Origin of the sequence: Amycolatopsis sp. cmx-8-4, from assembly GCF_046548675.1 — a bacterium.
GTDB lineage: Bacteria > Actinomycetota > Actinomycetes > Mycobacteriales > Pseudonocardiaceae > Amycolatopsis.
In genome coordinates this window covers 1-57671 of the sequence record NZ_JAEBDZ010000031.1, presented here as the reverse complement: position 1 = coordinate 57671, position 57671 = coordinate 1, and the positions used below count along the sequence as shown (strand labels likewise).

Sequence of the window (57671 nt, the reverse complement as noted above, 5' to 3'; positions counted from 1 at the left end):
TTGAGCTGGATGCCCAACGCGATCTCGGAGCCGGGATGGTCGCGGGTGAGCATCGACATGGTGCGCCGGAACATGTGCGGGGTGATCCTCCCGTCGGGGATGACGGGCAAGCCGCTGTAGCGGCGGTAGGTGTTGACGCGGCGGATGAAGGAATCGATGGCGTGCTGGCTGGCGAAGCCCTCGTCGTCGCCGCCGTCACGCACCCGGCCGAACGCCAGATTCGGGTGCAGTGACAGCTGTGACGCGGTGAAGATCGCGGTGGCTGCCGGTTCGATGATCCACCAATGCCGGGCGGGCAGGCCGGGATCACGTTTGCGTTTGGTCGAAACGACCGCGGGCGCCCCGAAGTGCTGGACGACGCTGTCATGGGTGATCTGCCGGATCTCGCTGTCGCGCATCATGGACAGCGCGGCGACGAAGATGTAGCAGGCGTTGCGCAGCGCAACGGCTTCCAGCCAGAGCTGCAGCGGGTGCAGGCAGTGGTGCCAGGGACCGCGGGTGCCGTCGGGCCGGGTCACTTCGGTGAGGTCGTTGAGCAGGCCTGGCTGGGTGCGGCCGGCGTCGACGGCGTCCACAACGAGGCGGCGACGGTGCCGTCCGGCCGGGTTGCCGGTGTTGAAGACGTTGTTGGTGGCGCCGATCATCGTGGTCAGCACCGACCAGTTCACCGCTGCCGCGGGATCGCCGGCAGTGGCCGGGCGAACGGGAACCCGGTGCTGCGGGTCGGCGAGCCAGTCGGTGACCAGCGGTGTCAGCTCCGTGGTGTCAAATGTGCGGGCGGTGGCCTGAATGCCTTGCCAGAGAGCCAGTGCTCGCAGGATGTCCGTGCCGAACACGTCGATGTAGGTCCAGGCCGAGCGGACCAGCGGGAACCAGGTCTCCGGCGGGATCACCGGTGTGGTCAGCTCCCCGGTGTCGCGGATGCCCAGAACGTGGTTCGCGGGCTGTCCGGGCCACGGGTCCGCCGGCAGTCCCCCGCAGGCCAGCGCGGGACCGAACTCGTGGAGCGCTTTGATCACCACGACGTGTTCGTTGACGCTGCTGAGGGTCAGCCGTTGCCGCTGGGCGTCGATGTAGCGGTGGAAATCCTCGACGTCCCACCGACTCAAGTCCGCCGGAAGACCTTCGGTCTCGGCCCAGCCGGCCAGCGCGCGCATTGTGCCGGCGCGCAGCGCCGTGGTGCGGGGCTCGCGCGGTTGTGGCTTGAGATGAACACCGGCGGCCAGGACGGCGGGATGACGCGGGTTGAGCCAGATCATCACCATCTCGCGAGCCCGGAGGTTCCAGGCCGGGGACAGCCCGGCGAACGACACCCGGTAGTTGGCGGCGTACTGATTCACGGGCCGCTCGACGACACCATTGAGGTTCCACTGATCCCGCTGACCGAACAGGAGCGGCCGGGCGTCGGGCAGCAGCGGATAGGACTGGACGACGGGTTCGTCGTCGCGGAACGCCGAGTGCGCGGCGGGAAGGGGCAGTCGAGTGGTCATCGGTCGAACTCCACGTGTGCAGACAGCGGAAGGTGCAGATCGGCCTGTCCCGTCGCGATCTGCTTGCGGGCGAGCTCGATCTCGGCAGGCGCGCGGTCAGCCAGCACCGCGGCGAGGTTGGCGTGGCTCTGTCCCCAGAGCGCGTGGAAATGCTGTGGCGTCAACCGGTTCCGCAGCCGATCCAGGTGGTCGGCCAACAGCAGCAGCTGTGGCAGATTGGACGGCAGGACCAGGGCGTGGCGGCATTCCAGGCAGCGCAGCGGCGCGACCGGGCAGAGGTCCCCGGCCTTGCCGAACGGGGAGTCGAACGGATCACGGCAGGCCGAGACGCCCATGTCCATCGCCCCGTCACGCAGCTGCGCGACCTGTCGCGGTGTCAGGCCTGCAGCGGCGGCCCCGGCAGAGTCCTCAAGGGCCTGTTCAGCGTCGGCGGTCAGGACCGTCGGGCCGGTGAGCGCTTCGTCGAGCCAGCGCTGCTGGGCTCCGGTGATGACGTGCCCGGCGATCACCTTGACGGTGGTGCCGTGTGCGTAGTTGCCGTGGAACACCTCGACGCTGTGGTCGTCGGCGATGTCGCTGACCCGCCCGCGGTAGGCCAGTGCCTTCTCCACCTTTCCGGACTTGCGCAGCCGCCGGATATCGGCCGGCCCGCTCACCCGCAGCTTCATCTGCTCCAGCCAGATGTTCAGGTCTGCGCCGTTCATGTCGCCGTTGAACCGGCTGATCGTCAGGTCATAGACCCAGATCGCCGATCGCAGGAACAGCGGCGCGGAGGTGAGTCCGCTGCGGGCCCGGAGCTTGGCGGTGGCGGCCAGCAGGCGCCGCAGGATGTCGGCGGCGTCCAATCGTCCGGTCGCCAGGTGCGTCACCGTGACCGTGCCGTCCTCGGTGTCCGCGGCGGAGCTGCTGGTGTAGAAGCGGCGGCGGATCGAGCGGGCCCGGTTCTTGGTGAAAGTGAGCAGGACCCCTTGCGGAGTGAACTCCACCTGATCCTCGGCCAGGCCGGTGACTTCCTCCGAGGTGTGCCCGGTCGCGGCGATCAGCAGGATCCGGAAACCGTGCAGATCACGGTTGCGGGGATAGAGCATTCCCGTCAGGATCCGCAGCAACGTCCGGCCGCGGTAGTTCAGGGCCGTCCCCGGTGGCAGCAGTTCAGTCAGCTCCGCCGGCCAGTCGGCCGGGCTCGGCAAGTGGGTCAGCAGGTCTCGGGTCGGCATGCCGTGGTCGATCGCCCAGAGCAGGTTCGCCGGTTCCAACCAGCCGCCGAGTTCGGGATCCACTGCGTGCTCGAGCAGGTCGCGGCCGCGCTGCAGCCGCCGCTCCAGCGCACCGATATCCGCCCAAGCCGCTCGGACCAGGGCCTTCTTGTCCGCGCGGGAGAACTCGTCAACCTCACGAGTCGCGCCGCGCCGCAGCCCGGTCGATCCGGTCAGCCACCCGCCCAGGTGGGCGGTGACGTCGCGGTCCGGATGCGCGCCGCGGCGCCGGACCAGTTTCCGCAGCCGTCCGGCCTGATGCGCGGGCTCGGTGGAGCCGGGCGGCCAGTGGGCCGGCAGTTGCCTGGTCCAGTCCAGGATCACCGGCAGCAGATCAGGGACCGTGTGAGCCAGTGAGGCGTCCGCCGCAGCCGACAGGTGAGCGTCGACGAAGTGGCAGAAGCTGCGGATCGCTCGCCGGTAGCAGCGCATCGTGGCGACGCCCAGATCATCGGTCGCGCCCACTTCCACCCACTCGTCGGCCAGCTCGGCAGCCAACGCCGAGCAGCGGAACTCGGCCGGGTCGAGGGTGGTCGATCCGACGTGTCCGTTGGGCTCGGTGCCCTCGATGCGGCGCCGGCCGATCCTCGACGGTGCCGGGTCGCGTCGCTCGGGGCGTGGGGCGCTTCGGTACTCACCTTTGCGTGGCATCGTCGCTGCCCTCCTCGGCGCCGCGGGCGAGCAGCTCTCGGCCGATCTCGGCGTAGGTGACTTCGTCCTGAGCTGCCCAGTCGGCGAACGCCTCGTCGACCTCGCGCATCGGGTCTTTGAGGTAGCGCAGGTAGATGTAGGTGGTGGCGGGGCTCGCGTGCCCGAGGCGGCGTTGCACGACCAGCAGCGGGTTGTAGGCGATGTGGTCGGCCAAAGTGGACATGGGCATGCCGGACTGCGCCCCGTCCTGGGCGGCCCGCAGCATCAGGAACCGCAGCAGCTGCAGCGCGAACGTGTGGCGCAGATCGTGGAACAGCCACGGCTGTGCCGGCATGATCGGAGCGGCAAGATCTGCTGCGTGCAGGCGCATCCGTTCCCATGCTCGCCATCGGATTTTGTCCCAGGTAGACGGATGCGGCATGGTCCCGCCCAAGCCGACGAACACCGCCAACGGCTCCAGCTCATCGCCGGTGTCCATCACCGTGATCGCCCGCAGTTCCGGCGGCATGTGCCGGATCGTCCTGGTCACCCGCCGCCCGTCCAGAACGCCGCGCAGCTTGCCGCGGCCGTCTTGGTCGGCGTCCACGAGGAACAGTTCCGGCCGTCGTTTCGCCAACGTGGCCTGTGCGGCCGTCACGACGTGCCGCCGCTCCAAAAGCAGATAGGTCCGCACCAGCTCCAGCGCTGCGCGGGGCGCATAGACGGTGCGGGGCCGGCCGAATTTCGCGCAGGCGGCGAGCTGAATCTCCACCCCCTCGCGCGGCCGTGCGGCGTCCAAGCCCAGCTCGGGCAGCAGCAGTGTCGACCACTCGCCCAGCCGCATTCCGGTCAGCAAGCTCAGCTCCACTCCGGCGCGGCTGCGGTGCGGGGACCTGCCCCGGAACGAACGATCCACCGTCCCGTCCGGCAGCTGTCCGGCCAAGCCGACGTCGCGGAAGTACCGGTATTGCTCCAAGGTCATGTGCCGCACCCGCAGATCCCGTGTCACGCTGTTGCGCAGCGAATCCCGGCTGCCGTCGCCGCGCCAAGGCCTGGCCGCGACGTGCCCTTCGGCCACCAGCCAGGCGTACAAGCGGTTAATCGCGGTCGCCTCGGCCTCCCACGTCGTCTTCGCGATCGGCTCCGGCTGCTCCCGCGTCCGCAGAGCCCGATACTCCAGCAGGTCGGTCTCAGTCGCCGACCGCAGATCCGTGCCTGACTGGCTCAGGAACTCCGACAGTCTCAACGCGACGTAGGCGTACTTGCGCATCGTCTTCGCGCTGCGGCCCATCAGCGCGAGGTGGCGAAACCACGATGACACCGGCTCGACCGGACGCATCCCTCGGTCGAGCAGGACCGGTGTCCCGTCCAGCGCCAGCCGCCGCTCGAACAGGCAGGAAAGCTCCGCCGGCTCGATACCTGGCACGTCCCCGACCACGAGCACGCGCCTCCGGTTTGTGAAGAACAGCTCCAACGAGCCCTCCGAATATCCGTGATCAACAGCCATTGCGGAGGGCCTAACGAGCCACGACGAACCTGGCATCTGGGTGAAGCAATGAGACAGTTCCAGACAGGCTGGAGAACCACCAGAAAACACACTGATGCTGGCCCGCCACATGGCGCCCAACCAGCCAAGATGCGATCGGAGAAGACCATCCTTGCTAGGCCACCCAGGCGATATCCGTGAGACCGGGCCCAACGGGGTGACGATGTTGGGACACTTAGTTATGTGACCGAACAGACAGATGTGCACAACGAGGTCAACGGCACCGTAATCGGGCACGTCTTCCAGGGCCGAGACGTGACGGTGGCCGTGCCAGCCGCGCTTCCAGTCGCCGTCTCGGGGCTGTCCGCACAACCGGTCTTCGTTGGTCGCGAGGGCGAACTGGCCCAGCTGGCCGATGCCCTCAAACCGATTGCAGCCGACACCTTTGGCGGACCTGTAGTCGTCTCGGCCATTGCGGGCCTGGCTGGGGTGGGAAAGACCACCCTCGCCGTCCGTGCCGCCCATGACGCGATCACGGCCGGATGGTTCCCAGGTGGCGCGCTGATGGTGGACCTTCGCGGCTACGACCCGCCAGAACGACGCGTGCAGCCCACGGCCGCACTGGCCAGTCTGCTGGGTGCCATTGGCACGCCTAGCGAACACATTCCGCCCGACCAAGCTGATCGCGGACGACTGTGGCGCTCCCTGCTCGCCAACCACGGCGCCAACGGACGGCGCATGCTTATCCTGCTCGACAACACCTCCAGCGCCGAGCAGGTCCGCCCTCTGCTGCCCGGCCCTGGCGGACACGGAGTCCTGCTCACCAGCCGACATAGCCTGGCTGATCTGGATGGAGCTCGACTGTTCGATATTGACGTACTGTCCGCCAAACACGCGGTGAAACTGCTCCACCAGGAACTGACTATCGCCCGTGGCAAGGACAATCGGATTCAGAGCGAGCCAGCTGCCGCGTTTCAGCTTGCGCGGCTCTGTGACGGGCTGCCTCTCGCGATTCGCATCGCCGCAGCACTGCTTGCTGCAGATGCCGACCAGCCCATCGCCGAACTGATTCAATCGCTGACTATCGAGCAGCATCGGCTGAAGGAGCTCGACTACGAAGGCAACCTCAACGTGCGAGCCGCATTCGACTTGTCCTACCAGCACCTCGCTCGCGAACCGGCAAGGCTGTTCCGACTGCTGGGACTTCACACCGGATCCGAAATCAGTACCGAGGCTGCCGCAGCTCTGGTCGACGCTGGAATCGTTGAGACTCGAAGATTGATCGGTCAACTGCGCCGCGCACATCTGGCGCAACCTGGCACTTGCCGTGGCCGCTGGCGCATGCATGACCTGTTGCGACTCTACGCCATCGAGCGGGCCGAGAAAGACGAAGAGTGCGAGCCAGCCCTCGACCGACTCCTCCACTACTACGTGGTTACCAGCAAAGCGGCCAGCAGCCACTTCGATGTTGGCACGAAAATAGGAGACGATCGGCGATTCACAGGAAGACAGCACGCCCTTGCCTGGTTTAGCACCGAGTATACTAATCTTGTCGCCGCATTTACCCTTTCCTTCGACACCGAGCGCTATGGTCAGATTGTCGCTTTGGCCGATGCATTGCATTCGTTCTTCGCGCAACACGGACCCTTGCATGCGAGGGACTGGATCACTATACACAAAACAGCTCTTACGGCTGCCCGCAAAATTGAAGACCGGGAAGCCGAGGCCCGTATCCATGGCAGCCTGGGGCTGGCATTCATGCGATCGAAGTTGGGCAGCGAGTCTGCTCAGCACCATCAGCAGGCACTCGAAATCTATCGAACGCTGAACAACCGCAGCGGAGAGGCGAAAGCAATGCGCGGGCTCGGCTACGTCACCAGTGGCAAGGAGGCTGCCCGCTGGCTTCGCCAGGCCCTGGCCTACTATCAGGACAGCGGCGATCGCTCCGGGGAAGCCGTCACGTTGCACGGCTTTGGTGAGCTTTTTTCTCAACCTGAATGTGCAGATCGAACTGAGGAATCCGGAGCCTACTTCAGCCAAGCGCTCGAAATTTACCTGGAGCTGGGTGACCGCAACGGGGTAGCTCTCGAAATGGCCTGTCTCGGCTATTACTACACCAAGCACAGTCAGTGGGCGGAAGCGCTGCAATACCATCACCAGGCACGTGATATGTGGCGGGATCTCGGCAACCACTCCGGTGAGGCTTTCCAGATGAACCGAATTGGATACACCTATCGAGAAATGGGTCGATTGAAAGAATCCGTGGAGTGCTGCCAACAAGCCCTTGCACTCAATCGTCAACTTCGGGACAACCATGGAGAAGCCGATACGCTGCACAACCTTGGCCAGACTTACCACAAACTCGAACAACTCGACCACGCCATCAACTGCTACCAGCGATCCATACAGCTTCACCGGGAACTCGGCCATGTCGAAGATGAAGCTAACGCACTGGCCGACCTCGGATATGCCTATCGCGACGCCGGTATTTTGGACACAGCCACAGCACATTGGATGGAGGCACTCAACCTGTTCACGGAACTGGACGGCGCCCTCACACGCGCCAATCAGCTGCGGGCGGAACTTGCTGCGACGAATTTCACTACATAACGCAGCACGCAGTCGCCCACAGGGCAATTTCGCCCCGCTCTGACGCCGATCGAGGACCTGTCGAACCGGTGGAGCATGCGAGAGAATCGAATATGTGGTGTGGAGCTGAGACAGCCCCAGGCAGGCTGGAGAACCGCCGGAGTCACACGCCCAATCACACGTCGCGACCGGCAACGTCTTGTACCGGCGCAGGGTCCGGTCCGAGACGAACAACGGCACGTCCAGCAGTCCAAGCCAGTGCGGCCGGTGCGTACCGAGCAGGAACTTCATGGCCGACGCCGCACAACGGCGGTCACGACCGTCCCGGCGAGGACGCCGTAAGCCTTGCCCAGCAGATGTCCTGGGGTCAGTGCGAGAGATGCGAACGCGATCGCCGGGAACAGCAGCGAGTCGACGACGACGCCGACGATCCCGCTGCAGAGAACGGCAAGCGCGACGCTCGCTCGCCGGATGATGACGGTGTAGGCGGCAGCGTCGAGCACTTCGCTGACGGCGAAAGACACCGCGGACGCGGTCGCGATGGCCGGGCCGGCGACCAGGTACGACAGCGCCGTACCTAAAGCGACAGCCAGCAACGACGCCCGCAACCCGGCGAGGCGTTGCACCCAGTCCCGCACGACGAGCACCGGGCCCGCCACGTACACCGCGGCGGCGGCGTGCAACCCGAAGCCGACGCTGACGGCGCCCACGTGCTCGGCCAGCCAGTTCGCGCCCACGACGCACGCGACATACAGCGCGATCAGCGACACGCCGCCGGCCCGCGTGCCGGGCCCGCGGGAGCGTGCAGTGCGGCGGGCGTGCGTGATCATGGCTGGCCAAGCGCGCCTTGGGGACCGGTAACGCCGCTCGTGGCAGCCGCCTGCGCCTCCCGTTCGCGGTAGTCGAGTGTGAAGCGATCGGGGCGAGCCGGTGCGCCGGCGGTCTTGTGTCCGTCGGAGCGGCAGCGCTGATGGACCCATTCGGTGGCCATGCGTTCGGCGAAGCCGGGGCGCCAGTGGTCGTGCCAGTACTGCGCGTCGCGGTCGGTGGCTTTCTTGCCCAGGTGGGCTTCGCGCCAGGTGTAGGCGAGGGTGGCCAGTTCAGCGACCAAGCCGGGGTGCTCAAGCCAGCAGTCGGGGATGGCGATCGCGCGGGTGCCGGGATTGCCGACGTAGGTGTCGTTGTAGTACTGCACAAAGTGCGCGATCGTGAACAGCGGTGTTTCCCCGCGGTGCTCCTTGTCCTCGGCCGCCTCCGGTGGCCGGAACGTCAGCCACCGCGCCAGCCGCGGATCGGCCTCGGGTTCGTCGGTCAGTTCCGCGATCTTCTCCGCCACCTGCTCGATCTGCCGCCGCAAGGCCTTGGCCACTGTCTCCAAGCCGGCGACCGCCTCGGTGAGCTCGTCCAGTGACCGCGGCTCCGCTCCGTCCTGCTCGACCGCTTGTCCGTCGTGGTCGGTGGCGTCGTCGGGACGCGCGGTGATGTCGTCGTCGCTCATCGCGGATCACCGTCACCGGGCAGCGCCAGCGGGTAGCCATCTGCGGTGATCGCTGCCCTGCCGGAGCGGATCGTGGTGACGTCCGCGTCGATCTGCGCCCAGTCCGGCCGCTGCTCGACGTCGACGGTGCGGCCCAGGATGGGCCGAAGGTTGCCATGCAGGATCAGCACCCGGCCACGGTCGAGGGTCCTGATGTCCCCGGCCCGGAACGTGGGCACGGTCTCTTCCCCGCTGGCGGAGCGTCCGGCGCTGAACACCCCGTCGCTGTGCTGCTGATGCGTGCGGCGGCGATGCTGCCCGGCCAGCGTGGAGAGCCATTCCAAGGTCTTGTCGTCCTTCAGCCCCGGGAAGACGCTCAAGGTGAGGGTGTTGTCGATCAGCTGCAGCCGGCCTGGTTCGCCGTAGAGCTCGTCCAGCTGGGAGCGCGACTGTGCGGACCAGTGGATCAGCACGCCGCGTCCGGCGGAGTCGGCGATGATCGCCGGCAGCCTCGGCACCGGCGTCCCAGCGAACAACTCATCCAAGATCGCCGTCGTCGGCGGCTCCAGCCGACGATGCTCACGGCGCAGCGCGGTGTCCTGGGCGGTGGTGAGGATCTGCTCTACCAATGCGGTCAGCACGGCGCGGGCTTGCGGGGCCTGATGTTCGCCGGCGACGATGAACAGGCTGCCGTGGGTGCGCAGGAACTCGTCGATGTTCAGTTCCTCGCCGGGAGCGGGGGTGGCGAAGTCGCGGATGGCGGGGTTCATGAACGGCTCGATCCCGCGCCGTACCGACATCCAGACCGCGTCGGAGGTTTCGGCGACCATCCCGATCTCCGACTCGAGGTTCTGTGCCAGCTGCGGATACCGCTCTTCCAGCAGCTCGACAGGTTCGCGGTCGGCGGGTTTCGCGATCGACCAGCGCACGAGGTCGTCGACTGTCCGGTGGTGGGTCGCCGCGGCGAGCAGGTAGGCCTGCATGACGATCGTCGCTCGGCCGCGGAACACCGCGTCGTTGCCGCCGACGTTCTCCAAGCCCAGCGACGACGCTTCGATCAGGGTTTCCGCGCGGCGTAGTGCGACGGCGGGGTCGGCGCAGCCGGTGATCGGTGACCAGCGGGCGTGCGCGGGCCAGGACAGGGTGCCGGTGGCGTCGATCACCAGCACCGGGCCGGCGTTCGGGCGGCGGGTGCGGGCGAGCAGGCCCCATTCGGCGAGGTCGGTCTTCGTCGTCGAGGCGACCAGGGCGCCTGGGGCGGCGAGGACCTTGTGCACCAGGTCGGTGCGGGACTTGCCGGAGCGGGTCGGTGCGATCGTTCCGGTCGGGGTCTCCAGCGACGTCACCAGCTGTCGGCGGCGGGGTCCCCGGTGCAGCGGGACCGCGATCTGTTCGACCGGCGCGGTCCGGCGTTGCTCGTCGGTGAGGTCGGCGCGGGTCCAGGCGGCGGTTGTGCGCGCCGCAGCGACCGACAGGGCCTTGTCCATGTCACGGCGGGTGGCGTGCCCGGCATCAGTAGGCCCTACCCGTCGCCAGACGGGTAGGGCGGCACCGACCGTCAGGCCGGCGGCGAGCATGGCGATCGTGGTGAACCAGATGTAGAACGCGAGCTGGTGATCACTCACCCCGCCGGACCACGGGTTCGGCAGCGCCGCGCCGGGGTCGCCAGCATGGAAGGCGACGGTGAGAACGAAACCCGGCCAGCTGGTGACCGGAGGCCATGTCCAGGTGCCGGTGTGGAGTCCGGTGACCAGGACGGCGGCGGTGACGACGATCGCGCCGAGAGCGCAGAGGATTGCCAAGGCGGCGACCGCGAGGCCCATCAGGGCGACGTCGCGGTCGAGGTTGAGTGTGTCGGTGCGTGTGCGCGGCATGAGCCGCTCCTCCCGGACGGCGGGAGAGCAGCACCACGAGGTTCATCAGAGTGGGCTCCCTCCCGGTGGTGGGGAGGGCGAACTGGGGTCGGCGATCCGGCGGATCGCGACGATCTTCGAGGTCCAGGCCGAGAGGGGTTCGAGGATGACGCCGGTGCCGGTGTCGTAGGCGTCGACGATCAGGTCGTGCCCGGCGTACATCCCGACGTGCCGCGGGATTTTCGCGGTGCCGAGCGACCCGGGGATGAACAGCAGATCCCCAGGCTGCACCTGCTGGATCGAGGCGACGGCGTGCCCGGCGTGGACCTGGCTGATCGTCCCGGCGGGGATACCGACACCCGCTGCGGCCCAGGCCGCCAGCATCAGCCCGGAGCAGTCGTACGCGTTCGGGCCTTTCGCACCCCAGACGTACGGCTTGCCGAGTTGGTTGAGGGCGAAGCCGACGGCGGCGCGCTGGCGGACGTCGGTGGGCAGCGTGAACCCGGGTGGCAGCTTCTTCGGGTCCGCCTGGCCCGGGTCGCGAGGGACGTCGGATCCGCCTTGGTCTGGGCACAGCGTCTTGGCTTGCACTGCTTCCGTGCCGCCACTGGGCGGCGCTGGGGTCGGGTTGTCCGGGCCGCTCCAGAACCGGTCCACGATCGCGGCAGCGGCCGGTTCACGAGGGGCGTAGCGGTCGGGGAAGCCGCTGCGCTGCACCGCCTGCTCCGCCCGCCCCGGTGCCATCGTGTCCCAACCCGGAAGGGCGATCAGGGCGTCGAGGAACCTGGCGGTGGCGTAGACGGGGTCGAGGATCTGCTCACGGGTGCCCCAGCCTTGGCTGGGGCGTTGCTGGAACACCCCGACCGAGTCGCGGTCGCCGTAGTCGAGGTTGCGCAACCCGGACTCGACCATTCCCGTAGCGATCGCGATGACCCCGGCACGGCGCGGCAGGTGGCGTTGCTGGACGACGTCGACGATGGTGCGGGCGAGGTCCATCTCGCTCGCGCCCAGGTGCTGGCGGTCGACCACGACCGAGCCGCCGCCCGGGCCGCCCTGCTCGCAGCTGCTCAGTTGCGTGATCGTCGCGGTAGCTGTGGGCCCGACCATGAGGGCCAGTGTGAGGATGGGCAGCAGCATCACACCGACCAGCGCACCAGCCGCGCCAGCGAGTGTCCCCCTGGGCCTCATGACGTCGCCGTCAACTCGTTGCTGGATAACGGATGTGGTCTCCGGACCAGCTGGGCGTTGGTGTCGAAGATCTGCCGCTCAATCCGGCTCAGCACGGTCTGAATCCGCAGCCCGGCCTGGTTCTCGATCTTCCACAACGCCCGCCCGTGACGGTCGTTGGCCCACCCGGTCGTTGCCTCTTGCTCTTTCTCCGACAGAGCAAGGACATCGGCCAGTTCGCTTCCCACTCGTGTCGACTGTCCCAGTAGGACTCGGATCGAGCACAAGGCCAGTAGGTCGCGGGCGATGGCGACCTCTTGGGAGCCGGTGGCGCCGACGGAGAGGAAGTCGCCGGGTTTGTGGCTGATCAGCACTTGGATCTTGCCTTCCGCGCGGGACAGGCGCAGTTCGCTGTCCACCGCCTGCACCGCGCGCAGACCCAGACGCAGTTGCCGCCAGATCTCGTCCCTGACGACGATCCGCAGCTCCCCGTCCTCCTGCAGATCCGTGGCCAGCGACGACCACGAGCCGAGGCAGGTCAACGCGACGGCCACGGCCTGGTCGCCGCGCGTGCGCAGCCGCGAGAGGTCGAGGCTTTGGATGGGGGCGTCCCAGTCGACGGTGAAGTTCGTGGCCGCGTCGAACAACCCCGCCAGCGGGCCGCTGATCAGGTTGGCCAGCGCGTCGGTGATGGAGCGCAGATGGTCTAGGAACTCCCGACGGCCGGCGAAGCGCAGCTCCTGCCACAACTGCTCGTCCGGGTCGGACAGCATCCGGTGGACGTCGGGGATGGTGATCGGTTTGAGGCGGGTGTAGCCGTCGCTGACGCCGACCAGCTGCCGCAGCACCGCCGACAGCGCGGCCTCGTCTGTGACCGTGGGCCGATAGCCCTGCGCTTCGGCCAGCGCAACCAGCAGCTGCACCCAGCGGCCGAGGACCCCGTCGAGTTCGTCGCGTTGCCGGTCGGTCGACCACGCGTCCCAGCGCGCGGAGAGAGGGCCGAGGTCGAGGGCGTTGAGGCGGGCGCTGCTGCCGCGGCCGAGCATGATCGGCGTGACGCCGAGCGCGTGCAGCAGCGGGGTGTATTCGCCTTTGACGTCGCCGGAGATCAGGGTGCGGACGCCGGTGAGCATCATCCGCAGCAGGAACGCCACCACCGTCGACGACTTGCCCCGGCCGGGCTCACCGAACAGGACCATGTTCGGGTTGGTGCAGACCCCGCGGAGGACGAATTCGACCGGGTGCAGGTAGAACGCGCCGCCGGAGTGGACGTCGTAGCCCATCCGCGCCCCGACCGCCGGCAGCGGGCTCGCCGCCAGCAGCGGGAACAACCCGCCGATCTCGTGCGTGCCGGCTTGATACACCTGCAGCGGCGCCGCGACCGGCGACCACCCGTACCCGGGCCGGGCGAACCCCCGCCGAGGTGCGGCCCGCTGGTTCAGGCGAGCGCTGCGGCCGTCCGGGCGCTGACGTCCGGGCGGGCGTGTGCTGACAGCTGGGCCGAACGTGGCAAGCAGTTCCGCGGCGGTGCGCTCGTCGGCACGGCGGCTCATGACGCACCACCGCGCAGCCGGGGCAGCCCCACGCCGACCGGCAGGGTTGCGGCGACGAACCCGGCGTCCTGGGCCAGTTCCATGCGCAGGAGCTGGAAGCGGCCGGCGATGTCGTTCTCCAACTTGGCCGCGTGGTCCTCGACATTCCACGACTCGGGGATCGTGACCGCGGTGGCGACGGCGAAGCGGACGATCCCGTGCCCGGCCGCGACCGCGTGCTCCTGCGCGCGGGCTCCGCCGGCTTCGCGGGCTTCGGCGGCGCCGGAGTTGAAGCCCTTCGAGGACCTCCAGTCCCGCACCACACCGGTCCGGAACCGCAAGCGGCGCACCGCCCTGCGGGACCGATGCTGAGACAGGGTTTCATAGTGGATGGCCAGGCTGCGACGCTCGCCCGCCGTTTTGACTGCCAGCAGCCCGCCGAGCGATCCGAACACGGTCCCGGCTTCGGGCATCAAGACCGAGTAGGCGACCGTGGCGAACCCGTCGTGGTGATAGGCCCGTGCTGTTGGCGCCGGGGCGTGCACGGGGCCTGCCGTGGCCCAGCGCACGCCGGCGTTGCCGCCCGCCTGATGGCGGCGCGCGGCGAGACCGGCGGCGGTAGCCGGGTTGAACCCGGTGCGGATCGCCACCGCCAGTTCCGGACCGGAGAGCCACTTGACGCCGGTGGCACCGAGGGACTTCAGCTTGTCCTCGAGACCGTCGAGCACGCGGTAGAGCACTGCGGCCCGGCCGGCGACGCCGCCGCCAGCTGCGGCGGCGGGGCGGCGGAGGGCGTCTTCGGTGCCGGAGAGGGTGACGAACACTTCGTGCCGGACGGACACCGCCCCAATGAGGCGGTCCAGTTCCTCGGTGGCTTGGCGCGCGAGCGCGGGGGCATCGGGGATGTCGTGTTCGGTCCGCCAGGCCTGGTAGTCGGCGCCGTCGTCGGGGACGGTGCGCACCAGCAGGCTCATCCGGTCGATGACCTCGCGGTGCCCGATCGACAGCAGCAGGTTGCCCAGCCGGTTGGCCAGCCGCTCGCATTGAGCGTCGGAGAGCATTCCGACGCCGGCGTGGGTGAGGCGGGCGGTGGCGCCCCACCGGCCCTCGCCGGTGTCGTGGATCAGGCAGACCCGGCCCACGTCCCGCAGTGGTGGTCCGTCGGGGAACCGCAGCCGGGCCAGCACTCCGGGCAGATCCGGCTCATCGAGATCGGTGGCCTGGCCGGTGACCGCGCGCGACTGCCACCGCGACCACCCCAGCGCGATCCCGACACGGTAGAGCAGCAGATGCCCCAGCCACCGCAGCGCCGGACGGCCGCGCATTGGCACCACGACTAGCGCCACCACCGTGCCGCAAAGACCGCCCAAGGTCAGCGCCTGCCCGAAGCGCCCTGCGGCCAGCGCGAGGATCACCGGAACGGCCAGCCCGACGCACACGAATGCCTGCACGGGTGTTAGCCCGATGATCCAGCCCGCGCGCTCTCTGCGTGAGAGTCCTTTGTAGATCCGGGTCACGGCGCTCATAGCAGCACCGCGGCTTCCTCAGCCTCGCCGGCCGCGACGCCACCGCCACCGTCGTCCGGCGGGCCGCCCCCGGGTTTCGGGACCGATGGAGTCGGCGGCCCGGTATCTCCGCCTGGGTCTGGAGGTGGCGACTCGCTGTTGCCGTCGCTGTCACCGTCGTCATCGTCGGCAGGCCCGGCCGCGCTCGCACCGCCGGTATCTCCGGTTTCGGGTGTGGGTGGATCTGTCGTCTCGGTGACCGGGTCGGTTTCCGAGTCCTGTGCGTCGCCGTCACCGGTCGCGTCGGTGGCGGGAGCGTTGCCGCCGGAAGCCGTGCCGGTATCGTCCGTCTCGTCAGATGTGGGCTCGTCGCCGGTCGCGTCAGGCAGCCCAGCGGTCGTGCCGTCGTCGGCGGCGGCTTGGTCGAAGCGGTCGACGTTCGCCTGCTCCTGAGCATCGCCGTCGTCGCCGTCGGCGCTGGTTCCTTTGTTTTTCAGATCTTTGCGGGCCATTTTCCCGAACGCACCGGCTACGCGACCGGCGATGCTGTTGCCGCCGTAGGAGTCCAGGCCGGCATCGGCGAGCTTGTCCCGGAACACGCCTTGGGGATCGGCGTCGGGGTCGACGAAGGCGAACAGCTTGAACAGGACTAGCGGCACCATCAGCGCGACGAACAGGACTCCGATGCCGGCCAGCAGCCCGGACAGGCCCTGCGCTCCGCCGACGATCGCGACCGCCAGCACCAGCTCGAACGCCAGCGCGGGCTTCATCACGATGGCGACCAGGCCCCAGCGGACGACTTTCCAGTACCACCGCGCGGTCACGTCCGCCACCAACCCGGCCGCGGCGATCGGAATCGTTCCGACGAGGACGTAGATCGCGGCCTCGCGGAACACCGCCTCGAACGCGAAGCCCAGTCCCGCGGGGATCACTCCGAAGGCCCCGGCAAGTCCAAGCACGACGTTCTTGACCTCATCGGACAGCGCGTCGGTGAACCCGGTCATGTTCAGCGCGTCCTGGAAGTTCTCCACGCGCAGCCCGGTGGACAGAATCGCCTCAGTGAGCCCATCGGCGGCGGCAAGGACCGCTGCAACCACGCTGACGGTCACGGCAAGGGCGATCCCGTACTGGATCGGGCCGGTGATCAGGCGGACGAAGCCGCGGCCGCCGTGCAGGACAGTGGTGATGATCTGCCAGAAGAACATTCCGAGCGCGATGGCTCCGGAGATCCACAGCGTCATCGGCCACAGAATCGACACCGGTCCGTCCGTGGTGGACACCGTGAGAATGGAGAACTGATCGACCAGTCCGAACGCGGTCCGCAAGATGAACAACGCCGCCGTCCAGGTGGCCGCCATCAGCGGCTCGAGGACCCCGCTGGCGAAAACGCCAACCCCCTCGCCGGCTAGCTCGCCCAGCTCCTTCAGCAGATCGAGGGGGTTCACCGGACACCGTCCCGGGACAGGGGCTGGTAGCCGGCGGTGACCGATTCGATGCTGCCCGGCCACGCGCAGGTCGCGTACGCCGCGCGGGCCCCGGGCGGGATCCGCCATGCGCTGCCGGTCCAGCGCAACGCTTGGCAGTCGCCGATGCCCATGCTCGTGCTTTGGCCCTGGAAGTCGAAGCTCAGCTGCCCGAGCGTGCACACCACCGCGAACCGGCCCTCGTCGGCGGTGCCCTTGATCAGGCCCTGGGTGACGTCGTAAGCCACGGTCAAGCCGGCCTTGATCTCACCGGGACGGATGCCGGCTCGGTCCCGGAAGGAGGTCAGCAGCGCGTACAGGCCGCTGCCCTGCGCGGCCGGTGCGTGCGGCAGCGCGGATTCGCCGTAGGCCCGCAGGTACGTCGCCGGGTCGCCGCCGCGCAGCGCGGTCTCGTTCAGGGCGGTCAGCCAGCCGAGCGCGCCCTCCGCGGTCGCGGGGAACCCGTCGGAGAGCCACCGTTGCGCAATCGGGGCCGGTCGCGGCACGACGATCGGCGGACCGGCGGTCGCGGACGTCAGTTCGTGTGGCAGTGCCGCCTCGGGCGGCAGTGACAGCATGGGGCGGATCGCCAGCGCAGTCGCCTCGTCGGCCGGTCGCGCGGGCGCGGTCGGGTTCCCTGTGCTGATGGGTGGCGGCGTTGCGGCGGGCGTGGTCGGTGTCGTCGAGTGCCGGGCGACGAGCACCACTACGACTGCGGCCACGAGCAGAGCCGTGACCGTCATCAGGCGGCGCGCTCGCTTGCGAGCGCGCGGCGGCGTTGTAGGGGTGAACATGGCTCAGCCGCCCGCGAAGCTGTTGATGAGCGACCAGCCGATGCCGTAGAGGATCGCGCCGGCGATGGCGCAGAGCATCATGACGAGGCCGACTTTCCCGGCGCGGTGGTGATCGACCCAGCGACCACCGGCCCAGACGATCAGCCCGATGAAGAATCCGGCGACGAGGGCGACCCCGGCGGCCCACTTGACGTTGTTGAGCAGCCCGAGGATCTTGTCGCCACCGACCTCGGGCTCTACCGGTGTCGGGTTAGGGATCTGGGCGAGCCAGTCGGTGAAAATGTGCGCGAGCATCGTGCCCTCCGCATCGCACCGCCCGACGTCACGTCAGGCGGGTCAAATGGGAGGGCGTTGAAGTTCTTCTCAGCTGAGCAGCGGGATGGACTCAGCCGGTGTCGCGGTCGGCGGCACGGCTATCGGGTCCGCGAGCGATCCGCGGCCACCGCGCATGCAGGCGGCGGGTCCGTTCTGGAAGCACATGCCAGGAGCGGAGAAGATGTACTGCAGGTGACCGCAGCGACGGCGGGGTTACATCCGCGGTGATTCCGCGCACCGCCACCGCACGATCGTGAGGAAAGAACAAGGCGTCGGACAGCAGGACGCTCGTGCGGCGGCCTGCGGTGCCCGCGACGCCTTTGGGCCATCGCCGGGCGCCGACAACGAGTAGTTGGGTGGGTGGGGTGATCGCACCGGCACGCACCCACGGTTCCAGGCGGGCGAGGACCTGTTCGGCGTGCGCGAGCCCGGGCACCGATGGCCGCACCACCAGCGCGGGAATCGGTGAGGGGCTACCGACGCGCAGCCACTGTCCCGGTCCAAGGGCCGGGTCGATCGCCAGGCGCCACGGGTCGTGGCCGATGTCGACCACGGTCACGTCGACGCTGCGGCCACCCGGGTGCCAGAACGGGGGCGGCGGAAACATCGCCGGCTCTGCGGCGAGCTCCGAGAAATCGAGGCGTGCCAGAACTGCGCGGGCGCGTCGGGAAAATCGGATCCCGGCCGCGGGGCCTGGTCCGTCTCGCCGTGGTCCATCGGCACGCGCAGCGCGGCCGAGTCCGGATCGGACCGGATCGCCGGCGTCGATCAGCAGCACTGACCGTCCCGCCAGCTGGAGAGCGTCGGCGATCGCGACAGCGACACTTGTCGCGCCAGCCCCAGGAGAGGCGGCCAGAATCGGTATGATGCGGCCGAACCTCGTCCAGTCAACCAGCTCGATCGCGAGCTCCGCGAGTGTGAAGGGCTGCCGTTCGGTAGTCGGCGTGTCCACACGGGAACGAATGTCTGGACGTCGATCTTCGAATGCGGTCATGACAGGCCTCCCCTCAGCGGTGGTGCGCCGGTGAAGGGTGCGGCGGTCACATCGGGACCGTGCTCCAACCCCCTGGTCGGGGTGGCGTGGGTTGCGTTCTCCCGGCAATCCGAAGATAATCGCAACAAGTGTGGCTCTTTGCCTCGATGGTAGACGCAACTCGAAATGTGTCAAATACTCACCACCGCGGCAAAGTCAACACCCAGCGGTAACCGAACAGGTGGGGGCGACGTGGGACGACGGCTGGACGACGAGCCGACTTTCGACAGCTGGGAGACGACGTCACCGACGTACCTGACCTCGCCGATGCCGCGACGCACCTACGCTGCCCAGCAACAGCTCACCCTGGACCTGCTCGACCTCGACACCTTCGCCGAGCGCCTGACGTATCTGTTCGACCACGCCTCGACCTACTACATGCTCGGCGGTGAACCGGTCGTCGATTCCGACGAGATCGCGCGGCTCTCCGCCGATGAGGCGGCAGGGTTTCAGAGCTTCACTGCCCGGGTTCCGCTGGTGGCGAGGTGGGTTCAGGCTCGCACCGGGCTGGCCTTGGCCAAGCAGGCGCTGCACAACTTCAAGGGCGGGGTGCGCGAGAACAGCCGGCCGGCGATTACCCGGGCGTTGGCCGAGTTCTGGCAGATCCACCCGAACCTGCTGGACCCCAGTGTCCCGGCCGCGGAGTTCGAGCTGCCGTACGACGAAACCGACCGCCGAACCCACGAGCTGGTGACCGAGCTCGGGTTGCTCGGTGTCAGCGCCCGCGACATCACCAGCTCGCTGGGTGAGGCACGCGAGGCCGACAAGCGGCAGCTACTGAAAGTACTGGAGCGGATCGCCCAGACACGCCGCGACACCAACCACGGACGATCCAGTTGACAGCGCAGCTGCCGTAACCACAGGTCATGCCGTACTGCCGCTGTGCTGCTTGGAGCTCAATGTCTCCGCCAAGCGTTGAACGCGACGCTGTCCGATCAGGTCTCCCACCGTGGCCAGCCACGCGAGCCGGTGGCCGTCGTCGATGTGCAAGCGCTCGGTTTCGGGCCACCATGCCTCGGCATCGACGTCAGAGTCATGGTTGTCCGGAGTGTGCGCTGCTAACGGTTGTGACAGGTGCGCGACGACGGTGGCGATGGCTACCTCGATCTCGACGGCTGCGGCCGTCGGTCCGATGTCGTCACCGTCGTGACCGCACTCCCGGAGCTCAGCGCGGATCCGGCGCTGTGTGTGCGGGTCGATCAGCCGATCGACGATGAGCAGGGCATCTTCGATCTCGACCAGCTGCTGCGTCAGGGTCAACGGTGGCCGGTTGCGGTGAGCGAGCAGGATCCGTACTCGCCGCCACAGGTGCTCGACTGCGGCCTCCTGCCGCGTCCGCCTGCGCTGGTCGAGGCGGTCGAACAGTGTCCGGGTGGCCGCGGCGAATAGAGAGCCAACGACGAACAGTGCCAGACCGGCGGCGTCGGTGAAGATCGCGAAATGAGCTCCGTGGGGCGAATGGCGCGGGTCGACCAGCAGACGGAGTACCACTCCGAGCCGCCAGGCCAGCCCGCCCAGCGACACCGCCACGCCCAGCTGGGCCAGGACGATACCGCCGCGCACGCCCGCCACCTCGCCCAGCGCCACCACGGTCAATCCCAGCAGAAGCAGCGCGAGCCAGCCGACCATGTAGGTCAGGTAGATCGCGCTATAGAGCTGCGAGGGCAACGTCGGGTTGCGAGGTGACCCGAACCAGGATGCGTGGGCTCCGGCCAGCACGTACAGGGTGACCATCGCCGCCGCGCAGACCATGAAGATCGTGACGACTACTGGCATGGGCAGGCGAAGTTGCCCCAGAGTGTGCAGGAATCCGGCGGTGCACACCATGGCCAGCATCGCCAGCAGGTTGTGCGCCACGATCCCGGCGTTGTGCAGGCCGGTCAGACGATCGACCCAGTCCAGGGTCATCGGGTCCCCAGCGGCCAGCGACAGGGCCATGCAGGCGATGCCGGCGGTCAGGAAGTGGCGACTGAGGGCGTAGCCGACACCGCGGTTGACCAGCGCCTTTCGGACCGCTTCGGCCACGGCCGCGGCCGAGGCGCCGTACCAGGCGAACGAGACCGCGTCAGGCATCGGCGCACAGGTGCCGGCGGGATCCGAACGCTGCCCGCAGCGCGGTCCTGCCCGGCGGCAGCCGCTCTCGCTGGCGCGCCGCTGCAGTCTGCACGTGTGCACGAAGCAGGTAGGCGAACTGCTCAGCCTCGGCCTCGCGGCGGTCGCCGGGGTGTGTGCGGCGGCGGCAGAGGTGGTCGCCGGGGTGTCCGAGCATCCAGTGGCCGACCTCGTGAAAGGCGATGTGGGCGACGTGAGCGGGTGCCGCTTTGGCCGCGACCATGAGCCAGCACTCCTCGCGAGACCGCGCCAGCAACCCGCTGACCCCGCCGCGGGTGGTCGACATCCGCCCGAGGACAACGGTCATGCCGCGTTGCTGTCCGACGGCCTTGAGGAAGGCGCGTAGTTCGAACGGGTGTCGAATCGGCAATGTGCCGATGATGGTTTCGCAGCGCCGGATGAACTCCCGATCCTCGTGTTCTGTGGTGTTCACTTTCTCCCCTGAGTGTTCGTCGGATCCAGCCGGTCCCCACCAGCCGTTGTGCTCACACTCCTCGTGCCGATCTTCATACCGGCAGGTCAGAGCGTTGCAGCCATCCTGACGGACACGCTCCGCAATCGAGGCCCTGTCGCGCCACATTCGGCCCACATTTCGGCGATGTGGAGTCCACATACGTGTTCACCAACGCCTGCTAGACCCTTGAATGAGGTCGCTTACGGCGAGTAGTCAGATGGGTATGGTTCTGGAATCTGGGGGCGCTGAGGCGCAAGAATCGGGGACCGGTCCGAGGGATCTGGCGTGGTCGTTCAACCACCTCGATCCCGCTATCGCCGAGAAGGCCTACGAGACGCTCGGGGCGATCCGACGAGGTTGCCCGGTGGCACGCAGCGGCGAGCTGGGCGGTTTCGTGCTGGTCACCGGGTACGAGGAGGTCCGGGAGGCCGCGGGTGCCTCGGACCGGTTCAGTGCCTACGTCGACGGGCTGGGCGCGGCGGCGGTGGTCACCGAGATGTGGGAGGCCGTCGCGCCGATGTTCGAGACCGACGAGGAGCACCACAACCAGTGGCGGCGGCTGCTGCAGGACTTCTTCACACCTGCGGCCGCGGCCGCGCAGGAGCAGTACGTCCGGGCGGTCTGCCGGGAGACGTTGCAGGAGCTGATCCCGCACGGCGCCGCCGACCTCGTCGGGGCCTACACCCGCCAGGTGCCGCCATTGGTGATCGGGCGGGTCCTGGGGCTGACCGAGCTTGAACGCGCCTGGCTGTCTGAGCACGTCCGTGCTCTCTACGACGCCGAGACGCTCACCGACGCCAGGCACGCGGGACGGATCTACGCGGACTTCCTGCTCGATCGCATCCACGAACGCCGGATCCATCCCACCGCCGACCTGCTCTCGCAGATGGTGAACGCGCAGGTCGACGGGCGGAGCACCGACGATGACGAGCAGATCAAGATGACCATGCTGTTGGTCGCCGCCGGGCACCTGACCACTGCCGACGCGTGCGCCACCGCGATTCTGCAACTGCTCGAGGATGCGACGCTGCGGGAACATGTTTCCGCGGAGCCGGCAGCTCTGGAGGCATTCGTCGAGGAGCTGGTCCGCTACGAACCGGCGGTCGCAGCTACCGGCCGCACCGTGACCACCGCGACCCAGCTCGGCGGTGTACCGCTCTTCCCCGGGGATCGGCTGCTGCTGGCCTGGGGCAGCGCGAACCGCGACGAACGTGTCGTCGACGACGGCGACGTCTTCCGCCTCGACCGCGAACACAGCAGGCCGCAACACGTGGGGTGGGGCTCCGGCGAGCACCGCTGCCTCGGTCGGCACCTCGCCCGCGTCGAACTGCGCGTCATGCTCACCGAGCTGCTGCGCGCACTCCCCGATTTCCGGCTCCAGCCCGGTGCCACGGTGTGCCGGACGTTCGGGGTCATCCGCGGCGTCGCCGCGTTGCCGGTTCGGTGGGAGCGCCGGTAGGCGCCGACCGGGCCGTGTACCAGTTGGCGAGCTCTCGACGTCCCTCCAGGTTCAGCAGGTCATAGATCGCGCTCAGCTCGTTCTCGACTGTGCGCACGGAGAACTGCACGGTGGCCGCGATCTGCTGGTTCGTCAGCTTCCTGGCGACCAGCCGGGCGATCGTCCACTGCCGCTCGGTCAAGACGGGCTCCGGTGGGCAGTCCGCGTCGTCGAGGGCGAGGGCCACGATCTGGTCATCGTCGAGCATGCTGCCCTCGCGGTAGGCCGCCGTCGACTCCACCGGCCCGAGCACCAATGCGATCGCGGCGGCGGCGTGTCCCCGGTGGCGTTTGAAGCCGGCCAGGCCGTTGAAATGGACGCCGTGACGTGCTTGCAGGCTGTCCGAGCCGCCGATCCGCCGCGCCGCGCCGACGTAGTCGCCGGCCTCCGCGCGCGCCCAGGCATCTTTCTCCACCCACCATCCGGGCCCCCACAGGTCGCCAAGCGCGAGCTGTCTCCGCAGCGGCGCGGTGTTGTTGGTGACCGGCTCGGAGCAAGCGGGCAGCCCACGCGTCCACTCCGCCCACGTCAGCGCCCACTCGGCGCCGCGACGGCGGGCCTCGGTGAGGCAGCGTTGCGACATCCGGTCTGCTTCTTCCGCCGGCCCCAGCACCCCGGCTGTGATGGCATGAAACAGGTCTGCCATGTAGCCCAGGCCGTCGGCACCTGCGGCCCGGAAGCCCGCAGCGGCAGCCGCCAGTTTCACGAACCCGCTCCGCAACCCCAGGGCCAACGCCTCATAGGTGCCCTCGACGAGCTGGACCGCCGGAGCGTCCTGCTTACCTGTCTCGCGGGCCAGGCGGAGGCACTCGTCCAGATGGGTCTTGCCGCGTTCTTGGTCGCCGAGGGTGATCCAGACCCAGCCGGCCATCGCCAGCGCCGAGATCCGCATCTCCGTTGCCCCGGTGGGCCCGGCGCGCAGCAGGTCTTCGACCAGTCGGCAGGCCTGGATCTCGGTGGCGAAGAAGAACGGCGCCCGGGTCGTGAACAGATCGACCATGATCGCCAGACCGCGCTCAGTCCGATCGTGCTCAGCGCACCAGGCCACGGCGGCGGTGATGTTGCGAGATTCGGCGTTGACCAGGTCCAGCCACCGGATCTCCTCTGGCCCGAAATACCGCACGGCCGCCTCGCGGACCAGCCCTGCGACCCAGGCGCAGTGGCGCTCACCGATGGCGTCCAGCTCGCCGAACGCCCTCAGCCGCCGTTGTCCGTATTCGCGCAGGAAGGTGTGCTGGCGGTATCGCGCGTCGGCGGAGGCGCCTTCGATGACCGAGTGGCGCACCAGGTGATCCAGAGTTGCAAGGATCTCGTCGCGCTCGATCAGGTCGTCGGCGCACACCTGTTCAGCCGCCTCGAGGGTGAAACCGCCGGTGAACACGGTCAACCGCGCCCAGACCCGCTGCTGCTGCGGTGAGCACAGGTCCCAGGATTCGGTGATAGCGATGTCGAGGGCGAGATGGTGCGCCGGGATTCCGCGCGCGCCTGGGCGATACCGCAGCGACGCGCCGCCTTGGAGTCGATCGAGGACCACCGCCGGAGCCCGGCCCGCGCCCAGCTGGGCCGCGACCAGCTCCAGGACCAGCGGAACCCCGGCCGACCAGCGCACCAGGTCGACGATCGCCGGCCAGTCGTCCTGCTCCGTCAGGGGCCGTCCGGCAGCGAGGGCGCGGTCTGCCAGCAACCGGATCGCATCACACTGCTCTGCCGCCACACGGTCGGCGTGCTCGGCGGGAATCGACAATGGAGCGAGGTGGACTACGTGCTCACCGCGGATGTCCAGGTACGCGCGGCTGGTGGCGACCACCTGCACCGTAGTGGTCTCGGTGAGCAGGCGGTCGGCCAGTTCGGCAACCGCGTCCAGTACCGGTTCGCAGTTGTCCAGCACGATCAAGACACTGCGTTCACGGACACGGTCGATCAGCACGTCCGCAGGCTCGGCGTCCGGCTGATGATGCGAGATGCGAAGTTCTGCGATAAGCAAGTTGCAGATTCGCTGCATAACATCGGCAGTATTAGCCTGCACACCGATCTCGGCCAGCCTGATGAACACTGCCGAGTCGTAGTGCTCGTTCATCTGCACGAGCAACTCGCCGGCGAGCCGCGTTTTCCCGATACCCGGCGAGCCTGTCAGCGTCACCATCCGGGCGTCGCCATTCAGCCGCTCGCGCACGCCAACCAGCTCGTGCGACCGCCCAAAGAATGTCGTTAGCTGGACACCAGCGTGCGACTGCCCGACTGGCCTGCAAACGCGTCTATTCATCGCGCCGAATAAGCATACGCCGACCCGCACAGTTCACGATGGCGTCTTATCTTGATCCGTCCCACGCTTCCCCCTCCTCAAGTCGCCCTAACCAGTCGCCCGGCCAGTCGACTCCGGCCTACCGTCACCCGGGCGGCGACATCCACCCCGAATGTGCCGCGCTACATGACAGATGTCGTACCACGCGTGACCCACGAAGATCATCCACCCTCCGGTCGAACACCCGATCGGGTTAAGGGTCAACACACTGTCCACTTCGGGACAACACGGATACTGAACAGCCGTTTCGGTCGCCTGACAGAAACCGCCGACATGCACGTCTTCGTGCTCGCGAGCCTGACACAGCATCCTGCACCTGCCCGCCACAGGGCAGGCATGCTGCGGTCATCGACTCGGCATAATCGCCACAGTCGTTGACTTTTTTCCAGAATTGGTTAGTGTTCGTCCCAGCAAGGCAGACTCGTGCTCCACCCTGGGGAGGCGTGGAATCCCGCACGATCAGCCCAACACGTAGGGACATTCACGTGTTTCCACCATCCACACCGCGCCGGCCGCAGTTCGCACGCGGACCGCCCACTACGGACACAACAGTAGTACATCGTCACGCGCCCGGCGCTGCTTCGTACTTCTCGATCAGCGACCTCCACATCCGGCCACACGCGGCCGACCTTGTAGCCCATGACGTCTCCGCTCAGCCCACTTAGCGCATCCCTGGCTGCAGCACGAGGCACATCCATCAGCCCACCTCACGTGACGCTGATCGGACTTTCCCCTTTCCAATCAAGGAGAAACCTCGATGCACAGCCGTCTTTGGCATGCCCTCGCCGCGACCGCGGCCCTACTAGCCTCCACCGCGGCCACCGCCGTCGCAGCACCCGACACCGCCGCCGACGTCACCGGCGACCGCGCGCCGATCGCCGGGAGCACCCCGGCCTGGGCCACCCCGCACACCGAAGTCGCCCGCAGCAACGGAAACACCGTCCGCCACATCCAGGTCGCCCTGGCCCTGCGCGACCAGCCCGGCACCGAACACCTCGCCGCGCAACTGGCGACGCCGAGCAGCGCCGAGCACGGGAAGTTCCTGACCTCGAAAGCATTCCTCGACCGATTCGCCCCCACACAGGACGCCGTCGACCAGGTGTCGCAGTGGCTCGGCTCGCAGGGCCTGCACGTGACCAGCGTCAGCGCCAACCGCCACTTCGTCGACGCCGAAGCGCCCACCACCGCACTGGAGTCGGCGTTCGGGATCAGGATCGCCGCGTTCCGGACCCGCGTCGACGGCGCCACCCGCACGCTCACGGCCCCGGCGTCGCCGGTCACGGTGCCGACCTCGCTGCGTGCCTCGATCACCGCCGTGCTCGGCCTGGATGACAGCGCCGCCCTGCTCAAGCCCCAGCACACCCGCCCGGCCGCCGCGGCGGCGGAGCAGCACTGCGCGCGGTGGTGGGGTGAGCAGACCAACACCGACGTCCCGCAGAAGTACCCGGCCGGTTCCCAGTCCAACTCGTTGTGCGGCTACACCGGTACCCAGGTCCGCGCGATGTACAGGCTGGACAACGACAACACCGGCGCCGGCACCACGATCGGCGTGGTCGGTGCCTACAACTCCGACACCGTCGTGGCGGACACCAACAAGGCCGCCGCCCAGCTCGGTGTGCCGCCGCTGGCGGACGGGCAGTACAGCGCGGTCCTGCCGCAGGGCGGGTTCACCGACGCGACCGAGTGCGGCGCCGACGGGTGGGCCGCCGAGCAGACCTTGGATGTGCAGGCTTCCCACACGATGGCCCCGAGCGCGAAGATTCGTTACTACGCCGGGAGGACCTGCATGGGAACCGGGATCTACGACGCGTTCAACCAGGCCGTGACCGACAACGCCGTGGACGTGATCAGCAACAGCTACGGCAACGCCGACGGCGAAGCCAGCTTGCCGCAGGCAGCGCGGGATCAGTTCAACAGCATGGCGTTGCAGGCGGCGATCCAGGGCCAGACCATCACCGTGTCCACCGGCGACGCCGGCAACAACTCCGGCCCCGTCGGCCACGCAACCGCCAGTTTCCCGTCCTCGAGCCCGTGGGTCGTGGCGGTCGGGGGCACCAGCGTCGGCCTGGACCAGAACAACCAGCCGAAGGTGCTGACCGGGTGGGAGAACAGCGGCAACACCCAGACCGGCACCTTGTGGGCACCGCAGCAGGACGCCGATGGTCCATTCGCCTCCGGTGCCGGCGGTGGAACTTCCGCGCTGTATGACGCGCCGGACTGGCAGGCCGGGGTCGTCCCCGGCAGCGGTGGGAAGCGGGCTGTGCCGGACATCGCGGCGCTGGCTGACTCCTACACCGGGATGCTGGTCGGGCGGACCATCCGCGGCCAGTTCGGCATCGGCTCCTACGGCGGCACCTCGCTGGCCTCGCCGCTGATCGCCGGGCTCGTCGCCGACGCCCAGCAGGCCCGCTCCGGCACCGCCCGCGCCGGCCTGCTCACCCCCATCCTCTACAGCTTGAAGGAGTCGGGCGCGATCACGGACGTCGTACCGCAGAAGGCGGGAGTCTGGACGCCGATGATGCACGCCTTCGGCGGCGTCGCCGTCCCCGGCGGGCAGGGCAGCTACCTGATCGACTTCGACGCCCGCCCGCAGAACCTGCAAAGCGCCCCCGGTTGGGACAACGTCACCGGCCTCGGCACCCCCGACAGCGGCTTCATCTCCGCGCTGTCCCAGTAACCACAACCTCTTTCGCGGTAGGCCCGTTCGACAGCGGGCGGGCCTACCGCGGCCTCCATCGACCTTGAGGAAGGACTCGTCATGTCCGAGATGCCACCACCGGCACCGAACCGGTGGCGGGTGCTCGCGCTCTGGCTGGCCGGGATCGCGCTCGTCGGCACCGCCGGCGCGCTGCTCGCACCATCCCCGACAGCACCCGGCACAGCGCGCGGCACCGACCCGGTCGAGCTGGGAGTCGAACTGGACGCCCCGGTTGTCGCGGCCCGCGTTGTACCGAATCTGACCGGGCTGCCCGAGGCCAGCACCTTCGGCACCGTCCCGGCCGCTCCGCAGGACGCTACGGCGGAAGAGGCACCGGACGGGCAGCTCGTGCACCCGACCACCCCGGTGCCGGTGTTCGACCAGCCCGGTGGCGCGGCCATCGCGGTCCTGCCGACCACCCAGCTGGGATCTGATACGTGGCTGCCGGTGATCGCGGCGGAACCGGGCTGGGTGCAAGTGCTGCTGCCCTCGCGGCCCAACGGCTCCACCGGCTGGCTGTCCACCCAGGACAACACGCTCACGATCCGGTCGACGACCGACCGGATCGTCATCGACCGGGCCGCGTTCCGGCTCACGCTCTACCGCGACCACCAGCAGATCGGCACCTGGGACGTCGGCGTCGGCACTGCCGCCGCGCCGACCCCGGCCGGGCGGACGTTCGTGCTCGCCGCAATGACCGACGCGAAACAGAAGTTCAGCCCGATCATCTTCCCGCTCGGGATCCACTCGGCCACGTTTTCCACCTACGGCGGTGGGCCTGGGACCACGGGCATCCACGGCTGGCCCAACACCGACGTGTTCGGCCGCCCGTCCAGCGACGGATGCATCCGCGTCCCCGCCGACGCCCTCGCCACGTTCACCAACCCGGCCGATCCCGTGCCCATCGGCACCCCGGTCCTCATCCGCTAGCCCAACTACACCAACACTTCTGGAGAAGTCAGCCATGAACACCACTCGTACCGTCCTCGCCGCCGCAGGAGCCGGCGCGCTCCTCATCGGCACCCTCACCTCCAGCTGCACCCCGGCGACCGCGGCGCCGCCGGCCCTCGCGGCCGCCGCGGTGACCTCGACGGCCACCGGGATCTCGGTCTCCGGCGGCGAGCACCTCTCGGCCCGGCCGAGCGTGTCCAGCAGCGGCGCGATCAAGACCGCCGGCGGCTCGGTGTCCACGCCGAGCGGCGCGGTCGTGGCCAGCGGCATCAGCCTGCAGGCCGGCGCCGGATTCGCCGAAGCCCGCGTCACCTCCGTGCGGGTCGGCGGGACCACGGTCGGGCCGTTCACCGCGACCTGCCGCAACGGCGCCATCACCACCAGCGCCCCCAAGGGCGGCAGCGGCAACCTCAAGGTCACCGGCGGCGGCAACGGCACAGGCGGGGTCATCACCGTCACCACCAGCACCCCCTCCACCCACACCAACGGAACCGGCGGACCAACATCGGCCAAGCCGACCGCGAGCACGGCGATCACCGTGATGGTGGCGACGGTCAGCTGCGGCGCCGGAACCCCGCCGCCGACCGGCAACCCGCCTACCGGCACCCGCCAGGCCCCGACGCACAAGCCCGGGGCACCGGGGACACCGCGGCCAGACGTGCCGGGCCAGCGGCACCAACAGGGCGACAACCCGGGCGACCGGACCGCGCCCAAACCGCAACCGAAACCCGGCCACGTCGCCGTCACCGGCTGACCACCACCAGACCGCGCGGGCCCGCGCCCCCACCTCAACCCTCCAACGCGGGCCCGCGCACCCCCTTCCGCTCCCACGTCCCCGCCGGGCGCCCCTCCCCACGCCCGCACCACCACAACAAACCATCCGAATCACCCACTAGGGGAGAGCTCCATGTCCACACTCGTTTTCAGCCGCGCCAGCTCCGACTACCCCGACACCGCCACGCCCTCCGAAGACGACCGCGCCGTGCATTTCGTCGGTTCGCTGCCCGCCGTCCTCACCGGCGACCACCGCGCGACGATGCAGTGGTTTCTTGACCACAGCGCCGACACGTCGTTGACTGGTCTGCCGTGTGATCCGGACCCGCGGTGGATCATCGACTGGCTCGACGGCCTCGCCGCCGTCGACGCCCTCGAACCCGTCCGCACCGGCCACTCCGCCGACTACGACGACATGCCGACCTACCGCCTCAAGCGCGACCGCTGGCTCGAATCCGAGGACCTATCCCTCGGCCGCGCCGACCACACCAACGCCGCCATGGCCGCCCGCACCCAGCTACACGACGACCGGGACTTTCCGCCGCACCAGGTGTCGATCCCGAACCCCTACGACCTGTCGCTGTTCACCTTCGGCAGCCCCGGCGCTGCGATCACGCACCTGCCGGTATTCCGCCAAGCCGTGCTCGACGACGTCCACACCATCCACCGCCAGCACGGCAACCAGGTCGTCTTCCAGCTCGAGACCCCTGCGGTGCTGGCCACGCTGGACCGCACCCCACGGCCCTTGTGGCCTGCGGCCGTGCGGGCGCTGGCCAAACAGGTCGCCCGCGTCGTCGCCGACGGCCCGCGCGACGCGACGTGGCGGATCCATCTCTGCCACGGCGACCTCGGCCACCAGCCGCTGTTCGCCCTGACCGACCTCGTGCCCGCGGTGCAGTTCCTCAACGCGCTCCACAAGCAGCTGCACCGGCTGCGGATTCCGATGCCAGCCGTGCACATCCCGATGTGTACCGGCATCGACGCGCCCTCGGTGGACACGCGGTTCTACCGGGCGCTGCGGCATCTGCGCCGCGACATCGACGTCATTGCCGGACTAGTCGACGAAACCCACCCCAAGGACTCCCGCGCCGCCCTCGGGCTGGTCGAGACCGAACTGGACCGGCCGGTGCTGGCGGTCGCCGCAGCGTGCGGGCACGGGCGGCGGCTCGTGCCGGATGCCGTCGCCAACGCCGCGCTCGCCTGCAAGCTCGCCCACCACACCACTGACACCCCCGCCCGCTGAATCTCTCCTGGAAGGACTGTCGAGATGGACACCACGACCACGCCGTTGCCGTCAGCTGCGGGGAATCTGGCCGATGAAGACGAGACGCTCACCCCGATCCTGCGCGCCGGGGTCGTGCCCACGCGCGCGCTTTCCGGCGGCCGGATGCACCTGCCCGGCGCCACCACCCTCGCACCGCAACGTCACGACACCACCGAAACTGCGATCGCGATCGTCAGCGGCCACGTCGCGGTGCTTTCCGGCAACGCGATGCAGCCGTTCCATCCGCATGCCGGCGACATGATCTACGTCCCCGTGACGCTGCCGTATGCGGTGGTCAACCTCAGCAACAACGCCTCCGTCCTCGCACTGATCTTCCGCACCGACCCCGGCTTCAACACCGACATCCATCGCATGCCGGAGCTCGACCAGGCCGCCCGCGACCAGATCCCCGAGCTGCGCCGCGCCCACCACAAGGCCTTGCTCACCCGACGCAACGGCCGCGCCCGCCGAACCTGATCCCTCTCACCCTCCGTCCCAGCACTCACGCCACCTACCGGACCGTCCGGCGCCTCCCCGTCACCTGGCGTGCCAACCCACCCGCTCGACCGGGGAGACCCCATGCGCACCTTGATCACCGACACCACCCGCGACCTACTCGACAACCCGCCACCCGGCGGAGCGATCACACTCGACGAAATCGCCGCCTGTACTGGCATCACGACCCATCGCCTACGGGCCTACTACCGCTCAGTCGACGCCATCGTCACCGACGTCACGTCCGGCTCGACCGAGCCCACCCGGGAAGGACGGTGCTGACGATGCGCTGGAAGAACATGCACCTTCGCGGTGTCGGAGCCGCGCTCGGCGACCTCGTCGCCGTCGAGAACCTCGAGACCACGCGGACACTGCACGAGGCGACCAGCCAGCGCGCGGTGTCGATCGCATCGGACAGCAGCGGGATGGATTTGGCCGTGCGGGCCGGTCGTAACGCACTTGCCAGCATGGCAATGACCACCATCGGCCCGCTGCCCGTTCCTGACCTGCACTTCCATGCCGCGATCTGGCGGGGCAGCCGCGGCATCGACTTCTGGTCCCGCGCCGCCTACGTCCGCACCCGCCTCGGTCTGCCCGCCGGCCGCGGTATCGCCAGCGAGCTCAACGCTATGAGAACAGCCTCGTCGGCGGTATCGACATCTCCGCCCGCGTCCTGGCCGGCAGCCCCGATCTGGACACTGTCCTGCTCACCGGCGGTGAAACCTTCGGCCCACCTGCCTTCGACCACCTCACCGCCGACCACGGCATCGCCTACGGCGACGGCGGCTCCGCCCTCATCCTCGGCCGCCACCCCGGCCTCGCCCACATCCTCGCCACCAGCTCCTACACCGACCCCACCCTCGAACAACTCCACCGCGGCAACCACCGGTTCCTCCCCGCCGGCACCACCGAACTCGGGATCGAACGCATCCGCGAACGCAAACGCCAATACACCGACGCTGTCGGCGCGGCCTCGGTCACCCGCCGCAATCACGACGGGGTCCGCGCCGTCATGGACGAGGCGCTCCGCGACGCCGGCCTGCAGCTCGACCAGCTGCGCTGGATCCTGCTGCCGCACTATGGACGGCACCTGCTCGACACCCAGTGCCTGCAACCGCTCGGCATCACCGCCGAGCGCACCCTCTGCCGGGCCGGCGACCAATGGGGCCACATTGGCCCCAACGACCAGATCGTCGGCCTCGCTCACCTGCTCACGCGCGGCGCGGTGGTCCCTGGCGACCACGTCGCGTTGCTCGGCATCGGTATCGGCATGACCTGGACCGCCGCGGTTCTCCGCATCGACGCGGTGCCGCTGAGCCTGGGTGTTCTCGCCCCGCCCTTGCGCTGGCCCTGGCGCGCGCCGGCCGACGCGCAGCGTTGACCAGCGCCTAGCCCGTCACGCCGAGCTCCCGAGGACTCCCATGCCAGACACCTACCTGCCGTCGCGCCTCGACCAGGCACTCTTCGGTGCGCCGTTCATCGTCATCGACGCCGACAACCACGCGCACACGATCACCCACCATCTCGACGACGCCGTCACCATCCTCACCACCGACGACGCGGCCCGAGCCATTGTCGGCACGCTCCGGCAGCCCCTCCTTGCCATCGATATCGACCCCGAAGACACCGGCGCCGGAGCCGATGCAGGCGAGGTCGTCGCCGAACAGCTGCTTCTTTGGGCCGATCGCTACGGCCTGCCTTGGCTCCGGCGCGCTTCTGGCCGCCCCGGGCACACGCACATCGTCATCAAGACGCCGCCGTGCCTGCGCGAGGAACTACAGTGCGTCGTCACCACGGTCGCGACCCGGCAAAACGTTTCCGCCACCGTCCGCTCGACCCTCCGGCTCACGTCCTCGCCGCATCGACACGAGCTGCCCAGCCCGATCCTGAGCTGCACGTTGACGACGAGCGACGTGCCGGATCTCGGCACGCCCAGGGCCTTGCGGGTTATACGACCGGCACGTCGACGCGACGCTTCGGGCGTCAGCAGGTCCGAACGCGAGTACGGCCACGCCCTCGCGCTCGCCCGCGCCGGCCACGCCACAGCGCACGCCTGGGCATTCGCCGACCTCGCCGGGACCAAGGCCCGCGAGATCGGACGGCAAGCCTGGCGGCGCTGGTTTTGGGCGCCCGCCACCACGATCGCCGCCGCCGAGCGCGGCCTCGCCGAGCAGCAGGCGTGGGACCTCTTCCGCCAGGCGTCCCCGACGCAGGCCGCCTACTTCGGGCGAGATGCCTGGCACCGCCTCCGCTGGTTACCCGCGCTTCGCGAGGCGGCCGAAAGCAGGCCGCGGCGACGACGCATTGGACCACCTCAAGCCGGCGACCACCAGAACGAACCGTCACCTCGTCAGCTACGACACGTCGGTGCCATGCTTCAGGCGGCCGTGGACAGACAGCTGGCGCGCGGAGCCAGCACGGCGCTGCGCACCGGCACGATCGCCGGCGTACGGATCAGTAGCTTGCGTGCAGTTCTCGACGCGTTCGCGCACGCCGTCCTCACGACACGAGGCTCCATCTCAATTCGCCACTGGGCCGAGCGCGCCGGTCTCGACCCGAAGACCGTCCGCCGAGCACGAGACGCCGCACTCGAATTGGGCATCCTTAAACGGGTGCACCACTACACCGGAGGAGAAACCGACTGTGACGCCTTCGTCGTGACCGAAGGCGCCGCTGTCGCTCCTGACGGGGAATTAACTTCCCCCACTCTGTACACCCCCAGCGTCGGCCAAGCCAATGCCTTCCGCCTCAAGAACCAGCATCAAGAGGATCGACTTCAATGGCATCACCGCGTGATGAGACCGAGCTCACGAACGCGAGAAGGTCTCAATGAATCCGCGCATAGCGCAGACAATGACAATGACCAGTGCCCCCACACCTCCGCCTGCCACAAAACAGATTATTGTCTCCACGTCGAGCTAGCCCGTCGATCCGCCAAACATATCAGTGTGGCGCATTTACCACACCTAATTGAATATTCGAACTTGACCATCCTCACAGCGACACGTGAGCGACGTCGGATCCATTCGGATTTGACGTGCACCCTCCCCCTATATCAATCGCCTACAGCGGGAGGAAGTAATGGACAACCAGTCTTCTCAGGATCAAGGACTAACCCCAGCACAGCGATCCATGCGGGCACGCATCGCAGCACACACTTCTTGGTCACGCACCGACGATCGGACGCAGCGAACGGCGCCGGCACGCCAAGCTGCCCTGGCCAGATTCGAACGCCTGGTGGACCCGGACGGCGTCCTGGATGAAGCAGCCCGGAAGCAGCGCGCAGATGCAGCAAAGAGAGCACACTTTCAGCGCCTGGCGCTACTCAGCTCCCGCGCACGCCGCAGGGGATCCGGAAACTGAGGCGACCTCATGGAAGACAACCCCGCTCAGTGGCGTCGCCGGGCAGCCTGCCGCGACCGCGCCGACCTGGACTGGCACTGCACCGACCCAGACGAACTCGCGGCGTGCCGCAACATTTGCGCCCGCTGTGAAGTTCGAGATCCTTGCTTGTCCCTGGCCCTGTCCAATCACGATCCATGGGGGATGTGGGGTGGACTCTCTCCTGACGAACGTGAGCAGATAGCGGGTTGCGAAGGCGTCCGAATCTTGCCGTCTCATGGAACAAATCCTCGGTACAGCAAACACCGCTGCAGGTGCACCTTGTGCCGCACTGCTCACTCAGCCTACGAGCGGAACCGTCGAGGCCAGACACGGATCCGCGACTGAAAGTCAGCATCCACCAGCAGAAATCCCCTTTACTAAACGGTGTCCTCCAGTGTCAGCACAGGCATCCGACTAGACTTCAAAACCCGACGTGTTATGCTTCTACACGAACTGGAAAAACACCGGTGAGCACAGCGTTCGGGTCCCAGATACTGGGGGTCAAGGGGTCGCAGGTTCGAATCCTGTCAGCCCGACCGGATCGGCCACCTTTACGCAGGTAGAGGTGGCCTTTTTTCATGTCCGAAACGACCAAGTCGGCCGACGGCGGTCGAGGGGCGTAGGTCGAGCCCGGCCCGTCGGGGTGTCCGCTCAGGGGCAGGTTGAGGCCGGTCAACTAGACTCTCTGGCTTCGCATGACATGGGAGCACTGGTGACGAACGACGAAACCTTTGATTACGACATCGCTGTGTCGTTCGCCGGCGAGGATCGGGAGCTCGTGAGAGCAGTCGTGACTCAGCTCAAGGAATACGACATCAGAGTCTTCTTCGACGAAGACAGTACTTCCGAGATGTGGGGCGAGAACCTTGTCGACTTCCTCCAAGCGATCTACGGGCGCCGTGCGCGGTATGCCGTTCTCTTCGTCTCCCAGCACTATGTCAGCAAGAAGTGGACCGGCTACGAGCGACAGGCCGCGCAGGACCGTGCGTTTCAACAGAGTGCGCCCTACATCCTTCCGGTGCGCATCGACGACGCAGAGCTTCCTGGACTGCATTCCACCATCGGCTACGTGGATGCGGAATTCGCGGGGGTTCAGGGGATCGTGGACGCCATCGTGCGCAAACTCGGCGATCGAACCCAGGCTCGACCACCGAAGTACGACGGCCGAGCGCCGCGAACGCCCGAAGCCATTGCCATCGTGCTGAGCGAACGTCCACCGGGATGGGAATACCTTCTCTACGGCGGCATGTTGCACCAGGGCATCGCCGATCTGGCGGACAAGTACCGGGACCACGTCATCGAGTTCGCACCACACAACGGCACAGTGGTCGATGACGAGGAGGGACTGACCCTGCTGAGCACCAAACTGACCTCTGTCGCAACGATCGTCTCCAACATCGACCGCGTTCTTTCTCCTGAAGCGCAGGTCGCCGCATTCGGTGAGCCCGGGGAACCCGGCGACCCGGAGCGGATCATCCACCTGGCAAGCCGGTTGACCAGCATCTACGGCGAGCTTCTCGACTGGTCCGCCGACCTCCGCGCGATCGGTATCGCTGATGACTCGTTGCGTCGAGCCGCAAACGCCGAAGCCCGACTAGCCGACGATCCGATCCGGAAAATCCGTCAACTGGTCCAGATCTACATGCACGGACTCGACGGGATTTCAGCACAACTGCTCAACGGAGAAGATGTAAACCTCACGTTCAGCCTCAAAATCGATCTGGATGAGTCTGCGATGGACGAATTCAGCAGCGCACGAGACGCGTACTTCGCCACGCTAAGGCAACGAGACGATCGCTGAGAGCCGAACATCGGGCCACGGCAGGGTAGATCCGATTCCGCCGAACAGGCGATGGACAACCAGCCCGTCATTCACCTCCCGAGAAACGTTCCCAGGCTGACTGACGGGTCATGCCCAGCGCCGAACCGATCTGCGTCCAGGTGCCGCCCAGGGAGCGCGCTTTGCGGACCCACGCCGTCAGGCTTTGCTGTACCTGGGCGCCTGAAGAGGCAACCGGGGCCAGGCGGGACAGGACCTCCTCCAGCGTCAGCTCCTGGTCCCACGGGGCCACCCTCGGCATCGACGTCGGCTTGCCTTCGATCACCGCGGCGCACAACGAGACGCAGCCGTCGCAGATGAAGACTCCGGGGCCGCTCACCAGGGTTTCCACCTCGGTGTTCGGGCGGGCGCAGAACGAGCAGTGGGCCAAGACCGCAGCCGTCATCAGGTCTCCTCGGGCGAAAGCCAACGTGTCAGGTTGAACCTTACGCGCGTCAGGCGTGGCCTGACAAGGTCAGCGAACCGAGGAACGACGACGTCCAGCCCGAGAGTTCCTCCAGGCGGGACATCAAGCCCTCGATCTCCGCCCAGCGGCGGTGTTCACGCTCGAGATCCGGGACCAGGCAGTCGCCTACCAGGAGCAGCAATGTGGCGATCTCGTACGCGACGTCCGCCAGCTGCAAGAACGGGCGGTACTCCGGCTCCGTTCCCGTGCCGTGGCATGCGGCCCACGAGCGGGCTCCGAGGCCGGTGACACGGCAGGTTTCCTCGATCGTCGCGCGCAGGGAAGAGCGGCGGGACGTCGGCGACGGTTCCAGCAGCGGGGCTATGTTCCAGGCCACCGACAGCAGGCAGCACCCCGCGTCGTCCATCGAGTTGTTCATCACGCGACGTACTTTGCGCAGCTACCGGCACACTCAAGCCGTTGCGACGCGCGTTGTCACCCCATCGTGTGGGAAGTTGACCCGGCCGTGAGCATCGGGATCGAGATGAAGTCCGCCAGTGCTTGCTGGCCAGCTGCGTTCGCGTGGATTCCGTCTCCGTTGTCGTACGCCGGGTTGATGCTGTTCGGCTTCAGGGGGTCCTTCAGGACCTCGTCGAAGTCGAGGATTCCCGTGCACAGGCCACCACAGTTGTTCCAGCGTTCCACGAACAGCGCGATCTCGTGGCGGTCGAGGTTGTTCTTGTCGCTGTAGCCCGGACGCGGGGTGCTCGGGGTGACGTACACCGCGATGCCCGCCGCGCGGAGGCGGGCGAAGACCGCTCGGTAGCTGTCCAGGACCGCCGTCGCGTCGCAGCCGTACGCCAGGTCGTTCGTTCCGTAGTAGTAGATCACCGACTTGACGCCGTGCAGGGCCAGGACGTCTCGGTCCAGGCGGCTCGCCGCGTCCAGGCCGACTACACCCGGCGGGATGCTCGGGCACGTAGGAGCGCTCGTCGTGCCCGAGACTCCCGCGTTGGCGACGGCTAGGCCCGAAGAAGCGGCTCGACGCGCGAGGTCGTCCGTCCAGCGGCGGTCGGCGCCCAGCTGGGTGCAGCCGGGGCCGCAGTTCGTGCTGCCGATTCCGTCGACCACCGAGCTGCCGAACGGGACCACCGTGCCCTTCAGCGCCGTGTTGTGCACGTCCACCGCGCTCACCACGTACGTCGAGCCCACCGTCTGGGCGAACGCCGAGCCGCCGGGGTCGCCGGCGTGGTCTCCGGCACCAGTAGCGGTCAAGTAGTTGTCTCGCAGCGCCGCGCCGTGGCGGCCGACCACCGCCGAACCCGGCACCGAAAAACTCACGGCCAGGTTCGTGTCCGGGCGGGTGGTCAGGCGCAGCTCGTCGCTCCACGCCTCTCCCCCGGCCGGGATGGTGACGGCACGGGCGCCCGCGAAGGTGAGATCCCGAGGCTCGGTCACCGCCGCGCCGCCCGCGCTCACGCCCGCTGTGGCGTGGCCCACCGACAGCGGGCCCGTGCCGAACGTGTTCTGCAGGCGGACGCGGATCGCGTCGCCGCCCTGGCTCAGGTGCGTGATCATCCGCACGGACTGCGTGTTCACCGAGGTGTCCGCGCGGCCGTCCTGCGACTGGGCCCACGAGGTGAACCACGCCTGCCCGGCTCCCGCGGCGACCGGCGCCGCCGCGAACGCCAGGGCCGAAACCGCCGCCAGAACCGCCACCTTGCCGCGCACAGGTACCTCCGTAGTCCACAAAGGACGAAACGAAAACCGTGACAGTACCGAGAATAGGGAGCCGCCCCCGCGCGGACAACAGCGCGGGGGCGATCCTGTCTGGTCTTGTCAGCCGGCGGCGCGCTCGATCAGGTCGGCGATCGCGACGGGCTGGGACGCCAGCGACGCGTGCCCGGACTCGAGCTCGATCGTCTCGCGGGCGCCGATGCGGGCGGCCATGCGGCGCTGGTTGTCCGGGGCGATCATCCGGTCCTGGGCCGAAACCTGGTACCAGGACGGCTTCCGCTTCCACGCCGGGTCCGTCACCGGGTCGCCGAACGTCGAGCCGACCGGCGCCTTCTGCGTGACGGCCATGACCCGCGCCTCGTCCTCGGGCAGGTCCTGGCAGAAGCTCTCGTGGAACTTGTCCTGCGCGATCCACAGGTAGCCGTCGGAGTCCGGCGCGATGTTCGCGCCGCCCGGGGCGTCGTGGCCTTCGCTGACCGTCGCCAGGCTCTCCCCCGCGTCGGGCGCGAACGCCGCGACGTAGACCAGGCCGGTCACGTTCGGCAGCGTCCCGGCCTCGGTGATGACGGCGCCGCCATACGAGTGGCCGACCAGCAGCACCGGCCCGTCGACCTGCGCGACCATCTGCCGGGTGCGGGCCGCGTCGGCGGCCAGCGACGTCAGCGGGTTCTCGACCGCGTGGAGCGCCCCGAAACCGCGCTTGTCCAGCTCTCCGATGACCTTCGCCCAGTGCGCGGCGCCACCCCAGAAGCCGTGGACCAGCACCACCGTCGGCTTGGCAGACATGATGGGGTTTCCTCCTCGATCAGGCGCGCCGGGTCCGCTCGTGCGGACTCGCTCGCGCATACTGCCTTCGCAGCCTATGAGGAGGTTCGAGCAAGAACCATGGCCCAGAGACCGGAAAACTTTGCCGATTCACCGCCGCTGCCCGCGTACGGCGAGCAGGACGCGCTCTCCGACGTCCTGCAGGCCATCCACCTGCAGGGCGGCGACGTGCGCCGGCACACGGACGTCGTCGAGCGCTATCCCACCGGGACGCGGTCGCTGCACCTCGTGGGGACGGGGCGGGTCCGCCTCGAAGTCGAGGGCGAGGCGCCGGTCGAGCTGAACCACGGCGACATGGCGCTGCTCGCCCGCGGTGACGCGCACGTCGTCCGCCCGATGGCGGTCGCGGACTGGGTGACCGGCGAGTTCCTCGTCGAAACCGTGGTCGCCGCGCCGCTGCTCGGTGTCCTCCCCGCGGCGATCGTGATCCGCGGCGACGCCGGGACGGCGGCGTGGCTCCCGCTGAGCCGGGATCTGCTCCTCTCCGAGGTCACCCGGCCCGAGCCCGGCGCCCGCGTGATGGTGTCGCGGCTGCTCGACCTGCTCTTCATCCGAGCTGCGGACGTGGGCGGCCTCCGGCGACGCGGCGCACCCCGGCTGGCTGACCGCGGCGATGGACCCGGCGCTCGGGCCCGCGCTCACCGCGATCCACCGCGACCCCGGACGTGACTGGCCGGTCGACGAGCTGGCCCGGCTGACGTCGCTGTCGCGCTCGGCCTTCGCCGCCCGCTTCGCCGAGTCCGTCGGCGAGCCGCCCGGCGCGTACGTCCAGCGGCGACGGCTGGACCACGCGGCACGCCTGCTGCGCTCAACGGGCGAACCGGTGGGGCGGATCGCGGCCCGCGTCGGCTACGCCTCGGAGGCCGCGTTCAGCCGGGCCTTCTCCCGCGCGTACGGGAGTTCGCCTCGGGCCTGGCGCGGCGCCGCGGGTTCCGGTTCGATGGACCGATGAGCAAGGTGAAACTGCGGGCCGTGCGCGACACCGCGAAGCCGGACGGAGCCCTCTTCGGCGAACCCTACGAGACGCCGGACGGGACGACGGTCGTCCCGGTGAGCAACCCGGTCGGCGTGTTCGTGATCCACGACGGCCACGTCAAGTGGGAAGCCGCGGTCGACACGACCCGCGTCCTCCTGATCGGGGCGATGACCGGCCTGATGGCCGCGACGCTCGGCACCCTCGCCGTGCTGCGCAAGCCGCCGTGGCCGGACGTCGTCATCCGGAAGACGCGCTAGGCCGCTTTCGCCGCCTGGCCCTTCGCCAGCGCTTGGACGCGGCCGATCGGGCCGTTGTAGTAGTTCTGGTCGCCCGGCAGGCCGCCGCCGCGGGCGAACTGCCAGATGCTCTGCTTGTCCCAGCCGGCCGGGAGCTCGCCGACGTCCGCGCCGTACCGGGCCAGCCACAGCGGGTTCGTGTCCCCGAACCCGTTCGCGTTGCCGGTGCAGGTCTTCCACCACGCCGTGCTGGTGTAGATCAGCGCGCTGCGGTGCGCTTTCGCGAGGTAGGTGCGGGTGAAGTCGGCGATCCAGGCCGTCATGTCGGCCGGGTTCTTGCCGTAACAGACGTCGCCGTACGGGTTGTACTCGATGTCCAGGGCGCCCGGCAGCGTCGTGCCGTCGCCCCGCCAGCCGCCGCCGTTCGCGATGAAGTAGTCCGCCTGCGCCGCGCCGCTGGAGACGTCGGGGCGGGCGAAGTGGTACGCGCCGCGGATCAGGCCCGCGGCGTGCGCGCCGTCGTACTGCTGGGTGTACTGCGGGTTGACGAACCCGGTGCCCTCGGTCGCCTTGACGTAGGTGAACTTCGCACCGCCGGCGGTCGCGGCGCCCCAGTCGACCGGGCCCTGGTGGCCGCTCACGTCGTGCCCGAGGGTCTGGTCGGCGACGTCCGCGCGGGAGGTGAGCGGGCTCCCGTGGACGCCTTCGTGCGCTTCGATCTGCGTGCCCGCGAAGTTCGTGTCCGCGTGCGAGTAGTCGGGAGCGGCCTGCGCCGGTGGCACGACGACCACCGACGCGAACGCCGCGAGCGCGCCCGCCCCGGCCAGCTTCGCCAGGGGTCCGGGAACGGTTCGGCTCATCTGGGCTCCGATCTCGGTACGGCCGTACGGTGCTGAACCCATGCTGCACGCCCGTACCGGTCCCCGCGAGGCGTCTGTCACCCGTCGGAGTGATCTCGGTCCTCAGAGCTCGGTCGTGATGATGGCCTCCACCAGGACTTCTCCGGTCTGGGTCAATTCCACTTTCCCTGCCTCGGAATCCAGCCGGACGAGGCCGCGATCGGCCAGGGAACGGAACTTCCCGAGCCACGGTTCGGCGAACAGCGAACGCCCGGGGAAGCGTGCAGCGTGCAGCGAGTCCCGCAACGGCTGCAACGTCGTCAGCGCCATCTTCGCCGCCCGCGCCTCCTGTGCCTCGGGCGTGAACCGCGTCGCCGACCCCAGCGGGATCCGGCCGGCTTCCACCGTTTCGATGTAGCGCTTGGAGTTGACGTCGGTGATCGCCTCCGACGCGCGGCAGCTCGAACTGCCGCCGAGGCCGATCGCGACCTCGGCCTCCTGCTTCTCCTGGTCGACCATGATGGACTTCCACTTCTCCGGCCCGAGGCCGTCGCGGGCGAAGTACATCGTGGGGTGCTCGGTGTAGTTGGCCGCGCGCAGGCCGTCGGTGAGCAGTTCGCGCATCTGGTACTGCTCGCCGAGCGTCGGCCAGCGGTGGCCGTCGCGCACCAGCTTGTCCCGGTAGGACGGCAGCTGCCACGCGGCGGGCTTCTCCCCCGTGACGCCGGTGCGGGTGTCGCTGTAGGAGGCCAGGTGCAGCTTGGTGCACACGACGGCGGTGATCTCGTTCTCCAGCACGACGTCCAGGTCCCGGCGGACGCTGTCGAGGGTCTGGTCGAGCAGGCCGTACATCAGGTCGATGCTGACCCACTCGAAGCCGAGGCGCTGCGCGTTGCGGACGAAGTCGACGCACATCCGCGCCGAGTGCTCGCGCCCGCACAGCTCGAGCACGTGGTCGTCGAACGACTGGACGCCGCTGGACAGCTTGGTGCAGCCCAGGTCCCGCAGCAGCTCGAGCTTCGCCGGCGTGAACGTGCTGGGATCGCCTTCGAACCGGATGGTCGTGTCCGAGGTGAACCCGAACTCCTCCCGGTAGAAGTCCAGCAGCCGGCGGATCTCCGGCTCGGGCAGCAGCGACGGCGTCCCGCCGAAGACGTTGAACTCGCCGACCTCCGCGCCCGCCAGGTTCGAGACGGCGTCCAGCCACATGCGCGCTTCGCGGATGTTCAGGTCGACCCAGTGCTTCGCCTTCTCGTACGTGACTTCGGGTTTGCCCTTCACCAGCACCACCGGGTACTGGCAGAACCGGCAGCGGTAGGCGCAGGTCGGGATGTAGGACCACAGGTGGATCGGGGCGCTCGACGCCAGTTGCGCGTCCAGGTCCCGCAGGAAGTCCGCGGGCGCGTAGCCGGGAACGTTGCCCGGGAACACGTGCGCCCCGAACGGATCCTCCTGCACGTAGTCGAGCAGGTGCCGGTTTTCGGGCGCCTCCAGGACGTCGAGCACCGCGGGGCGCGGCCACGCGGGGTCGAGACCGTGCAGTGAGCCGATCGCCTCTTCGTAGGCGAGTGTCATCAGAACACCCCTCCGTTGCCGAAGTAGTTGTGGGCCTCTCCGGACTCGCGGTCCTCGCAGTAGTAGTGGACGAACTCCGCGAACCGCTCCGGCGGAACGTCCGCGAAACACGGTGGCAGCGGTGGCGGGACGCCGATGTCCTCGCCGACGTGCTTGCGCAGGCACGCGAACAGCTCGTCGGCGAACTCGAGGTACAGCCGGTAGGACGGCGTCTTGTACGCGTGGATCGGCGTGAAGTCGACGACGCGCATCTCGTCGCGGATCTCGGCGATCCGCGCGCCCAGCCGCGCGGCCAGGTCCGCGCCGAAGAACCCGATGACGGCGTCGTCCTCCAGCAGGGCCGGGGTCAGCAGCACCGGCAGGATGGTGTTCTTCGGCGTGAAGTCCTTGATGGAGAACTCCCACGCCTGCAAGGCTTCCGCCTCGGTGAGGTCGGCTCCCGTCGCGGGCGAGGAAGGGCGGATGTCGCGCATGACGATGGTGCCGCCGGAGCCGTACGCGCGGCCGGCGATGACCTCGTCGATGGCGTGGTCGACGCGACGCGGGTTGATCTCGACGCGCGAGCGCGGCGCGTACGTGATCGCGTCACCCCCGCCGGCGACCTTGATCCCGAAGTCCCAGTCGTCGGAGAGGTGGCTGACGAACTTGCCGTCCTGCAGCTGGTAGAAGATCTCGATGCCGCCGGCGCGCTCGTAGGCGTCGCGTTCGACGGCGAAGCCCTTGCCGTCGGGGAACCCGCCGAACAGCGAGAACGTGACGGCGCGGCAGCGCAGCGTCCGCTGGATCGCGTCCCAGAGCCGCGGCCGGCCGGTGAAGTGGTCCGCGTTGTAGTAGTAGTCGCAGACGCCGATCGAGGCCTTGGTCGTCTCCATCGCGTCCAGGAGCTCGCTCAGCCAGTGCGCGTCCACCTGGCAGTCGGCATCGGCGGAGACCAGGTAGAACCGCTGCGCCGGATCGGTGTCGGGCCGGTTCCGGCTGCGGGCGGCGGCGAAGTCCATGCCCGCGCGGCGCGCGCACGAGACGCCCTGCTCGGGTTCGTGGATCACGTGGACCGCCAGGTCCGGGTGTCCGGCCGCGAACTCGCGGGCCAGCGCGACGGTGTCGTCGGTCGAGTTGTTGTCGACCAGGACGACTTCGTAGCTGTCCTTGTCCAGCGCCTGCTGGTCGTACAGCGTCCGCAGAACCGAGCGCAGGTTCGCCGCCTCGTTGTACACCGGTAGCACGACGCTCAGCCGCGTCCCGGCGCCCATCGGCGGCGGGTACAGCCGGTCGACCAGGTCGTCGACGACCTGGGTGCCGAAGCGCGCCCGCCCGAGTTCCTGGTTCACCCGCACCACTTCCGCTCGTTTCCCCTCGTCGGTGATCAGTTCGGCCACTTCGCGGGCGAACCCCGCGTCCGGCAGGTCGCGGGCCCGGATGTCCAGCACCGGTGCCCGGAACCCCTTGCTGCCGTAAACGGCGTTATACAGCTCGTACCCGCTGGTCACGTACGGCGTCCCGGAGGCGATCGCCTCGCTGACCGGGTTGCCGTAGCTCTCGTAGTCGTAGGAGGTCAGGAAGGACACGACGCTCGCGTGCGCCAGGAGGTCCCGGACGGAGTAGCGGCCGGGCGCGGTGGTGTCGTACGGCGTCAGCCAGCCGCCGAAGACGACGCGGTCGCGCACCCCGAGCCGGTCCGCCAGCCGGGTGAGGTGGACGTACTCCGCGGGCGATTCCTCGACGTCGCCGGCCACGAACAGCCACGCGTCCGGCAGCAGCGCGAGCAGGTGCAGGTCCCGGTCGACGCGCTTCTGCGGGATGATCCGCGTGATCCGGGCCAGCAGCGGGGCGTCCTCGGGGATCCCGTGGTCGCGTTTGAAGTCCGCGTTGCGCGCGTCGATCTCCGCGGTGGCGATGGGGAACGTGTTCGGCAGGACGTCGAGGTTACGCAGGCCCGGCACCCATTCGAGGGTCCGCGCCCGCGCTTGGTCGTGCAGCGCGAAGTAGTGGATGTACGGCGAGTTCCGCGGCGCCGGGGTCTCGCGGTACGGGAACCGGCCGTACTTGGCGATTCCCGGTTCGCTCTGCCACATCAGGTCGTGGTCGCGCCAGAACACGAACCGGCCGAGCCGGTGCCGCGCGCCGTAGCGGTCGATCGCGCGGTAGAGGGCCTCGGTGTAGGTCGGGTTCTCCGGCAGCGTGCCGTTCTCGACCATCACCATCGTGACGCCGAGGCGTTCCCAGGTGGCGGTCATCCGGTCGGCCAGCTCGCCGGCGATCCGGTCGATCTCCGGCCGCAGCGCCGCGCCGGCCTCCCGCTGGACGACCTCGGTGAGCACCCGCTCGACGAACGACCGGTCGTACCCGCGGACCTGCTCGACGCCGTCGATCCGGTCGAGGACGACCCAGTCCGGCAGCAGCCCGGCCTCGTCACGGTAGGGCCGGAAGAACGCGCCCTTGCCGGCCTTGATGTCGTACCCGAGATCGAGGTGGACGCGGTGCCCGCGGGCGGAGAGCCGGCCCGCCGTCTTGAGGAACTCGACCACCACCCCGGACAGCGGAGTTCCGTCGAAGGACACGCCCCAGAGCACTGACATCGATGACGGACTCCCGTTCTCGACTGCGGTGTCGGCTCCACCCTACGTGGCCCGGTCACCGAGACGCCGGGTGAACAGACAGCGCTTTCCCGGCGGCGAGGCGGTTGACCGGGCCCGCCGGACCCCGCAGAGTGGCACCGTGAACCGGGCTCTGGCGGTGCTGACCGGCGGCGCCTTCCTCTCCGTGGTGCTCGGGGTCCTCGCGTCCGGGGAGCCCGTGGCCTCCCTCGTGCTGGGTGCGGTCTTCGCCGCGCTCGGCACCTTCGGCTTCGGCTGGGTGCGCCGGCGCGAGCACCTCGGCTGGGCCGCCGCGTACGTCGTCGTCCAGCTGCCGCTGGCCTTCGTGATCTTCACGATCAACGCCGGGGTCGGCGCGACGCTCTTCCTCGTGGTGCTGGTCAGCCAGTGCGTGCTGCTGAAGCTGCCGCTGCCCGCCCTCGCCGTCGTGATCGCCGTGGTGCCGCTCGTGCACCTCGGGATGTCGCTGGGCGCCGGCCTGCGGGAAGGTCTCGGCACGCTCGTGTCCGTGGTCTTCGCGGCCGTTGTGACGGAGCTGCTCCAGCGGGAGAAGCGGTCCCGCGGTGAACTCACCGAGGCGCACGCGAAGCTGCAGGACTACGCCGCGCAGGCGGAGCGGCTCGCGACGGCGCAGGAGCGCAACCGGGTCGCCCGGGACATCCACGACGGGCTCGGGCACGCGCTCACCGTCGTCCAGATGCAGGTCAAGGCCGCGCGGGCGGTCCTGCCGACCGATCCGGGCAAAGCCGACGACGTCCTCGCGAAGGCGCAGGACCAGGCCGAGACGGCGCTGGCCGACGTCCGGCGGTCCGTGCGCACCCTGCGGGAGCCCCGCGCGGTGCCGCCGTTGCCGGAAGCCCTGAAGGCGCTCGCCGAAGAGACGTCAGCGACGGGCGTCCCGGCGACGCTGACCGTCTCCGGCGTCGAACGGCCGTTGCCGGACGAGGCCGGCGAAGCGCTCTACCGGGCCGCGCAGGAAGGCCTGACCAACGTCCGCAAGCACGCCCGGGCGAGCCGCGTCGAGGTGCTCCTGGACTACGCCGACGCGGGCGTCCGCGTCGAGGTCCGCGACGACGGCGCCGGCACCGGCGGCACACCCACGACCGGCTTCGGCCTGCTGGGGCTGCGGGAACGGGCCGCGCGCCTCGGTGGGAAGCTCGCGCTCGAATCGGCCCCGGGACAGGGGTGCACGCTGAGCATGGAGGTACCGGCGTGAGCCGCGTCCGGGTCCTGCTGGTCGACGACCAAGCGCTCTTCCGCGAAGCCTTGGCGACGCTGCTGGCCACCCGCGACGACATCGACGTCGTCGGCGAAGCGGGCAACGGCGACGAAGCGCTGACGCGGGCCGCCGACCTGGCCCCCGACGTCGTCCTGATGGACCTGCGGATGCCGGTCCTCGACGGCGTCGCCGCCACCCGGCGGCTGCGCTTGGCGCACCCGAGTGTCCAGGTCATCGCGCTCACGACGTTCGACGACGACGAAGACGTCTTCGCGGCCCTGCGCGCGGGCGCGGTCGGGTACCTGCTCAAGGACGTCTCCTCGACGCGGCTGGTCGAAGCCGTGCTGGCCGCCGCGCGGGGCGAGTCGGTGCTCCAGCCGTCGGTCGCGGCCAAGGTCGTCGCGCGGTTCGCGCAGCTGCCCGAGACGACCGCACCTCGGCCGCAACCGCTGGTCGTGCCGCTGTCCGAGCGGGAGCTGGAAGTGCTGCGGCTCGTCGCCGACGGCCGCAGCAACCGCGAGATCGCCGCCGCGGTGTTTCTCGCCGAAGGCACGGTGAAGAACCACGTCACGAACGTGCTGGGCAAGCTCGGCGCCCGCGACCGCACCCAGGCGGCGTTGCGCGCGCGGGACCTGGGCCTGCTCTGAGGGGTCATGACCCCGGTCATGACTTCCGGCACGTGGCAGCACGCCCGCCGGCCGAGATTCTCGTCCAGGAGAAACCTGGAGGGAACCCCATGACCACCACCGAAACCGGCCGGACCACCGGCCGCAGACTCGCCCGGTTCGCCGGGCACTACGCCGAGATGGTCGCCGCGATGATCATCGGCATGGTCGCGCTCGGCCCGCTCTGGCCGGACGCCTGGACGGCCCGCCCGGCCGCCGGCGCCCTCGTGATGGCCACCGACATGAGCGTCGCGATGGCTGCCGCGATGCTGCTGCGGCGGCACTCCTGGCCGCGGATCGCCGAGATGGCCGCGGCGATGTACCTGCCGTTCGTCGTCCTGCTGGCGCCGTACTGGCTGGGCGCGCTGTCCGCCGACGGCCTGATGATCGCCGGGCACGTCGTCATGGTCGTGCTGATGCTGGCCGTCATGGTGTGGCGCCGCGCCGAGTACTGGCACTGACATGAGAACCCTCTTGCGCCGCAGCGCTTTCGTCCTCGCCACCGTGCTCGCCGTGCTGCTGGTCCCCGGCGTCGGGGCGACCGCCTCGGCACTGGCGACCTTCCGCGCTCTCAACGCACCCGGCCCGCAGCGGGCCGGGCCCGCCACCCCACCGCTCCCCCACGACCCGGCCAAGCCGACCGCGGTGGTCGTCGTCGGGAACGCCGGCGCCGTCGTCTCCGACACCCTCGCGCCGTACGAGATCCTCGCCGCCACCGGCCGGTTCAACGTCTACACCGTCGCCCCGGACCGGGAGCCGAAGCCGTTGACCGGCGGCCTCGACCTGGTGCCCGACCTCAGTTTCGCCGATCTCGCCGCTCGGCTGGGCGGGGCCGCGCCGGACCTCGTCGTCGTCCCGGCGATGCCGGACACCGGTGAGGCCACGAACGAACCGGTCACCACGTGGCTGCGCCAGCAGGCCGCCCGCGGCACGCAACTGCTGAGCGTCTGCAACGGCGCGGGTGTGCTCGCCGCGGCCGGCCTGCTCGACGGCCGTCCGGCGACCGCGCACTGGCTGAAGCTCGAGACCTACGCGAGCGACTACCCGGCCGTGCGGTGGCAACGCGGGAAGCGGTACGTCGACGACGGGAAAGTCGTCACCACCGCCGGGATCCTGTCGGGCATCGACGGCACGCTGCACCTCGTCGAGCGGCTGGCCGGCCCGGCCGTGGCCGCCGACGCCGCGAAGGCGATCGGCTGGCGGCACTACGACACGCCCGTGCCGGTGACGACCCCGGCCGCGATGCCGGACGCGGTCGCGATCGTCAACGCGGGCTTCCGCTGGAACCCGGCCGAGATCGGGGTGCTGGTGCCCGACGGCGTCGGCGAGATCGAGCTGGCGTCGGTGTTCGACACCCAGGGCCAGTCGCTGTGTCGCGGACCCTCGCGGTGAGCGCCGACGGTGGCGCCGTCCGGTCCCGGCACGGGCTGACCTTCCTGCCGCGCGCGAAACTCGCCGACGCCGATCTCGACCGTCTCCTCGTGCCCGGTGCGACGCGCGGAGTGCCGACGCCGCCGGGCGGGCCGGTTCCCGAGTACGTGCACGACCGGCCCGGCTTCGCCTACGACGTCGCGGTGAGCGGGCTCGCGCGTGACACGGACGTCGCGACCGCGCGGTGGACGGCGAAAGCCCTGGAGCTGCCCATCGACGACGTCGTCTTCGACGGCCCGGCGTGGCCGTGGTGGCCCACGGCCACGCCGGTCGTGCTGATCCTCCTGGGCATCGGTGTGGTCGTGGTGCTCCGGCGACGGCGTCAGGGCGCCCAGGGCTGAGCGACCGCCCAGCTGACGTCGTCGGCCCAGGAAGTGGCACTGTCCCAGGCGTTCGCACCGCTGGAGTCCGCGATGTAGACGGAGTTGTTGTAGTGCCGCAGGTACTTCGCGGGGTAGTTGGCGGACCGGAACGACGTGCCCTGCCCGTTCTTCCCGGCGACCGGGCAGAACGTCGCGTCGGACCGGAACGCCGCGCTACCGTCCATCGGCTGGCGCAGCACCTGGAAGTTGAAGTGCCGCAGGAAGTCCCCGGGATAGTTCCGCGACTCGAACGACACGCACGACGCGTCGGCGAGGCCGCGGCGCACGATCCAGGTCGCGTCGCTCTTGTCGAGCGCGGAACTGCCGGAGGCGACCGGTGAGATCAGCGCCTTGTCCGCCTGGTGGCGCAGGTAGTCGCCGGTGCAGCAGGCGGTGGTGGCCCGCACCGAGATCTCCGACGCCGGGGACAGCGTGCCGGTGCTGCCGGTGGGGCCGCCGTAGCCGACCGACACGACGTTCGCCTGGACCGCGTTGTCCGCGGCGTCGGTCGGCAGGCCGGCCGTCATCACGCCTTCGAAGAACGAGCCGATCGAGCCGTTGCTGTTGTCCCCGCCGGTGCCCAGGACGATCGCGCCCTCCTGGTGCATCGGCGCATACCCGCCGAGCGTCGGTTCCGGGCCGGAGTAGGTCGTCCGCAGCCCACCGGACCGGGCGTTGCCGTCCTTGACGGCGAAGAAGTTCTGGCCGTTGTTCTTCAGCAGGGCCGTCACGAACGGACTGGTGATCCCGGTGTTCGCGGTGTTCTCGCTGCCACCCGAGTCGGACTGGAAGAGCCCGTTCTCGAGGTCGGCCTGCACCCACGGCCCGGCCCCGTGGCAGGGCTGGAACCAGCATTCGGTGCCGAAGTTGAGCGCGTCCATGTGGCCGTTGCCGGTGTCCTGGTTGTTCGTCTCGGCGTTGCCGTAGTCGAAGCAGCAGGCACCGTTGACGTGCGTGCCGGACGTGATCATGTACATGCCCTCGGGCTGGCCGTTGCGAGCGACACCGGACGTCGTGTTGTCGCGGTAGCCCATCCGGCCGGAGAACGAGGCGCCGTAGACCTGGTGGCCGCCCGCGGTGACCGGTAGCGCGTCGGCCGGCACGCCGGTGTCCTGACCGCCCGCGCCGCCGGGTCCCTCGATCGTCAGGTCGTTGTGCCGCGGCGACTGGTCGTAGATCTCGGTGATGACGCAGGTCGTCGCGCCGCAGAAGGAGTCCTGGGCCGCCGCGTTGGCGTACCCGCCGGCCGCCAGGACGCCGACGTTGCTCCGCGCGCCGTCGGACGCGCGCTGGACCTGGTACAGCGGACCGTTGTAGGCGGCGTAGAGGGCTCGCGTGGTGCTGTGCGCGGCGACGCACGGGGTGTTCGCGGCGCCGTAGATGTCGCACGGCAGTGACGTGGCAGCCTCAGCTGCCGAGGCCGTCGACGCGGTCGTAAGACTCGCCAGGAGCAGCAGGGCGACGACGGCGAGCGTGCGCAGACTTCGGGCCGGAATGTTAGCGCTAACACACTTGTTGTCTCGACATTGAGACACAAAAGCCTCCATGGTGGGACCGATTGATGTGAGCGTTACCAGTCAGCACTATGACGCCGGATCCCTCGTTTCGTCAACGCGCCCATTCGCGGCCGGCCACTCTCGGGTCGCCTAAAACGATTTAGGAATACCCCTCCCGCCAGCGCTCTTCGGCCACCGCTGCCTCCAGTGGAGTATTGCGGTTGCGTGATCCTCTGATTACAGTCACATATCACACTGGATTGAAACGTTTTAACGATCCGCAGCCCCGTCCCCGTCATCCAGGAGCCGCAATGCCGCGATCCCAGCTCTGGCGCGCGACCACCACCACCGCCCTCGCCGCGACCCTGGTGCTCTCCGGCGCCGCCGCTCCCCCGGCGGGCGCCGCGCCCCCACCGGACATCTCCGGAGCACACTGGATCTGGTACCCCGAGGGTGACGCACGGGTGTCCGCCCCGGCCGCGACCCGGTACTTCCGCACCACCTTCACCGTGGCCGGCGGCGCGGTCAGCGACGCCCGGTTCACCGTGACCGGCGACGACACCGCCGACGTCTGGCTCAACGGCAAGCCCCTCGCGTCCTCGGCCCGCGTCACCGACTCCTGGAAGACGGGGCTGCCGGTCGACCTGCGGCCCGCGCTCGTCCCCGGCGTCAACACCCTCGCCGTCGCCGTCCGCAACGCCGGCGGCCCGGCCGGGCTGCTCGGCCGGCTGCACGTCGCGACCGCGTCGGGCACCACCGACCTGACCACCGGCGCCGGCTGGAAGAGCGCGCAGACCGCGCCGGAAGGCTGGGAGCAGCCGGGCTTCGCCGACGGATCCTGGCCCGCGGCCGCGGATCTCGGCGGTTACGGCGCGGCACCCTGGGGCGCCGGCGTCACCACACCGGACTCCACCGCCGCGGCCCCCCTTTCCGTGGCGAGCGCGACGGTCGGCACCCGGGTCAACCCGATCGGCGTCGACCCGGCGCAGGCGCGGTTCGGCTGGAAGCTGACGTCGTCGACGTCGCAGCAGCGGCAGTCGGCCTACCAGATCGTGGTGTCCGCCAACGGATCCGACCTCTGGGACAGCGGGCAGGTCGCGTCCGGGCAGCAGGCCGACGTCGCGTACGGCGGGCCCGCGCTCGGCTCGCTGACGGCCTACACCTGGCGCGTCCGGGTCTGGGACGCCCAGGGCCGCGCGAGCGGCTGGAGCCCGGTGCAGCGGTTCGAAACGGCGTTGCGCGCCCCGGCCACCGAGTGGACCGGCGCGTTCATCGGGCGCTCGGCGGCCGGTCCGGATCTCGCCGGCGCGAGCTGGGTCTGGTACCCGGAGGGCGACCCGGCCGGCGGGATCCCGCCGGCGACCCGGTACTTCCGCAAGACCGTGCAGCTGAGCGCGGCGCCGTCGAAGGCCACGCTCGTCGTGACCGGCGACGACACCGCGACCGTGTGGGTCAACGGCACCCAGGTCAGCTCGTCGCCGCGCTCCGCCGACTCGTGGAAGCAGGCCGCCGTCGTCGACGTCGGTCCGCTGCTCACGACCGGCGCGAACGTCATCGCGATCAGCAGCGAGAACACCACGCAGAGCCCGGCCGGGATGATCGCCAAACTGACCGTCACCGGTGGGCCGACGGTCGTCACCGACGGGTCCTGGAAGGCGAACCAGACCGGGCCCTCCGGCTGGCAGCAGCGCACGTTCGACGACAGCGCCTGGACCGCGGCGCGGGCGCTGACCGCGTACGGCACCGGGCCGTGGGCGTCGAACGTCGTCGTCGCGTCGCCCGCTCCCCTGCTGCGCAAGAGCTTCACGGTCAGCAAGCCGGTGGCGAGCGCGCGGCTGCTCACCACCGCGCTCGGCCTGCAGGAGACCCGGCTCAACGGGACCAAGGTCGGCGGCGAGGTCCTCGAACCGGGCTGGACCGACTACACGAAACGGCTGCAGTACCGGGTTTCCGACGTCACCGGCCAGATCCGCCAAGGTGAGAACGCGCTCGGCGCGATGCTGGGCAACGGCTGGTACTCCGGCAGCCTCGGCATCGCCGGGAGCCAGCGCTACGGCACCAAGCCGTGGTACTCGGCGCAGCTGCGGCTGACGTTCACCGACGGCACGAGCACGACCGTCGCCACCGACGGCACCTGGAAGACCGGCGACGGCCCGATCCGCGCCGACGACCTCTACCAGGGCGAAAACTACGACGCGCGGCTCGCTGTCACCGGCTGGGACCAGCCCGGCTTCAACGACAGCGCGTGGCAGGCGCCCGGCGTGCGCACCGACGCCAAGCCGAACCTGGTGGCCCAGGTGGACAACGGCGTCACCGTGCAGCAGGAGTTCCACCCGGTCGCCATCACCCAGCCCAAGCCGGGCGTGTGGGTCGCCGACATGGGCCAGAACTTCGGCGGTGTGGACCGGCTTTCGGTGACCGGACCGGCGGGGACCACGGTGACGCTGCGGCACGCCGAGGTGCTCAACCCGGACGGCACGATCTACACCGACAACCTCCGGGCCGCGCAGGCGACCGACCGGTTCACCCTCGCGGGCACCGGCGGCGCCGAGACGTACGAACCACGCTTCACCGTGCACGGCTACCGGTACGTCGAGCTGACCGGGCTGCCGTCCGCGCCGACCGCGAACACGGTCACCGGCCGGGCGATGTGGACGACCGGCGCGCAGACCGGCACCTTCACGTCGTCGAACACGATGGTGAACCAGTTGCAGCACAACATCCTCTGGGGTGAGCGCTCCAACATGCTGTCGGTGCCGAGCGACTGCCCGCAGCGCGACGAGCGGCTGGGCTGGACCGGCGACATCGGGATCTTCGCCGGGACGTCGACGTTCAACCTGGACGTCGCGAACTTCCTCGGCAAGTTCAGCGACGACCTGACCGACGCCCAGCACGCCGACGGCTCGTTCACCGACGTCGCGCCGGGTGTGCTCGACGGTTCGGGCACGGCCGGCTGGGGCGACGCGGGCGTCATCGTGCCCTACACCCTGTGGCAGCGGTACGGCGACACCGGCGTGATCAACGAGCACTTCGCCGCCATGGTCAAGTGGGTCGAGTACCTGCGCTCGACGTCCGGCGCGGACCTGATCCGCGACCACCAGACGTTCGGGGACTGGCTCAACGTCAACGACAACACCGCGCAGGACCTGATCTCGACGGCGTTCTTCGCCTGGTCGTCACGGCTGGTCTCGCGGATGGCGGCCGCCACCGGGCACACCGCGGAGGCGACGAAGTACGGGACGCTCGCCGACCAGATCGCCGCGGCGTTCACGAACAAGTTCTCGGCGGCGGACGGCACGGTCGGCGCGAACACGCAGACCGGGTACGTCCTGGCGCTGGCGTTCGGGCTGCTGCCGGCCGCACGGGTGCAGCCCGCGGCCGACAAGCTCGCGGCGAAGGTCGCCGCCAGCGGTGGCCACCTCAGCGTCGGCTTCCTCGGCGTCGAGAACCTGCTGCCGGTGCTGGCCGCCCACGGGCACGCCGACGTCGCGTACCAGGTGCTGCTGCAGCCCGGGTTCCCCGGCTGGGGCTACATGATCGGCCGCGGCGCCACGACGATCTGGGAACGCTGGGACGGCATCAAGACCGACGGTTCGTTCAACGATCCCGGGATGAACTCGTTCAACCACTACGGTCTCGGCTCGGTCGGCGACTTCCTGTACCGCTCGGTCGGCGGCCTGTCGCCGGCGGCGCCGGGGTACGCGGCACTGGACATCGCGCCTCGCCCGGGCGGTGGCCTGACGTCGGCGAAGGCCACGTACGAGACGCCGTTCGGCGGCGCGGTCAGCGACTGGTCGATCAGCGGCGGCACGCTCACCCTGCGGGTGACGGTCCCGGCGGGCGCGTCGGCGACCGTCCGGGTCCCGACGTCGCAGACCGGCGCCGTGAACGCGCCGGCCGAGGCGGTGCCGTCGGCGGCGGGGACGTACTTCGTGCCCGCCGGGTCGTACGTGTTCACCGCTCCCGCGTGAGCCCGCGGGCCGGTGCCGTCGCTCCCCGCGGCGGCACCGGTCCGTTCGGGTCGGGTGCGTGGACCTACCCGGCTGCAGCCGGCTCGCCGTCTCCGCCGCCGCGGACGGTATCTGGCCGCGGCGAGGGCCGATCCGGACGGCTTCCCGTGGCACGTCCCGGCGTCGTGACCGGGTTACTGGCGCAGCGCCAGGTTCAGGGCGTCGCCGGCGTGGTCGAGGCAGTCCCCGCAGATCACCGCGTCGCGGGGCACGCAGCGCACGCGGACCAGGGGGCGGCGGAAGCCGAGGAAGGTGCGGCGCTCGCGGCGGCTGCAGAACTCGCAGACCGGCGCCTGCGGTGAACTGACCGCTTCGAAGGTCTCGCCGGCCTCGTTCGGGCGTTCCTCGCGGTCGCGGATCACCCACAAGCCGGCCTGCACGCAGTCCACGCAGATCGGGCCCGACGGACCGGGCACGCGGGTGTCCCGCGGTCGCGGGGGCCGCCCGCAGAACCGGCAGGGTGCGGTCAGCCGTCCGGCCCCGTTCGTCGTCACACAGCCTCCTCGGCGGTTGCCCGGCCCACGCTACCCGGCTTCCGGAGCCGGCCGTCTTGTTCGGACCGGGGACACATCCGGGTGGCGTGACGGCCCTCACGTCACCCGGATGGCTCAGAAAAGGTGTACGTCGGCGTTGAGCGGGTAGCCATGGGACAAGGCCCTCGTGGCGACAGGCCGATCCGGAAATGTCGCCTGACGAAAGGTGCAGCCTGTGAACGACAAGATCGAGAACAAGGGTGAAGAGCTGAAGGGCCGGGCCAAGGAGGCCGTCGGCGACGCCACCGGCAACGAGCAGTGGCAGGCCGAAGGCAAGGCCGACCAGGCCAAGGGCTCCCTCAAGCAGGCCGGCGAGAAGATCAAGGACGCCATCAAGGGCGTCAAGGACTGACCTGAAGTTTTCGCGACCGCCGCACCCCGGCTTCCGGGGTGCGGCGGTTTTGCTGTCCGGACCCACGGTGCGGACCGCCGTGCGCCAGGATGATCAGGGCAGCGCGCGCGGCGAGGGGTTGGTGTGGTGAAAGGCCTGATCAAGAGCGTCGGGATGCTCGGGTTCGTCGTGGTCGTCGTCGGCGCGACGGCGGGCATCGGGGTGGCGATCGGCCTCGGGAACACCGTGGTCCTGGCCGGGCTGACGGCGTTGTTCTGCTTCATCGCCGCCACGGGCGGGCCACTGCGGTCCGACCTCGTGCTGCTCGCCTGCTACGCGCCCCTCGTGGTCGCCGGCGTGGCCGGTCCGCGGTTGCTGGGCGCGGTGTCGGACGTCGCCGCGATCGCGCTGCTCACCGTCGTCGTGTTCGTCGCCGCGCTGCTGCCCGCGCTCGGGTCGCGGTTCGTCACGGTCGGGCTCGGGCTGGGGATGGCGTCGGTGTTCGGCTACGGCTTCCAGCTGACCGGCACCGCGAGCGCCGGGCAGATCATCGGCGCGCCCGCGCTCGCCGTCGGCGTGGCGATCGTGCTGCGGCTCCTGCTCGGCGTCGGCGACCCCGGCAAGCCCACGCGGGAGGCGCTGGCCGACGCGCTCGCGGGCGGTGACCAGGACACCGCCGAACGCGCGGTGCGGCTGTGGCTGGCCGACCGGCCGCGGAAGTGGCAGACCCGCGTGCTGGGCGCGGGTGTGCGGGCCCGCGCCACGGCCGCGATCCTCGACGACCGGCGGCGGGCCCTCGGCGAAGACCAGGCGGGCGCGCTGCGCACGCTCCTCGACGCGGCGGACGCGGAGCTCGCCGGCCTCGCCGACGCCGTCCGCGCGAAGGACGCCCCGGACGACCTGCCCGCCGCCGAGCGGCCGGACCCCGGCGCCGGCCTGCCCGGCGAAACGCGACGGCTCGTCGACGAGCTGTGGTCCGGCGTCGACGCGGTCCGCGACGCCGTGCTCACCCGCGACGAGTCCGTTGTGGACATCCCGCGCGCGGCCGTGCGGGCGGCGCTGCGCCACGAGGCCGAAGGCGCGCTCTCGTGGCGTTCCGCGCAGCTGCGGCACGCCGTGCGCTGCGCGATCGGGATGCTGCTCGCCCTGGTCGTCGCGCGGTTCCGGCCGGGCGACCCGCTCACGGTGTCGTTCCTGATGACGACGTTCGCCGTGCTGCAGCCGGAGTGGCGGGACACGCTGAGCAAGGCGTGGCAGCGCGTCGGCGGCGCCTTGGGCGGCGCGGTCGTGCTGGCGCTGGTGCTGTGGCTGCTGCCGCCCGGCGCGTTGCTGCCGCTCGCGCTGGTGGCGCTGCTGGCCGGGTTCCCCTTGATGCGGAGCCGGCCGACGGTGTTCAACGGGTGCATGGTGCTCATGAGCGTCGGGATGAACTCGGCGACGAAGCACCTCGACGCGCGGACGCTGCTGGTGGAGTACGTGCTGCTGATGGTGCTGGCCGTCGTGATCGCGCTGCTGTTCGGCTTCGCCGCCGTGCCGGGGGTGCGGAAGCCGTCCTGGCCGAGCGGTTCGCCGAGGCCGTCGGCACGACCCGAGCCTTGCTCACGGAGGTCGCGGGGGCGCTGGACGGCGCACCGCGCGGGCGGCTCGCGCCGCGGTTCCGGGCCGCGGCCCGCGCCCAGCAGGACCTGCGGGCGCCGGAACCGGGGAGCAAGCCGCCCGAGCCCGGTCAGCAGGCCGCGCTGGACGCGGCCGCGGAGGGCCTGCGTGGGCTCGCGGCGTCGGCGGGCGCGTTGCTGCTGCGCGGCGGCCCGACGCCGATGGCCGAGTTCACCTCGGCGGCCGCGCTCGCGCTGGGCGGCTCGCCGATCACGGCCCCCGACGCGCCGCTCGACGAGGAGCAGCGCCTGGTGACCGACACGGTGATCGCGGACGTCCTGCGCGTCCGCCACGCCGCCCCGGCCCTCGCCGGCTAAGCAGGTTGCCAGAAGTTGTGTCCGTAACTCGCCGAAGTTGATGTCTCCACAACATGAAGAGCCTCGTCAGGTTGGATTGGGTTACCACACTCAACACGACCCGACGAGGCCTTCACCAGTAT

Annotated in this window: 50 protein-coding genes (1 of these 50 running past the window's edge); 24 read left to right on the top strand and 26 right to left on the bottom strand. The window is 69.4% G+C overall.

Going from position 1 to position 57671, the window contains the following annotated elements:
• The 3 genes from ACLJQZ_RS40780 to ACLJQZ_RS40770 all read right to left on the bottom strand — a co-directional run.
• A protein-coding gene (locus tag ACLJQZ_RS40780; protein WP_410626195.1) for an integrase crosses the window boundary here: on the bottom strand, positions 1-1259 show its 5' portion. The gene continues 571 nt to the left of window position 1, outside the view; 1259 of the gene's 1830 nt are visible here — the first part of the coding sequence; its start codon is at positions 1257-1259; the stop codon falls past the left edge of the window.
• A gap of 227 nt (positions 1260-1486) precedes the next feature.
• On the bottom strand, positions 1487-3244 hold the full coding sequence (locus ACLJQZ_RS40775; RefSeq protein WP_410626193.1) for a hypothetical protein: 1758 nt from the start codon (positions 3242-3244) through the stop codon (positions 1487-1489).
• A 136-nt stretch (positions 3245-3380) separates the two neighbouring features.
• Entirely contained in the window at positions 3381-4883 is a 1503-nt protein-coding gene (locus tag ACLJQZ_RS40770) for a tyrosine-type recombinase/integrase (RefSeq protein ID WP_410626191.1), read from the bottom strand.
• A 222-nt stretch (positions 4884-5105) separates the two neighbouring features.
• On the opposite strand from ACLJQZ_RS40770, the gene ACLJQZ_RS40765 reads away from it, so the two are divergent.
• A complete protein-coding gene (locus ACLJQZ_RS40765; protein ID WP_410626189.1) occupies positions 5106-7472 on the top strand; it encodes an ATP-binding protein in 2367 nt (788 codons plus the stop codon).
• Positions 7473-7738: 266 nt separating this feature from the next.
• Here ACLJQZ_RS40765 and ACLJQZ_RS40760 read toward each other — a convergent pair whose 3' ends face one another.
• From ACLJQZ_RS40760 to ACLJQZ_RS40715, 10 genes are all read right to left on the bottom strand, one after another.
• Entirely contained in the window at positions 7739-8281 is a 543-nt protein-coding gene (locus ACLJQZ_RS40760) for a VUT family protein (RefSeq protein WP_410626187.1), read from the bottom strand.
• The gene (locus ACLJQZ_RS40755; protein WP_410626185.1) at positions 8278-8949 is read right to left on the bottom strand and encodes a hypothetical protein; all 672 of its coding nucleotides are present in this window, start codon (positions 8947-8949) and stop codon (positions 8278-8280) included. The genes ACLJQZ_RS40760 and ACLJQZ_RS40755 overlap by 4 nt, the downstream gene beginning before the upstream one ends.
• On the bottom strand, positions 8946-10802 hold the full coding sequence (locus ACLJQZ_RS40750) for a type IV secretory system conjugative DNA transfer family protein (protein ID WP_410626184.1): 1857 nt from the start codon (positions 10800-10802) through the stop codon (positions 8946-8948). Before ACLJQZ_RS40750 ends, ACLJQZ_RS40755 begins: the two co-directional genes overlap by 4 nt.
• A 45-nt stretch (positions 10803-10847) precedes the next feature.
• On the bottom strand, positions 10848-11918 hold the full coding sequence (locus tag ACLJQZ_RS40745) for a C40 family peptidase (protein WP_410626182.1): 1071 nt from the start codon (positions 11916-11918) through the stop codon (positions 10848-10850).
• A 47-nt stretch (positions 11919-11965) separates the two neighbouring features.
• A complete protein-coding gene (locus tag ACLJQZ_RS40740; protein WP_410626180.1) occupies positions 11966-13231 on the bottom strand; it encodes an ATP-binding protein in 1266 nt (421 codons plus the stop codon).
• Positions 13232-13497: 266 nt separating this feature from the next.
• Positions 13498-15006 carry an SCO6880 family protein gene (locus ACLJQZ_RS40735; protein WP_410626178.1) on the bottom strand — a complete coding sequence of 503 codons (1509 nt, stop codon included), beginning with the start codon at positions 15004-15006 and terminating at the stop codon, positions 13498-13500.
• Positions 15003-16430: a hypothetical protein gene (locus ACLJQZ_RS40730; protein ID WP_410626177.1), complete on the bottom strand. Its 1428-nt coding sequence runs from the start codon at positions 16428-16430 to the stop codon at positions 15003-15005. Before ACLJQZ_RS40730 ends, ACLJQZ_RS40735 begins: the two co-directional genes overlap by 4 nt.
• Complete coding sequence (locus ACLJQZ_RS40725) at positions 16427-17191, bottom strand: hypothetical protein (protein ID WP_410626175.1); 765 nt, start codon at positions 17189-17191, stop codon at positions 16427-16429. The genes ACLJQZ_RS40730 and ACLJQZ_RS40725 overlap by 4 nt, the downstream gene beginning before the upstream one ends.
• Positions 17192-17245: 54 nt before the next feature.
• Complete coding sequence (locus ACLJQZ_RS40720) at positions 17246-17536, bottom strand: hypothetical protein (protein ID WP_328442857.1); 291 nt, start codon at positions 17534-17536, stop codon at positions 17246-17248.
• 91 nt (positions 17537-17627) lie between these two features.
• Positions 17628-18551, bottom strand: coding sequence for a hypothetical protein (locus ACLJQZ_RS40715; protein ID WP_410626173.1), 924 nt, complete (start codon positions 18549-18551; stop codon positions 17628-17630).
• Positions 18552-18857: 306 nt separating this feature from the next.
• On the opposite strand from ACLJQZ_RS40715, the gene ACLJQZ_RS40710 reads away from it, so the two are divergent.
• Positions 18858-19430, top strand: coding sequence for a hypothetical protein (locus tag ACLJQZ_RS40710; RefSeq protein WP_410626172.1), 573 nt, complete (start codon positions 18858-18860; stop codon positions 19428-19430).
• 24 nt (positions 19431-19454) lie between these two features.
• Here the strand turns inward: ACLJQZ_RS40710 and ACLJQZ_RS40705 are convergent, their stop codons facing one another.
• Both ACLJQZ_RS40705 and ACLJQZ_RS40700 read right to left on the bottom strand, forming a co-directional pair.
• Positions 19455-20663, bottom strand: coding sequence for a DUF6545 domain-containing protein (locus ACLJQZ_RS40705; RefSeq protein WP_410626170.1), 1209 nt, complete (start codon positions 20661-20663; stop codon positions 19455-19457).
• Entirely contained in the window at positions 20656-21135 is a 480-nt protein-coding gene (locus ACLJQZ_RS40700; RefSeq protein WP_410626168.1) for a hypothetical protein, read from the bottom strand. The genes ACLJQZ_RS40705 and ACLJQZ_RS40700 overlap by 8 nt, the downstream gene beginning before the upstream one ends.
• A gap of 385 nt (positions 21136-21520) precedes the next feature.
• Between ACLJQZ_RS40700 and ACLJQZ_RS40695 the strand changes: the two genes are divergently transcribed.
• Positions 21521-22615: a cytochrome P450 gene (locus ACLJQZ_RS40695; RefSeq protein ID WP_410626166.1), complete on the top strand. Its 1095-nt coding sequence runs from the start codon at positions 21521-21523 to the stop codon at positions 22613-22615.
• Here the strand turns inward: ACLJQZ_RS40695 and ACLJQZ_RS40690 are convergent.
• Positions 22569-24827: an ATP-binding protein gene (locus ACLJQZ_RS40690; protein ID WP_410626164.1), complete on the bottom strand. Its 2259-nt coding sequence runs from the start codon at positions 24825-24827 to the stop codon at positions 22569-22571. The two genes, ACLJQZ_RS40695 and ACLJQZ_RS40690, sit on opposite strands and share 47 nt — an antisense overlap.
• 886 nt (positions 24828-25713) lie before the next feature.
• Here ACLJQZ_RS40690 and ACLJQZ_RS40685 point away from each other — a divergent pair.
• From ACLJQZ_RS40685 to ACLJQZ_RS40660, 6 genes are all read left to right on the top strand, one after another.
• Positions 25714-27633 carry a protease pro-enzyme activation domain-containing protein gene (locus ACLJQZ_RS40685; protein ID WP_410626162.1) on the top strand — a complete coding sequence of 640 codons (1920 nt, stop codon included), beginning with the start codon at positions 25714-25716 and terminating at the stop codon, positions 27631-27633.
• An 81-nt stretch (positions 27634-27714) separates the two neighbouring features.
• Positions 27715-28584 (top strand): L,D-transpeptidase, encoded by an 870-nt coding sequence (locus tag ACLJQZ_RS40680; RefSeq protein WP_410626160.1) that lies wholly within the window; start codon positions 27715-27717, stop codon positions 28582-28584.
• A 34-nt stretch (positions 28585-28618) separates the two neighbouring features.
• Complete coding sequence (locus tag ACLJQZ_RS40675; RefSeq protein WP_410626158.1) at positions 28619-29359, top strand: hypothetical protein; 741 nt, start codon at positions 28619-28621, stop codon at positions 29357-29359.
• A 153-nt stretch (positions 29360-29512) separates the two neighbouring features.
• Positions 29513-30622: a hypothetical protein gene (locus ACLJQZ_RS40670; protein ID WP_410626156.1), complete on the top strand. Its 1110-nt coding sequence runs from the start codon at positions 29513-29515 to the stop codon at positions 30620-30622.
• A 24-nt stretch (positions 30623-30646) separates the two neighbouring features.
• Positions 30647-31120 (top strand): hypothetical protein, encoded by a 474-nt coding sequence (locus ACLJQZ_RS40665; protein WP_410626154.1) that lies wholly within the window; start codon positions 30647-30649, stop codon positions 31118-31120.
• A gap of 102 nt (positions 31121-31222) precedes the next feature.
• A complete protein-coding gene (locus ACLJQZ_RS40660) occupies positions 31223-31420 on the top strand; it encodes a hypothetical protein (RefSeq protein WP_410626152.1) in 198 nt (65 codons plus the stop codon).
• Positions 31421-31706: 286 nt separating this feature from the next.
• On the opposite strand, the gene ACLJQZ_RS40655 is transcribed toward ACLJQZ_RS40660, so the two are convergent.
• Positions 31707-32087 (bottom strand): hypothetical protein, encoded by a 381-nt coding sequence (locus ACLJQZ_RS40655; RefSeq protein WP_410626151.1) that lies wholly within the window; start codon positions 32085-32087, stop codon positions 31707-31709.
• Positions 32088-32150: 63 nt separating this feature from the next.
• On the opposite strand from ACLJQZ_RS40655, the gene ACLJQZ_RS40650 reads away from it, so the two are divergent.
• The 4 genes from ACLJQZ_RS40650 (at position 32151) to ACLJQZ_RS40635 (ending at position 36323) form a co-directional block, all read left to right on the top strand.
• Positions 32151-32519 (top strand): 3-oxoacyl-[acyl-carrier-protein] synthase III C-terminal domain-containing protein, encoded by a 369-nt coding sequence (locus ACLJQZ_RS40650; RefSeq protein ID WP_410626149.1) that lies wholly within the window; start codon positions 32151-32153, stop codon positions 32517-32519.
• 40 nt (positions 32520-32559) lie between these two features.
• Complete coding sequence (locus ACLJQZ_RS40645; RefSeq protein WP_410626147.1) at positions 32560-34401, top strand: hypothetical protein; 1842 nt, start codon at positions 32560-32562, stop codon at positions 34399-34401.
• 109 nt (positions 34402-34510) lie between these two features.
• Positions 34511-34867, top strand: coding sequence for a WhiB family transcriptional regulator (locus ACLJQZ_RS40640; protein ID WP_410626145.1), 357 nt, complete (start codon positions 34511-34513; stop codon positions 34865-34867).
• A 367-nt stretch (positions 34868-35234) separates the two neighbouring features.
• Positions 35235-36323, top strand: a complete 1089-nt coding sequence (locus ACLJQZ_RS40635) for a toll/interleukin-1 receptor domain-containing protein (protein WP_410626143.1) — start codon at positions 35235-35237, stop codon at positions 36321-36323.
• A 67-nt stretch (positions 36324-36390) separates the two neighbouring features.
• Here ACLJQZ_RS40635 and ACLJQZ_RS40630 read toward each other — a convergent pair whose 3' ends face one another.
• From ACLJQZ_RS40630 to ACLJQZ_RS40615, 4 genes are all read right to left on the bottom strand, one after another.
• Entirely contained in the window at positions 36391-36747 is a 357-nt protein-coding gene (locus ACLJQZ_RS40630; RefSeq protein WP_410626141.1) for a ClpX C4-type zinc finger protein, read from the bottom strand.
• Between the two features lie 49 nt (positions 36748-36796).
• Positions 36797-37186 (bottom strand): hypothetical protein, encoded by a 390-nt coding sequence (locus ACLJQZ_RS40625; protein WP_410626275.1) that lies wholly within the window; start codon positions 37184-37186, stop codon positions 36797-36799.
• Between the two features lie 56 nt (positions 37187-37242).
• Positions 37243-38478, bottom strand: a complete 1236-nt coding sequence (locus tag ACLJQZ_RS40620) for a GDSL-type esterase/lipase family protein (RefSeq protein WP_410626139.1) — start codon at positions 38476-38478, stop codon at positions 37243-37245.
• A 108-nt stretch (positions 38479-38586) separates the two neighbouring features.
• Positions 38587-39270, bottom strand: coding sequence for an alpha/beta hydrolase (locus tag ACLJQZ_RS40615; protein WP_326953116.1), 684 nt, complete (start codon positions 39268-39270; stop codon positions 38587-38589).
• A gap of 99 nt (positions 39271-39369) precedes the next feature.
• Between ACLJQZ_RS40615 and ACLJQZ_RS40610 the strand changes: the two genes are divergently transcribed.
• The 3 genes from ACLJQZ_RS40610 to ACLJQZ_RS40600 are packed head-to-tail and all read left to right on the top strand — an operon-like array spanning position 39370 to position 40542.
• Complete coding sequence (locus ACLJQZ_RS40610) at positions 39370-39978, top strand: cupin domain-containing protein (protein WP_410626137.1); 609 nt, start codon at positions 39370-39372, stop codon at positions 39976-39978.
• Entirely contained in the window at positions 39923-40261 is a 339-nt protein-coding gene (locus ACLJQZ_RS40605; protein WP_410626135.1) for a helix-turn-helix domain-containing protein, read from the top strand. The genes ACLJQZ_RS40610 and ACLJQZ_RS40605 overlap by 56 nt, the downstream gene beginning before the upstream one ends.
• Positions 40258-40542 carry a hypothetical protein gene (locus ACLJQZ_RS40600; RefSeq protein WP_410626134.1) on the top strand — a complete coding sequence of 95 codons (285 nt, stop codon included), beginning with the start codon at positions 40258-40260 and terminating at the stop codon, positions 40540-40542. Before ACLJQZ_RS40605 ends, ACLJQZ_RS40600 begins: the two co-directional genes overlap by 4 nt.
• Here ACLJQZ_RS40600 and ACLJQZ_RS40595 read toward each other — a convergent pair.
• The 3 genes from ACLJQZ_RS40595 to ACLJQZ_RS40585 form a co-directional block, all read right to left on the bottom strand.
• Positions 40539-41381: a lysozyme gene (locus ACLJQZ_RS40595; RefSeq protein ID WP_410626132.1), complete on the bottom strand. Its 843-nt coding sequence runs from the start codon at positions 41379-41381 to the stop codon at positions 40539-40541. The genes ACLJQZ_RS40600 and ACLJQZ_RS40595 overlap by 4 nt on opposite strands.
• 102 nt (positions 41382-41483) lie before the next feature.
• Positions 41484-42935 carry a radical SAM protein gene (locus tag ACLJQZ_RS40590; protein ID WP_410626130.1) on the bottom strand — a complete coding sequence of 484 codons (1452 nt, stop codon included), beginning with the start codon at positions 42933-42935 and terminating at the stop codon, positions 41484-41486.
• Positions 42935-45511 carry a glycosyltransferase gene (locus ACLJQZ_RS40585; protein WP_410626128.1) on the bottom strand — a complete coding sequence of 859 codons (2577 nt, stop codon included), beginning with the start codon at positions 45509-45511 and terminating at the stop codon, positions 42935-42937. The genes ACLJQZ_RS40590 and ACLJQZ_RS40585 overlap by 1 nt, the downstream gene beginning before the upstream one ends.
• 139 nt (positions 45512-45650) lie before the next feature.
• Here ACLJQZ_RS40585 and ACLJQZ_RS40580 point away from each other — a divergent pair, with 139 nt between their 5' ends.
• The 5 genes from ACLJQZ_RS40580 to ACLJQZ_RS40560 all read left to right on the top strand — a co-directional run bounded on the left by ACLJQZ_RS40580 (position 45651) and on the right by ACLJQZ_RS40560 (position 49185).
• Positions 45651-46745 (top strand): sensor histidine kinase, encoded by a 1095-nt coding sequence (locus ACLJQZ_RS40580; protein ID WP_410626126.1) that lies wholly within the window; start codon positions 45651-45653, stop codon positions 46743-46745.
• Positions 46742-47395, top strand: coding sequence for a response regulator (locus ACLJQZ_RS40575; RefSeq protein WP_410626124.1), 654 nt, complete (start codon positions 46742-46744; stop codon positions 47393-47395). The genes ACLJQZ_RS40580 and ACLJQZ_RS40575 overlap by 4 nt, the downstream gene beginning before the upstream one ends.
• Before the next feature lie 89 nt (positions 47396-47484).
• Positions 47485-47874, top strand: coding sequence for a hypothetical protein (locus ACLJQZ_RS40570; RefSeq protein ID WP_410626122.1), 390 nt, complete (start codon positions 47485-47487; stop codon positions 47872-47874).
• 1 nt (position 47875) lies between these two features.
• Complete coding sequence (locus ACLJQZ_RS40565; protein WP_410626120.1) at positions 47876-48805, top strand: DJ-1/PfpI family protein; 930 nt, start codon at positions 47876-47878, stop codon at positions 48803-48805.
• Positions 48802-49185: a hypothetical protein gene (locus ACLJQZ_RS40560; protein WP_410626118.1), complete on the top strand. Its 384-nt coding sequence runs from the start codon at positions 48802-48804 to the stop codon at positions 49183-49185. Before ACLJQZ_RS40565 ends, ACLJQZ_RS40560 begins: the two co-directional genes overlap by 4 nt.
• On the opposite strand, the gene ACLJQZ_RS40555 is transcribed toward ACLJQZ_RS40560, so the two are convergent.
• Complete coding sequence (locus ACLJQZ_RS40555; RefSeq protein WP_410626273.1) at positions 49167-50702, bottom strand: alpha-L-arabinofuranosidase B; 1536 nt, start codon at positions 50700-50702, stop codon at positions 49167-49169. The genes ACLJQZ_RS40560 and ACLJQZ_RS40555 overlap by 19 nt on opposite strands.
• 311 nt (positions 50703-51013) lie before the next feature.
• Between ACLJQZ_RS40555 and ACLJQZ_RS40550 the strand changes: the two genes are divergently transcribed.
• Positions 51014-54673, top strand: a complete 3660-nt coding sequence (locus ACLJQZ_RS40550; protein ID WP_410626116.1) for a family 78 glycoside hydrolase catalytic domain — start codon at positions 51014-51016, stop codon at positions 54671-54673.
• A gap of 173 nt (positions 54674-54846) precedes the next feature.
• Here ACLJQZ_RS40550 and ACLJQZ_RS40545 read toward each other — a convergent pair whose 3' ends face one another.
• Positions 54847-55206: a hypothetical protein gene (locus ACLJQZ_RS40545; RefSeq protein ID WP_247052074.1), complete on the bottom strand. Its 360-nt coding sequence runs from the start codon at positions 55204-55206 to the stop codon at positions 54847-54849.
• 214 nt (positions 55207-55420) lie between these two features.
• On the opposite strand from ACLJQZ_RS40545, the gene ACLJQZ_RS40540 reads away from it, so the two are divergent.
• Both ACLJQZ_RS40540 and ACLJQZ_RS40535 read left to right on the top strand, forming a co-directional pair.
• On the top strand, positions 55421-55597 hold the full coding sequence (locus ACLJQZ_RS40540) for a CsbD family protein (RefSeq protein ID WP_247052075.1): 177 nt from the start codon (positions 55421-55423) through the stop codon (positions 55595-55597).
• Positions 55598-55723: 126 nt separating this feature from the next.
• Positions 55724-57487: an FUSC family protein gene (locus ACLJQZ_RS40535; protein WP_410626114.1), complete on the top strand. Its 1764-nt coding sequence runs from the start codon at positions 55724-55726 to the stop codon at positions 57485-57487.
• Positions 57488-57671: the final 184 nt, after the last annotated feature.

Coding starts and splice junctions, on each gene's coding strand:
- ACLJQZ_RS40595 (WP_410626132.1), bottom strand. CDS start 41,381: ATGAGCCGAACCGTTCCCGGACCCCTGGCGAAGCTGGCCGGGGCGGGC.
- ACLJQZ_RS40680 (WP_410626160.1), top strand. CDS start 27,715: ATGTCCGAGATGCCACCACCGGCACCGAACCGGTGGCGGGTGCTCGCG.
- ACLJQZ_RS40745 (WP_410626182.1), bottom strand. CDS start 11,918: ATGCTGCTGCCCATCCTCACACTGGCCCTCATGGTCGGGCCCACAGCT.
- ACLJQZ_RS40665 (WP_410626154.1), top strand. CDS start 30,647: ATGGACACCACGACCACGCCGTTGCCGTCAGCTGCGGGGAATCTGGCC.
- ACLJQZ_RS40565 (WP_410626120.1), top strand. CDS start 47,876: ATGAGAACCCTCTTGCGCCGCAGCGCTTTCGTCCTCGCCACCGTGCTC.
- ACLJQZ_RS40585 (WP_410626128.1), bottom strand. CDS start 45,511: ATGTCAGTGCTCTGGGGCGTGTCCTTCGACGGAACTCCGCTGTCCGGG.
- ACLJQZ_RS40770 (WP_410626191.1), bottom strand. CDS start 4,883: ATGGCTGTTGATCACGGATATTCGGAGGGCTCGTTGGAGCTGTTCTTC.
- ACLJQZ_RS40605 (WP_410626135.1), top strand. CDS start 39,923: ATGGACCCGGCGCTCGGGCCCGCGCTCACCGCGATCCACCGCGACCCC.
- ACLJQZ_RS40705 (WP_410626170.1), bottom strand. CDS start 20,663: ATGCCTGACGCGGTCTCGTTCGCCTGGTACGGCGCCTCGGCCGCGGCC.
- ACLJQZ_RS40570 (WP_410626122.1), top strand. CDS start 47,485: ATGACCACCACCGAAACCGGCCGGACCACCGGCCGCAGACTCGCCCGG.
- ACLJQZ_RS40750 (WP_410626184.1), bottom strand. CDS start 10,802: ATGCCGCGCACACGCACCGACACACTCAACCTCGACCGCGACGTCGCC.
- ACLJQZ_RS40630 (WP_410626141.1), bottom strand. CDS start 36,747: ATGACGGCTGCGGTCTTGGCCCACTGCTCGTTCTGCGCCCGCCCGAAC.
- ACLJQZ_RS40735 (WP_410626178.1), bottom strand. CDS start 15,006: ATGAGCGCCGTGACCCGGATCTACAAAGGACTCTCACGCAGAGAGCGC.
- ACLJQZ_RS40740 (WP_410626180.1), bottom strand. CDS start 13,231: ATGGGCTACGACGTCCACTCCGGCGGCGCGTTCTACCTGCACCCGGTC.
- ACLJQZ_RS40725 (WP_410626175.1), bottom strand. CDS start 17,191: ATGACGGTCACGGCTCTGCTCGTGGCCGCAGTCGTAGTGGTGCTCGTC.
- ACLJQZ_RS40760 (WP_410626187.1), bottom strand. CDS start 8,281: ATGATCACGCACGCCCGCCGCACTGCACGCTCCCGCGGGCCCGGCACG.
- ACLJQZ_RS40755 (WP_410626185.1), bottom strand. CDS start 8,949: ATGAGCGACGACGACATCACCGCGCGTCCCGACGACGCCACCGACCAC.
- ACLJQZ_RS40550 (WP_410626116.1), top strand. CDS start 51,014: ATGCCGCGATCCCAGCTCTGGCGCGCGACCACCACCACCGCCCTCGCC.
- ACLJQZ_RS40660 (WP_410626152.1), top strand. CDS start 31,223: ATGCGCACCTTGATCACCGACACCACCCGCGACCTACTCGACAACCCG.
- ACLJQZ_RS40715 (WP_410626173.1), bottom strand. CDS start 18,551: ATGACCGCATTCGAAGATCGACGTCCAGACATTCGTTCCCGTGTGGAC.
- ACLJQZ_RS40645 (WP_410626147.1), top strand. CDS start 32,560: ATGCCAGACACCTACCTGCCGTCGCGCCTCGACCAGGCACTCTTCGGT.
- ACLJQZ_RS40625 (WP_410626275.1), bottom strand. CDS start 37,186: ATGAACAACTCGATGGACGACGCGGGGTGCTGCCTGCTGTCGGTGGCC.
- ACLJQZ_RS40590 (WP_410626130.1), bottom strand. CDS start 42,935: ATGACACTCGCCTACGAAGAGGCGATCGGCTCACTGCACGGTCTCGAC.
- ACLJQZ_RS40710 (WP_410626172.1), top strand. CDS start 18,858: ATGCCGCGACGCACCTACGCTGCCCAGCAACAGCTCACCCTGGACCTG.
- ACLJQZ_RS40720 (WP_328442857.1), bottom strand. CDS start 17,536: ATGCTCGCGCACATTTTCACCGACTGGCTCGCCCAGATCCCTAACCCG.
- ACLJQZ_RS40615 (WP_326953116.1), bottom strand. CDS start 39,270: ATGTCTGCCAAGCCGACGGTGGTGCTGGTCCACGGCTTCTGGGGTGGC.
- ACLJQZ_RS40640 (WP_410626145.1), top strand. CDS start 34,511: ATGGAAGACAACCCCGCTCAGTGGCGTCGCCGGGCAGCCTGCCGCGAC.
- ACLJQZ_RS40610 (WP_410626137.1), top strand. CDS start 39,370: ATGGCCCAGAGACCGGAAAACTTTGCCGATTCACCGCCGCTGCCCGCG.
- ACLJQZ_RS40600 (WP_410626134.1), top strand. CDS start 40,258: ATGAGCAAGGTGAAACTGCGGGCCGTGCGCGACACCGCGAAGCCGGAC.
- ACLJQZ_RS40650 (WP_410626149.1), top strand. CDS start 32,151: ATGGACGAGGCGCTCCGCGACGCCGGCCTGCAGCTCGACCAGCTGCGC.
- ACLJQZ_RS40675 (WP_410626158.1), top strand. CDS start 28,619: ATGAACACCACTCGTACCGTCCTCGCCGCCGCAGGAGCCGGCGCGCTC.
- ACLJQZ_RS40670 (WP_410626156.1), top strand. CDS start 29,513: ATGTCCACACTCGTTTTCAGCCGCGCCAGCTCCGACTACCCCGACACC.
- ACLJQZ_RS40685 (WP_410626162.1), top strand. CDS start 25,714: ATGCACAGCCGTCTTTGGCATGCCCTCGCCGCGACCGCGGCCCTACTA.